General features: G+C 60.5%; 58 protein-coding genes and 1 pseudogene. 35 read left to right on the top strand and 24 right to left on the bottom strand.

All coding sequences use genetic code 11. The features are described from left to right. The first annotated feature begins 74 nt into the window (after positions 1-74). From PspCFBP13508_RS00290 to PspCFBP13508_RS00260, 7 genes are all read left to right on the top strand, one after another. A complete protein-coding gene (locus tag PspCFBP13508_RS00290) occupies positions 75-320 on the top strand; it encodes a DUF6572 domain-containing protein (protein ID WP_241669475.1) in 246 nt (81 codons plus the stop codon). Positions 321-736: 416 nt separating this feature from the next. Continuing rightward, positions 737-1,099, top strand: a complete 363-nt coding sequence (locus PspCFBP13508_RS00285) for a hypothetical protein (protein ID WP_137213274.1) — start codon at positions 737-739, stop codon at positions 1,097-1,099. A gap of 115 nt (positions 1,100-1,214) precedes the next feature. Beyond that, positions 1,215-1,574 (top strand): DUF6124 family protein, encoded by a 360-nt coding sequence (locus tag PspCFBP13508_RS00280; RefSeq protein ID WP_137213272.1) that lies wholly within the window; start codon positions 1,215-1,217, stop codon positions 1,572-1,574. A gap of 304 nt (positions 1,575-1,878) precedes the next feature. Continuing rightward, a complete protein-coding gene (locus PspCFBP13508_RS00275) occupies positions 1,879-3,081 on the top strand; it encodes an NAD(P)/FAD-dependent oxidoreductase (protein ID WP_137213270.1) in 1,203 nt (400 codons plus the stop codon). Between the two features lie 40 nt (positions 3,082-3,121). Then, positions 3,122-4,054: an MBL fold metallo-hydrolase gene (locus PspCFBP13508_RS00270; RefSeq protein ID WP_130912844.1), complete on the top strand. Its 933-nt coding sequence runs from the start codon at positions 3,122-3,124 to the stop codon at positions 4,052-4,054. A 144-nt stretch (positions 4,055-4,198) separates the two neighbouring features. Continuing rightward, positions 4,199-4,438: a hypothetical protein gene (locus tag PspCFBP13508_RS00265; RefSeq protein ID WP_016774268.1), complete on the top strand. Its 240-nt coding sequence runs from the start codon at positions 4,199-4,201 to the stop codon at positions 4,436-4,438. A gap of 84 nt (positions 4,439-4,522) precedes the next feature. Further along, positions 4,523-4,771 carry a DUF6555 family protein gene (locus PspCFBP13508_RS00260; protein ID WP_137213268.1) on the top strand — a complete coding sequence of 83 codons (249 nt, stop codon included), beginning with the start codon at positions 4,523-4,525 and terminating at the stop codon, positions 4,769-4,771. Here the strand turns inward: PspCFBP13508_RS00260 and PspCFBP13508_RS00255 are convergent. From PspCFBP13508_RS00255 to PspCFBP13508_RS00245, 3 genes are all read right to left on the bottom strand, one after another. After that, positions 4,768-5,502 carry a class I SAM-dependent methyltransferase gene (locus PspCFBP13508_RS00255; protein WP_137213266.1) on the bottom strand — a complete coding sequence of 245 codons (735 nt, stop codon included), beginning with the start codon at positions 5,500-5,502 and terminating at the stop codon, positions 4,768-4,770. The genes PspCFBP13508_RS00260 and PspCFBP13508_RS00255 overlap by 4 nt on opposite strands. A 178-nt stretch (positions 5,503-5,680) precedes the next feature. Beyond that, positions 5,681-6,190: a nucleoside deaminase gene (locus tag PspCFBP13508_RS00250; protein ID WP_016774265.1), complete on the bottom strand. Its 510-nt coding sequence runs from the start codon at positions 6,188-6,190 to the stop codon at positions 5,681-5,683. A gap of 33 nt (positions 6,191-6,223) precedes the next feature. Continuing rightward, positions 6,224-7,564 carry a nucleobase:cation symporter-2 family protein gene (locus PspCFBP13508_RS00245; protein WP_137213264.1) on the bottom strand — a complete coding sequence of 447 codons (1,341 nt, stop codon included), beginning with the start codon at positions 7,562-7,564 and terminating at the stop codon, positions 6,224-6,226. 202 nt (positions 7,565-7,766) lie between these two features. Between PspCFBP13508_RS00245 and PspCFBP13508_RS00240 the strand changes: the two are divergent. Next, positions 7,767-8,681, top strand: a pseudogene (locus tag PspCFBP13508_RS00240) (LysR family transcriptional regulator). Here PspCFBP13508_RS00240 and PspCFBP13508_RS00235 read toward each other — a convergent pair. Continuing rightward, positions 8,682-9,107, bottom strand: a complete 426-nt coding sequence (locus tag PspCFBP13508_RS00235; protein WP_130912840.1) for a VOC family protein — start codon at positions 9,105-9,107, stop codon at positions 8,682-8,684. Positions 9,108-9,271: 164 nt separating this feature from the next. Beyond that, the gene (locus tag PspCFBP13508_RS00230; RefSeq protein ID WP_130912839.1) at positions 9,272-9,727 is read right to left on the bottom strand and encodes a helix-turn-helix domain-containing protein; all 456 of its coding nucleotides are present in this window, start codon (positions 9,725-9,727) and stop codon (positions 9,272-9,274) included. A 107-nt stretch (positions 9,728-9,834) separates the two neighbouring features. Between PspCFBP13508_RS00230 and PspCFBP13508_RS00225 the strand changes: the two genes are divergently transcribed. Beyond that, positions 9,835-11,058: an MFS transporter gene (locus PspCFBP13508_RS00225; RefSeq protein WP_137213262.1), complete on the top strand. Its 1,224-nt coding sequence runs from the start codon at positions 9,835-9,837 to the stop codon at positions 11,056-11,058. A gap of 112 nt (positions 11,059-11,170) precedes the next feature. On the opposite strand, the gene PspCFBP13508_RS27370 is transcribed toward PspCFBP13508_RS00225, so the two are convergent. The 6 genes from PspCFBP13508_RS27370 to PspCFBP13508_RS00200 form a co-directional block, all read right to left on the bottom strand. Continuing rightward, positions 11,171-11,317: a hypothetical protein gene (locus PspCFBP13508_RS27370; RefSeq protein ID WP_178084462.1), complete on the bottom strand. Its 147-nt coding sequence runs from the start codon at positions 11,315-11,317 to the stop codon at positions 11,171-11,173. Continuing rightward, a complete protein-coding gene (locus PspCFBP13508_RS00220; RefSeq protein ID WP_130912837.1) occupies positions 11,314-12,483 on the bottom strand; it encodes a zinc-dependent alcohol dehydrogenase in 1,170 nt (389 codons plus the stop codon). The genes PspCFBP13508_RS27370 and PspCFBP13508_RS00220 overlap by 4 nt, the downstream gene beginning before the upstream one ends. A gap of 40 nt (positions 12,484-12,523) precedes the next feature. Then, entirely contained in the window at positions 12,524-12,751 is a 228-nt protein-coding gene (locus PspCFBP13508_RS00215) for a PLD nuclease N-terminal domain-containing protein (protein ID WP_024012535.1), read from the bottom strand. 86 nt (positions 12,752-12,837) lie between these two features. Next, on the bottom strand, positions 12,838-13,293 hold the full coding sequence (locus PspCFBP13508_RS00210; RefSeq protein ID WP_024012534.1) for a YetF domain-containing protein: 456 nt from the start codon (positions 13,291-13,293) through the stop codon (positions 12,838-12,840). Between the two features lie 7 nt (positions 13,294-13,300). Continuing rightward, complete coding sequence (locus tag PspCFBP13508_RS00205) at positions 13,301-13,819, bottom strand: hypothetical protein (RefSeq protein WP_137213261.1); 519 nt, start codon at positions 13,817-13,819, stop codon at positions 13,301-13,303. Next, entirely contained in the window at positions 13,816-14,325 is a 510-nt protein-coding gene (locus tag PspCFBP13508_RS00200) for a CinA family protein (RefSeq protein ID WP_137213259.1), read from the bottom strand. The genes PspCFBP13508_RS00205 and PspCFBP13508_RS00200 overlap by 4 nt, the downstream gene beginning before the upstream one ends. Positions 14,326-14,490: 165 nt before the next feature. Between PspCFBP13508_RS00200 and PspCFBP13508_RS00195 the strand changes: the two genes are divergently transcribed. Beyond that, complete coding sequence (locus PspCFBP13508_RS00195) at positions 14,491-16,872, top strand: DUF3772 domain-containing protein (RefSeq protein ID WP_137213258.1); 2,382 nt, start codon at positions 14,491-14,493, stop codon at positions 16,870-16,872. Between the two features lie 5 nt (positions 16,873-16,877). Here the strand turns inward: PspCFBP13508_RS00195 and PspCFBP13508_RS00190 are convergent, their stop codons facing one another. Further along, on the bottom strand, positions 16,878-17,891 hold the full coding sequence (locus tag PspCFBP13508_RS00190; protein WP_137213256.1) for a LacI family DNA-binding transcriptional regulator: 1,014 nt from the start codon (positions 17,889-17,891) through the stop codon (positions 16,878-16,880). Between the two features lie 203 nt (positions 17,892-18,094). On the opposite strand from PspCFBP13508_RS00190, the gene PspCFBP13508_RS00185 reads away from it, so the two are divergent. From PspCFBP13508_RS00185 to PspCFBP13508_RS00175, 3 genes are read left to right on the top strand one after another with little or no spacing between them, the layout of a single operon-like run. Continuing rightward, the gene (locus tag PspCFBP13508_RS00185; protein WP_137213255.1) at positions 18,095-19,258 is read left to right on the top strand and encodes a Gfo/Idh/MocA family oxidoreductase; all 1,164 of its coding nucleotides are present in this window, start codon (positions 18,095-18,097) and stop codon (positions 19,256-19,258) included. Next, on the top strand, positions 19,248-20,330 hold the full coding sequence (locus tag PspCFBP13508_RS00180; RefSeq protein ID WP_137213254.1) for a sugar phosphate isomerase/epimerase family protein: 1,083 nt from the start codon (positions 19,248-19,250) through the stop codon (positions 20,328-20,330). The genes PspCFBP13508_RS00185 and PspCFBP13508_RS00180 overlap by 11 nt, the downstream gene beginning before the upstream one ends. Positions 20,331-20,372: 42 nt before the next feature. Next, on the top strand, positions 20,373-21,611 hold the full coding sequence (locus tag PspCFBP13508_RS00175; RefSeq protein WP_137213252.1) for a nucleoside permease: 1,239 nt from the start codon (positions 20,373-20,375) through the stop codon (positions 21,609-21,611). Positions 21,612-21,690: 79 nt separating this feature from the next. On the opposite strand, the gene PspCFBP13508_RS00170 is transcribed toward PspCFBP13508_RS00175, so the two are convergent. Next, positions 21,691-21,909, bottom strand: coding sequence for a hypothetical protein (locus tag PspCFBP13508_RS00170; protein WP_133339933.1), 219 nt, complete (start codon positions 21,907-21,909; stop codon positions 21,691-21,693). Positions 21,910-22,936: 1,027 nt separating this feature from the next. On the opposite strand from PspCFBP13508_RS00170, the gene PspCFBP13508_RS00165 reads away from it, so the two are divergent. Both PspCFBP13508_RS00165 and PspCFBP13508_RS00160 read left to right on the top strand, forming a co-directional pair. Further along, a complete protein-coding gene (locus tag PspCFBP13508_RS00165) occupies positions 22,937-23,773 on the top strand; it encodes an AraC family transcriptional regulator (protein WP_095179599.1) in 837 nt (278 codons plus the stop codon). Positions 23,774-23,827: 54 nt separating this feature from the next. Then, positions 23,828-24,424: a LysE family translocator gene (locus PspCFBP13508_RS00160; protein WP_125915963.1), complete on the top strand. Its 597-nt coding sequence runs from the start codon at positions 23,828-23,830 to the stop codon at positions 24,422-24,424. On the opposite strand, the gene PspCFBP13508_RS00155 is transcribed toward PspCFBP13508_RS00160, so the two are convergent. Beyond that, on the bottom strand, positions 24,421-25,191 hold the full coding sequence (locus PspCFBP13508_RS00155) for an AraC family transcriptional regulator (RefSeq protein ID WP_137213251.1): 771 nt from the start codon (positions 25,189-25,191) through the stop codon (positions 24,421-24,423). The two genes, PspCFBP13508_RS00160 and PspCFBP13508_RS00155, sit on opposite strands and share 4 nt — an antisense overlap. A gap of 221 nt (positions 25,192-25,412) precedes the next feature. Between PspCFBP13508_RS00155 and PspCFBP13508_RS00150 the strand changes: the two genes are divergently transcribed. The 5 genes from PspCFBP13508_RS00150 to PspCFBP13508_RS00130 all read left to right on the top strand — a co-directional run bounded on the left by PspCFBP13508_RS00150 (position 25,413) and on the right by PspCFBP13508_RS00130 (position 31,888). Further along, positions 25,413-27,038, top strand: coding sequence for an APC family permease (locus tag PspCFBP13508_RS00150; RefSeq protein WP_137213250.1), 1,626 nt, complete (start codon positions 25,413-25,415; stop codon positions 27,036-27,038). Between the two features lie 22 nt (positions 27,039-27,060). Next, positions 27,061-27,987 carry a 4-hydroxyproline epimerase gene (locus tag PspCFBP13508_RS00145; RefSeq protein WP_137213248.1) on the top strand — a complete coding sequence of 309 codons (927 nt, stop codon included), beginning with the start codon at positions 27,061-27,063 and terminating at the stop codon, positions 27,985-27,987. Between the two features lie 54 nt (positions 27,988-28,041). After that, positions 28,042-28,989 carry a dihydrodipicolinate synthase family protein gene (locus PspCFBP13508_RS00140; RefSeq protein ID WP_137213247.1) on the top strand — a complete coding sequence of 316 codons (948 nt, stop codon included), beginning with the start codon at positions 28,042-28,044 and terminating at the stop codon, positions 28,987-28,989. 63 nt (positions 28,990-29,052) lie between these two features. Next, positions 29,053-30,645 (top strand): aldehyde dehydrogenase (NADP(+)), encoded by a 1,593-nt coding sequence (locus PspCFBP13508_RS00135; protein WP_137213245.1) that lies wholly within the window; start codon positions 29,053-29,055, stop codon positions 30,643-30,645. Continuing rightward, on the top strand, positions 30,635-31,888 hold the full coding sequence (locus PspCFBP13508_RS00130; protein WP_137213243.1) for an FAD-dependent oxidoreductase: 1,254 nt from the start codon (positions 30,635-30,637) through the stop codon (positions 31,886-31,888). The genes PspCFBP13508_RS00135 and PspCFBP13508_RS00130 overlap by 11 nt, the downstream gene beginning before the upstream one ends. Here PspCFBP13508_RS00130 and PspCFBP13508_RS00125 read toward each other — a convergent pair. Then, on the bottom strand, positions 31,885-32,094 hold the full coding sequence (locus tag PspCFBP13508_RS00125; protein ID WP_051600414.1) for a DUF2945 domain-containing protein: 210 nt from the start codon (positions 32,092-32,094) through the stop codon (positions 31,885-31,887). The two genes, PspCFBP13508_RS00130 and PspCFBP13508_RS00125, sit on opposite strands and share 4 nt — an antisense overlap. A gap of 164 nt (positions 32,095-32,258) precedes the next feature. On the opposite strand from PspCFBP13508_RS00125, the gene PspCFBP13508_RS00120 reads away from it, so the two are divergent. The 3 genes from PspCFBP13508_RS00120 to PspCFBP13508_RS00110 all read left to right on the top strand — a co-directional run bounded on the left by PspCFBP13508_RS00120 (position 32,259) and on the right by PspCFBP13508_RS00110 (position 34,506). Then, positions 32,259-32,486, top strand: a complete 228-nt coding sequence (locus PspCFBP13508_RS00120; protein ID WP_137213242.1) for a hypothetical protein — start codon at positions 32,259-32,261, stop codon at positions 32,484-32,486. Between the two features lie 142 nt (positions 32,487-32,628). Beyond that, complete coding sequence (locus tag PspCFBP13508_RS00115; protein ID WP_137213241.1) at positions 32,629-33,678, top strand: NAD(P)-dependent alcohol dehydrogenase; 1,050 nt, start codon at positions 32,629-32,631, stop codon at positions 33,676-33,678. A 129-nt stretch (positions 33,679-33,807) separates the two neighbouring features. After that, positions 33,808-34,506, top strand: coding sequence for a tRNA (adenine(22)-N(1))-methyltransferase TrmK (locus PspCFBP13508_RS00110; protein ID WP_343287049.1), 699 nt, complete (start codon positions 33,808-33,810; stop codon positions 34,504-34,506). A 193-nt stretch (positions 34,507-34,699) separates the two neighbouring features. Here PspCFBP13508_RS00110 and ycaC (PspCFBP13508_RS00105) read toward each other — a convergent pair whose 3' ends face one another. Beyond that, complete coding sequence (gene ycaC, locus PspCFBP13508_RS00105) at positions 34,700-35,329, bottom strand: isochorismate family cysteine hydrolase YcaC (RefSeq protein ID WP_016774235.1); 630 nt, start codon at positions 35,327-35,329, stop codon at positions 34,700-34,702. A 265-nt stretch (positions 35,330-35,594) separates the two neighbouring features. Here ycaC (PspCFBP13508_RS00105) and PspCFBP13508_RS00100 point away from each other — a divergent pair, with 265 nt between their 5' ends. Both PspCFBP13508_RS00100 and PspCFBP13508_RS00095 read left to right on the top strand, forming a co-directional pair. Further along, positions 35,595-36,305, top strand: a complete 711-nt coding sequence (locus PspCFBP13508_RS00100) for an SDR family NAD(P)-dependent oxidoreductase (protein WP_016774234.1) — start codon at positions 35,595-35,597, stop codon at positions 36,303-36,305. Positions 36,306-36,399: 94 nt separating this feature from the next. Then, the gene (locus PspCFBP13508_RS00095; protein WP_137213239.1) at positions 36,400-37,329 is read left to right on the top strand and encodes a LysR family transcriptional regulator; all 930 of its coding nucleotides are present in this window, start codon (positions 36,400-36,402) and stop codon (positions 37,327-37,329) included. Here the strand turns inward: PspCFBP13508_RS00095 and PspCFBP13508_RS00090 are convergent, their stop codons facing one another. Both PspCFBP13508_RS00090 and PspCFBP13508_RS00085 read right to left on the bottom strand, forming a co-directional pair. Continuing rightward, positions 37,330-38,247: an AraC family transcriptional regulator gene (locus PspCFBP13508_RS00090; RefSeq protein ID WP_137213238.1), complete on the bottom strand. Its 918-nt coding sequence runs from the start codon at positions 38,245-38,247 to the stop codon at positions 37,330-37,332. A 174-nt stretch (positions 38,248-38,421) separates the two neighbouring features. Beyond that, positions 38,422-39,186, bottom strand: coding sequence for an SDR family oxidoreductase (locus tag PspCFBP13508_RS00085; RefSeq protein WP_137213237.1), 765 nt, complete (start codon positions 39,184-39,186; stop codon positions 38,422-38,424). Positions 39,187-39,444: 258 nt separating this feature from the next. On the opposite strand from PspCFBP13508_RS00085, the gene PspCFBP13508_RS00080 reads away from it, so the two are divergent. Together PspCFBP13508_RS00080 and PspCFBP13508_RS00075 are read left to right on the top strand one after the other, a co-directional pair. Continuing rightward, positions 39,445-40,326: an AraC family transcriptional regulator gene (locus PspCFBP13508_RS00080; protein WP_137213785.1), complete on the top strand. Its 882-nt coding sequence runs from the start codon at positions 39,445-39,447 to the stop codon at positions 40,324-40,326. Between the two features lie 126 nt (positions 40,327-40,452). Next, positions 40,453-41,190, top strand: coding sequence for an SDR family oxidoreductase (locus PspCFBP13508_RS00075; protein ID WP_137213236.1), 738 nt, complete (start codon positions 40,453-40,455; stop codon positions 41,188-41,190). A gap of 543 nt (positions 41,191-41,733) precedes the next feature. On the opposite strand, the gene PspCFBP13508_RS00070 is transcribed toward PspCFBP13508_RS00075, so the two are convergent. Then, entirely contained in the window at positions 41,734-42,429 is a 696-nt protein-coding gene (locus tag PspCFBP13508_RS00070) for a B3/4 domain-containing protein (RefSeq protein ID WP_137213235.1), read from the bottom strand. Positions 42,430-42,475: 46 nt separating this feature from the next. Here PspCFBP13508_RS00070 and PspCFBP13508_RS00065 point away from each other — a divergent pair, with 46 nt between their 5' ends. Then, positions 42,476-43,102, top strand: coding sequence for a helix-turn-helix domain-containing protein (locus PspCFBP13508_RS00065; RefSeq protein WP_137213234.1), 627 nt, complete (start codon positions 42,476-42,478; stop codon positions 43,100-43,102). Between the two features lie 70 nt (positions 43,103-43,172). On the opposite strand, the gene PspCFBP13508_RS00060 is transcribed toward PspCFBP13508_RS00065, so the two are convergent. Beyond that, positions 43,173-43,373: a hypothetical protein gene (locus PspCFBP13508_RS00060; protein ID WP_130912486.1), complete on the bottom strand. Its 201-nt coding sequence runs from the start codon at positions 43,371-43,373 to the stop codon at positions 43,173-43,175. A 145-nt stretch (positions 43,374-43,518) separates the two neighbouring features. Continuing rightward, on the bottom strand, positions 43,519-44,148 hold the full coding sequence (ycaC, locus tag PspCFBP13508_RS00055) for an isochorismate family cysteine hydrolase YcaC (RefSeq protein WP_137213233.1): 630 nt from the start codon (positions 44,146-44,148) through the stop codon (positions 43,519-43,521). A 205-nt stretch (positions 44,149-44,353) separates the two neighbouring features. Here ycaC (PspCFBP13508_RS00055) and PspCFBP13508_RS00050 point away from each other — a divergent pair, with 205 nt between their 5' ends. Both PspCFBP13508_RS00050 and PspCFBP13508_RS00045 read left to right on the top strand, forming a co-directional pair. Next, positions 44,354-44,617, top strand: coding sequence for a hypothetical protein (locus tag PspCFBP13508_RS00050; RefSeq protein WP_130909541.1), 264 nt, complete (start codon positions 44,354-44,356; stop codon positions 44,615-44,617). Beyond that, positions 44,614-45,351, top strand: a complete 738-nt coding sequence (locus tag PspCFBP13508_RS00045; RefSeq protein ID WP_130909540.1) for a Fic family protein — start codon at positions 44,614-44,616, stop codon at positions 45,349-45,351. The genes PspCFBP13508_RS00050 and PspCFBP13508_RS00045 overlap by 4 nt, the downstream gene beginning before the upstream one ends. Before the next feature lie 96 nt (positions 45,352-45,447). Here PspCFBP13508_RS00045 and PspCFBP13508_RS00040 read toward each other — a convergent pair whose 3' ends face one another. After that, positions 45,448-46,374: a Gfo/Idh/MocA family oxidoreductase gene (locus tag PspCFBP13508_RS00040; RefSeq protein ID WP_130909539.1), complete on the bottom strand. Its 927-nt coding sequence runs from the start codon at positions 46,372-46,374 to the stop codon at positions 45,448-45,450. Positions 46,375-46,647: 273 nt separating this feature from the next. On the opposite strand from PspCFBP13508_RS00040, the gene PspCFBP13508_RS00035 reads away from it, so the two are divergent. Continuing rightward, positions 46,648-47,253 carry an SCO family protein gene (locus tag PspCFBP13508_RS00035; protein WP_137213232.1) on the top strand — a complete coding sequence of 202 codons (606 nt, stop codon included), beginning with the start codon at positions 46,648-46,650 and terminating at the stop codon, positions 47,251-47,253. After that, positions 47,253-47,732: a copper chaperone PCu(A)C gene (locus tag PspCFBP13508_RS00030; protein ID WP_073475275.1), complete on the top strand. Its 480-nt coding sequence runs from the start codon at positions 47,253-47,255 to the stop codon at positions 47,730-47,732. Before PspCFBP13508_RS00035 ends, PspCFBP13508_RS00030 begins: the two co-directional genes overlap by 1 nt. A gap of 88 nt (positions 47,733-47,820) precedes the next feature. Here PspCFBP13508_RS00030 and PspCFBP13508_RS00025 read toward each other — a convergent pair whose 3' ends face one another. Continuing rightward, positions 47,821-48,312 (bottom strand): hypothetical protein, encoded by a 492-nt coding sequence (locus PspCFBP13508_RS00025; protein ID WP_071171860.1) that lies wholly within the window; start codon positions 48,310-48,312, stop codon positions 47,821-47,823. A 219-nt stretch (positions 48,313-48,531) separates the two neighbouring features. Between PspCFBP13508_RS00025 and PspCFBP13508_RS00020 the strand changes: the two genes are divergently transcribed. After that, on the top strand, positions 48,532-48,906 hold the full coding sequence (locus tag PspCFBP13508_RS00020) for a hypothetical protein (RefSeq protein ID WP_130899769.1): 375 nt from the start codon (positions 48,532-48,534) through the stop codon (positions 48,904-48,906). Continuing rightward, positions 48,903-49,100 (top strand): helix-turn-helix transcriptional regulator, encoded by a 198-nt coding sequence (locus PspCFBP13508_RS00015; protein ID WP_137213231.1) that lies wholly within the window; start codon positions 48,903-48,905, stop codon positions 49,098-49,100. The genes PspCFBP13508_RS00020 and PspCFBP13508_RS00015 overlap by 4 nt, the downstream gene beginning before the upstream one ends. 36 nt (positions 49,101-49,136) lie before the next feature. Here PspCFBP13508_RS00015 and PspCFBP13508_RS00010 read toward each other — a convergent pair whose 3' ends face one another. Continuing rightward, on the bottom strand, positions 49,137-50,153 hold the full coding sequence (locus PspCFBP13508_RS00010) for an ABC transporter substrate-binding protein (RefSeq protein ID WP_137213230.1): 1,017 nt from the start codon (positions 50,151-50,153) through the stop codon (positions 49,137-49,139). A 327-nt stretch (positions 50,154-50,480) separates the two neighbouring features. Between PspCFBP13508_RS00010 and PspCFBP13508_RS00005 the strand changes: the two genes are divergently transcribed. Continuing rightward, entirely contained in the window at positions 50,481-52,691 is a 2,211-nt protein-coding gene (locus PspCFBP13508_RS00005; protein ID WP_137213229.1) for an LTA synthase family protein, read from the top strand. Positions 52,692-52,834 lie beyond the last annotated feature (143 nt).

The following is a 52,834-nucleotide window of genomic DNA, read 5'->3' as shown; positions in this document are numbered from 1 at the left end:
GCGGCAAGCCACAGAGCTGTAGCTCGGTTCCCTCAGAGGGATTGAACAAACCGGCTGGAGGCCAAGGATCCGCAGTGTCCTTAACAGACCCGAACATTATCGATATGTGGGGAATCCCCAAATCGGACAGTGGCGCCATCATCCTGGGCATCGCTGACCACCTAGAATGGGGCAATAAGACCCTACAAGCCGAGCACCTGCTCGCGCTACAACGGAAGATAAACGGCTACATCGCTTTCATCGAAAGCGGTGAGATCTATAACAAGATTCCCGCTGCACTCGGCAAGTCACTTGTAATCCGTACGGCGCAACGGCCTTGAGATCGGCCTAAACAGATTCGGGTCTCCGATATTCTGAAAAGGTGAGATGAGCAGGCACGTACAGCGCATAAACACGACTTGGCAAGCACGTTTAAATTACACCGATTTCTCCTCCAAAAAGCCTACAACGCCTTGCGCCGCTGCCTACGGGTACTTCAGAATCCGCCGGCTTGTGCGTCTAGGCTGCGGGTCCTATCGTTTGTCGGTCACCGAAATAGGTGATCGGGTTTGGTAGCCCGCAGTGTTAGATATACAGATCTGCCGTCGAGATTTCTGTCTCGGATTTGCGGTGGCCATGTATAGGGCGTCCTAGGGCGCGCCGGATCCTAACACCCGGTCTACCAACCTGTGCATGGCCGCCACCCTTCGTTTGGTAGCGAAAGGGTGAAGCCTCCCTTAAATGTGTTAGGAGCTTCATCAAAGTAACCCCAAACCCGCCGGAAGCCGATTCAATCCCGTACGACCCTGCTCTGGAACCTCAGCGGATAAAAGATGCGGCCGCTCGCGCCATCAACTTTTACCTCGACCCTCAGACGCTCAAAACCACCATTCCCAAGCGCCAGCCAGGCAGGATCTTTCTCATTGACCCGACGGTGGATAAGGAAACGCTGCTCGTCGAAGCCTCTGAATCGCTGACAGCCGCCAATGACATGGCCCGCGAAATCGGCGGCGTGATTGATCACCCACAGCGTCGATCGCTGCTGATGTTGCAACAGATGATCATGTTGAGTGAGCTGATCGTCAATCGCGTGCTCGACAGCCGACGCGTGTCGAACTAGCTGGCAACCCAGGCACGAGGGGGCATGCTCCCTCACTGCCAGCGGACGCGCCACTGCTGTGGCGCGGCATCCTCTTATCCAGACGCTCAAGCCGCTCTCATCGGAGTTTCAGCTGATGTCACAGACACCGCCCCATCCGCCGGTCACCGACCCGGTATCGCCTTACGAATCCTTCCATTCAAAAAAACTTCATGACGCCGCCGAGCGCGCGCTCGACCATTACCTCGCGCCGGCCAAGGTCAACGCCACGCCTTACAGTCCCAACACGCTGTTTATGGTCAACCCGGAATCCGACACCGAATCCTTGCTGGTCAATGCGTGCGAATCCCTGGCGTCCGCCACGGTGATGCTCGGTGATTTCGCCGGGATGCTGGAAGGCTCACGGCGCAATACGCTGTTAGGCATTGCACAGGTGGTCATGCTGGGGGAATTGGCCGTCAACAAAGGGTTGGATAACGTAGTGCCCACCGACTGAACAACGGCATCGGCCGTGCAGGCGTGCTGGCGCCCTGCGCGGCGATGTTCGTTTCGAACAACACCTCGCCCGGTATTCCCACCTCGCCCCCCCATACCTTCGTATACCCCTCTTCCACCCATGCGTACCCCACGCACACCGATGGACAACTGCGCACGCAGCCTCCGCGCCCTAGCATGACTCTCGACGGCGAACGATTGAGCGCCAGGCAGTACGGCAAGCAGTTGCGGCGGCCAGTGATCGTCACGCCAGAGTCCGCGTCGGGCTCGGGTGTCATCCATCCATCAGCGTCAGGGAGCACATTATGAAACAGCAATTATTGGTCATCGGTGCGGGATTCGGCGGGCTGTGGAGTGCGTTGAGCGCCGCGCGTTTGCTGGATATGCATGCCCGTCAGGATGTCGAGATCACGCTGCTCGCCCCGCAAGCCGAGCTGCGCATTCGCCCGCGTTTCTACGAGCCGGACGTGCACAGCATGTACGCGCCGCTCGACGCGTTGCTCGATGCAGTGGGCGTGCGTTTCGTCAAAGGTACCGCTGACAGCATCGACGCCGAGGCGCGCCGAATCGGTTACCGCGACGAGGCCGGGCGTCCGGGTCAACTGAGCTACGACCGGCTGGTTCTCGCCAGTGGCAGCCAGCTCGCACGGCCGCCGGTTCCAGGGCTCAAGGAGCATGCGTTCGATGTCGATCAGATCGAATCCTCGGCGCGTCTGGAACGTCATCTCATCGCCCTCGCCGACCAACCGGCCAGCGTTGCCCGCAACACCGTGGTGGTCGCCGGTGGCGGTTTCACCGGGATCGAAACCGCGACGGAAATGCCGGCGCGCCTGCGTGCGATCATCGGTGAGGATCAAGACCTGCGCGTGATCATTGTCGATCGCAGCAAGGACATCGCCGCGACCATGGGTGATGGCATTCGCCCGTCGATCATCGAGGCGTCCAATGACCTGGGTATCGAATGGATCGTCGATGCCAGCGTTGCCGCTGTGGATGCCAATGGCGTCACCCTCGCCGATGGCCGCCACATCGAAAGCCACACCGTGATCTGGACCGTAGGTTTCCGCGCCAGCCCGCTCACCGAACAACTCGACGCCGAACGCGATGGCCAGGGCCGCCTGCACGTCGATGGCAACCTCAAGGTGCAAGGCATCGATCACGTCTTTGCCGCTGGTGATGTCGCTCGCGCCGCCACAGACGACCTCGGCAACTATGCCGCGATGTCTTGCCAGCACGCGATCAGCTTGGGTCGCTACGCCGGCAACAACGCCGCCGCCGATCTCCTCGGCGTCGCTCCGACAATGTATCGCCAGCCCAAGTACGTGACTTGCCTGGATCTGGGCGCCTGGGGCGCGGTGTACACGGAAGGCTGGGATCGTCAGCTGAAGCTGGTGAAGGCCGAAGCCAAAGAGCTGAAGACGCAGATCAACACGGTGTGGATCTACCCGCCCGCCGCAGATCGTCGCGCTGCCCTCGCGGCCGCCGATCCGCTGATCCCTGTAGCCTGATTTCACCCTCCGCTTTAGCCCTGAAAACAAAGAGAACACCATGACCCTGCATCTGGATTCCTTCACCGCCAACCGCGCGGTGGCCCTGCAAACCCAAAGCGAAGAACTGGTGCCGTCGCGCTACGCCCTGCGCCTGGGCGACATTGACGTGATGGTGATCAGCGACGGCGTGTTGCCGTTGCCGACCCAGACCATGTCAACCAATGCCGACCCCGCCGACCGTGCCGCCTGGTTCAAGGAAATGTATCTGGGCCCTGACGCCTTTGACTGGGCGCTCAACGTGCTGGTGGTGCGTAGCGGCGAACAAGTCATCCTCGTCGACGCCGGCCTCGGTGGCCAATTCCCCGGTTTTCCGCGTGCCGGGCAGTTCCCCAAGCGCCTGGCCGCTGCCGGGGTGGATCTCGCCGACATCACTGATATCGTCATCACGCACATGCACATGGACCATATCGGCGGCCTGCTGGTCGACTCGGTGAAGAGCCGTCTGCGTCAAGACGTACGCATCCACGTCACCGCTGCCGAAGTGAATTTCTGGTCCACGCCAGACTTCACCAGCACCGACATGCCCGCACCAGTACCAGACGTCCTGCGCAGCACCGCCAACGCGTTCATCGACCACTATGAAAGCAAATTGCACATCTTCGAAGACGAATGCCAGGTTGCACCTGGCGTAGTTGCAAAACTCACCGGTGGTCATACGCCAGGGCACTGCGTGGTCTACGTCAACTCCGGTGGCGAGCGCCTGACCTTTGCCGGTGACGCGTTGTTCCCGGTGGCGTTCGATCACCCCGACTGGCACAACGGTTTCGAACACGATCCGGCCAAATCGGTGGAAGTGCGCGTGCGCATGCTCAAGGAAGCCGCCGCCAGCGGCGAGCTGTTCGTCGCCACGCATCTGGCCTTCCCTTCGGTGGGTAGGGTCGCGATCAATGGTGCTGCTTTCCGTTGGATACCTGCGATTTGGGATTACTGATTGCGCGCCTGAAATCTTCGCCCGGCTTCTGCCGGGCGAAACCTTCTTCACCGCCATTGCGACGCAGAGCCGTGCGGGCGGTGACCATCCTTCGGTTGCTGTGTACCCTTTCCGTATCAAAAAATCTGTGCAGAGGACAGAGCGTTGGCATATCTGGATTGGGTGCAATGGCCGGCGATGCTGGTCACCGTTCTGGCCGCCTGGCTGATCGGTTCGCAACGACCGCAACGGCGCATGAGCGGTTTCGTTTGTTTCAGTCTGAGCAATTTGCTGTGGGTGATCTGGGGCGTCCATGCCGGGGCTTACGCGCTGATCGTTCTGCAGCTTTGCCTGTTCCTGATGAACCTGCGCGGTTTCATGAAGAACCGCGTTTTAGAGCGCTGAATGACGCTGATCATCCGGCCAGAAAATCCTTTGAATTTTTCTTGTCGGACAAAATCATTTACGTATGAGCGTAAGGAGGAACTCATGCGTAGCACCGATATTTTCGTCATCGAATACAAACATCACGACCAGCCAAAATCATTCGTCATCCGCGCCAAGAGTATGCGCAACGCCGACGCTTGGCATTGGGCGAGCTGTGACGCCGGTATTGCGCCGATTCCGAAACCGGGTAAACCACCGTTGAAAGTGGTTTCCAAACCCCAGGCCGAGCGCTATGGGATCACCGACGTGAAGTGGCGCGAGACGGCAGCGCTGGACTGGACGGAGACTTAGGCAAGTCGGGTCGCCTGGCTGAGCTTGCACGTCAGCCAGGCGCCCCAGAACAGACTGCTGAAAAACCGTGTTGCATCGCCGAATCCGGCGTCATGCAGCAATGTTTGAACCGCCGCCTCCGAGTGCGGCGGATCAGCGCCCTGCAAGATCTTCCCGAGCTTCGCCTGCACCTCGTCAGCGGTTGCGCCCTGCTGTCGCCAGCGCTGGCTCCAGGCTTGCAGCAGCAACGGCTGACTGGCGTAAGCGTAATGATTGCCGGCCACGATCAATGGCGCGCCGGGTTTGAGGCGGGCCTGAATGGAGCGCAGTATTTGTTGCTTGGCCTCGTCACCGCCCAGGTGGTGGAGTACACCGATCAGGGTGGCGGCGTCGAAAGATGCGTCGGCCGGCAAGTCTTCGACATGACCGAGATGTATCTGGACTCTGTGCAATAGATCATTGGCGCGCAGATGTTCGGTCGCAGCATCCAGCATCGGCCCGGAAGGATCAACCGCAGTGAAGTGCCAATCCGGCTCCAGCGCGGCCATCGCGATAATTTCCTGCGCAGTGCCCCCCGCGCCCACCACCAGCACGTTTGCCGGACGCGACTGCCCAAGGCTGGCGGCGAGCATACAGGCCGACAGGTCGTGACAGGCATCGTAGCCAGCGAGGGCAATGCGGCTTTGCCGGGCATATTCATTGGCGCGGGAGGTGTCGAATTTGCCGGCGGCGTCAGTGGCGGGTTGGGTCATGGCGATTCTCCTTGTCTTTGCGACACGCTACGCGGTGAGCGTGGAGAAGAAAAATCCAATGATTTCATGGGGGGCATTCCGCTGGGGAATGTGTGGATGTCATCCCGACGAAGTAAAAGTGATGCAGAGCGTCAGCGGATGCATCCCCACGCAGGAGCGTGGGAACGATCCATAACAACTAAGACCAGAACCCTTTATGCGGTTCAGCCGCCTCTGCCTCCAGCATCGGCCCGAAAACGCTCACCGTGCGCTGCCCTCTGGCAAACACTTCGCGACACGGCAACGAGAACGTCGGGTTCTCCGGATGATCGCCGGTCAGTCCGAGCAACGCATGCTCCGATAACGCGTACACCACTCGCCCGACACCGGTCCAATACACCGCGCCCGCGCACATGCAGCAAGGTTCGGCGCTGGTGTACAGCGTGCACGCCTCCAGCTCCGTGGGTGACAACCGCTTCGCCGCCGCAGCGACCGCGACCAGTTCGGCATGCTGGGTGGGATCACCCTCCGGCGGCATCGAATTGTTGCCCGCTTCGGCAATGACCTTGCCGTCGCGGTCCGCCACCAGCGCCGCAAACGGGTGCCGGCCACGTTGTTTCGACGCCTGCGACAGGGCGATGGTCTGGCGCAGCAATGCCAGGTCCAGATCGCTGACGCCGGCCGGAACAAGCTGAGTGAATTGATTCATGGGTAACTCCTGGGCAGTGAGAAAAGACAAATGTCAGTCGGCCAGTTCGGCCGTGGAAGCGCCGACGGCGTCGGTCGATGGTTTTTGTTTGTTGAGCAAGAGGTTGAGCAGAATGGCGGTGATCGCACCGAGGAAAATGCCGCTGTCGAGCACCAGTTTCAGCGTCGGGCCGACATGTTCGAACAGGGCCGGAAACGACATTGGCAGGACGCCGACGCTGACCGACACCGCAACAATAATGGCGTTGCGTGTGCCTTCGAACTGCACCCGTGACAGTTCCTGAATGCCCGCCACCGTGGTCATGCCGAACATGACGATCGCGCAGCCGCCCAGCACTGGAGTGGGCACCGCCGCAATCAACGCGCCGAGCTTGGGGAACAAGCCCATCAGCACCATGATCGCGCCAGCGGCCGCGACGACGAAGCGGCTCTTGATGCTCGAAAGTGCAATCAGGCCGGTGTTTTGCGTGAAGGCGTTATAGGGAAAACTGTTGAACAGGCCACCGAGCATGGTCGACAAGCCGTCGGCGCGGAAGGCGTTGCCGAGGGTCTGCTGCGTAGTCGGTTTGCCGACCAGTTTGCCGATGGCCAGGCAGTTGCCAGTGGTCTCGGCCATGATCACCAGCATCGCCAGGGTCATGATCAGAATCGGTACCAGAGAAAATTCCGGCGCACCGAACGCCATTGGCGCGCTCAACTCGAACCACGCCGCCTCGCTGACCCGATTGAAGTGCGTCATGCCGCAGGCGGCAGCGATCAGGCTGCCGACAAACAAGCCGATGAGCACGCTGAGGTTGCCGATGAAACCGCTGAATTTCGCATAAATCACCAGCGTCACACTGACCGTGGCCAGGCCCAGCAGCAGACTGGCCGGGCGACCGAAGTCAGGCGAATCGGGATTACCGCCACCCAGCCAGATTGCCGCCGCCGGCATCAGTGAGATACCGATGATGGTGATCAGGCTGCCAATCACCACGGGCGGAAAGAATCGCAGCAAGCGGCTGAACACAGGCGCCAGTGCGATGGTCAGGAAGCCGGCGGCGATCACCGCCCCAAAGATCTGGCTGAGGCCGAACTCCTTGCCGATCATGATCATCGGCGCCAGCGCAATGAACGAGCAGCCCTGAATCAATGGTAAACGCGCGCCAAACTTCCAGAAGCCGAGAGTTTGAATCAGCGTCGCCACACCGGACGTCAGCAGGTTGGCGTTGATCAGTAAAACCACCTGAGCCGACGTCAGCCCCATCGCACTGCCGAGAATCAGCGGCACCGCCACCGCTCCCGCATACATCACCAGAACATGCTGCAGACCGAAGGTGAAAAGCTGCCGCAGGGGCAACACCTCATCGACCGGGTGAACGCGTTGTGTAGTCATGGCACAAGCTCCTGAAGGGGCAGCGTTGGTTGTAATCGCGGGCGCTCAGGGACAGATGCACAGAGAGAATCGGCCCCGGCGTTCGAAGACGCGAGGTCATCCTTGAATGTTTTTAACGATGAAACAAATTGGCAACCATCGCTTTTTTCGATGGCAAAGACGCGGCACAATCGCCGTCTCGCTCAACCTCGGAGTACACCGCGTGCGCTTCTCACTCGATCAGTTGCTGATGTTCGTCCAGGTGGTGAAAAGCGGCTCGTTCTCCGCCGCCGGGCGCAAGCTGGGCAAGACGCAATCGACTATCAGCGCAGCGATCGCCAATCTGGAAACCGACCTTGGCGTAGAGCTGTTCGACCGCCGCAATCGCAGCCCTGCCCTCACCGCCAGCGGGCACAAATTGCTGGTGCAGGCAGAGGCGGTACTGGAGCGCTGCATGACGTTCGAGGCCCACGCCGATTGCCTTTCCGATAGCGTCGAACCGAGCCTGACCCTGGCGATTGAAACGCCGTACGGCCCGATCATGCCGGTGCTGCAAGCGTTCGAGCAGGCCTTCCCGTTTGTCGATCTGATCATTCGTCACCCGGTCTACGGCGATGTCAGCGAACTGGTCAGCAGTGGCGAGGCGGTGCTGGGCGTGGCGTTTTCGCAGCCGGGCTATCCTCGGGAACTGGCGTTCCAGCAACTGGGCAAACTGATCATGCTGCACGTCTGCCATCCCGATCATCCGCTGGCGAAACTGGACAACGTCACCTTCGACGATTTGCATGTGCACCGGCGCCTGGCGTTCAGTGCGCACGCCAGCAAACTGCCGAGCAGTGAATACCTGCGTTCGACGCAACTGTGACAAGCGGAAAGCTATCTGGCCCTGCTGGAAATGGTCCGCGCCGGCCTCGGCTGGGCGACCTTGCCGCGCCAACTGATCCAGCGTGAACTGGGCAATGGCGAACTGGTCGAGTTGCAGCTGTCGGCGTACCCGCATACCGACTGGCAAATCGGCGTCGACCTGTTATGGGCACGCCAACGGCCGCTGGGCACCGCCGAGCGCTGGCTGAAGGAAAAGCTGCAGGCCACCAAGGTTTATGAACGCGATCGCAACGGCCAGATCACTACGCTGTGATCATTTGGCAAACACCTGACTCATGTCCTTGAACGCCTTGAATTCCAGCGCATTGCCGCAGGGATCGAGCAGAAACATGGTCGCCTGCTCGCCGACCTGACCCTTGAATCGAATGTAGGGCTCGATCACGAATTGCGTGCCGAATGACTTCAGTCGCTCGGCCAGTGCTTCCCATTGCTCCCACTGCAAAATGATGCCGAAGTGCGGGACCGGTACGTCGTGACCGTCTACCGGGTTGCTGTTGACGCTTCGCTGGGCAGCCGTTTTCGGCTGTTCGTGGATGACCAATTGGTGGCCGTAGAAGTTGAAGTCGACCCATTGCGCGCTGGATCGGCCCTCCTCCAGGCCGAACACTTCACCGTAAAAACGCCGGCAAGCGGCAAGATCGTAGACCGGGATGGCGAGGTGGAAAGGTGAAAGGCTCATCAGGCACTCCCGTAGTCGCGTTGCTGGAAATATGGCAACGGCGCACCGCTGCTGATCGAGGATCGAAAACAGCCTAGATCAAAAACCCGGCGGTTGCCGACTCGACTTTTCATGCCATGGAGATAGCGCGGCTGTGAATACACGCCACGGCTAAATGCCCGGCTTCATTGCCGGCGCGTCACCACTTTTCGGTGACAGTCCGCCGGGGCCAGCACCGCGCCCGCCCGGGAGCGCACGACGATTGTCTCAACGGGCTCGGCCCGTTCGTTGTCGAGCAGAATCGAGTGCTCCTCGCCTTCCGCAAACAGAAAGCGCTCGCCCCACTGCCGCAGGCTGACGACGATGGGGAATACCGCGCGGCCCATGTCGGTGAGCACGTATTCCTTGTAGGCACTGCCGTCTGACGCGGGCCGAAGCTCCAGCACGCCCAACTCGACGAGCATTTTCAGTTTGACCGTGAGGATGTTCTTGGCCAGGCCCAGACGCTTCTGGAATTCACTGAAACGGCGCACGTCATCGAACGCGTCGCGAATGATCATCAAGGCCCAGCGATCGCCAATGGCTTCGAGGGTTCGGGCCACCGGGCATTCGCTCTGCGCCAATGTTTGTTGTCGGGCCATGTGGTTCCTGATGGATCGGTTATTGAATGTGGTTGCATTTAACAACCCGAATGAATAAAGATCAACGTATCGGTTTCAATTCAAAACCACACTACGAGGAAGCAAGGATGCCCTGCCAGACGCAAACCCTGGTCAATGCGCAAGCCGCAGCTGACAGCGCAACGACCGGGCTGAGTCGTTTGCAGACTTTTCTCTTTGCGATCACCTGCGCCATGGCGGTGGCCAATGTTTACTTCGCGCAGCCATTGCTGGAATCGATGGCCGCCAGCCTCGGGGTTTCACCCGGTGCAATCGGCGTTGTGGTCACGGCCACGCAAGCCGGATATGCCGTGGGGCTGCTGTTAATTGTGCCGCTGGGTGATCTGCTCGATCGAAAGAAACTCATCGTCAGCCAACTGCTGTTGTCTGCAACGGCGCTATGCGCCGTGGGCCTGTCCGAGAGCTGGGGAGTGTTGCTCGGCGCCATGATGCTGGTGGGATTGCTGGCGGTGGTGGTGCAAGTGGTGGTCGCCTGCACCGCCAGCCTTGCTCGCCCGCAGCAGCGCGGCGCCGCCGTAGGCACCGTCACCAGTGGCGTGGTACTGGGCATTTTGCTGGCGCGTTTCGTTTCCGGCGTAGTGGCTGATCTGGCCGGTTGGCGCGGCGTGTATTTTGTCTCGGCAGTCATGATGATCGGCTTGGCCCTGCTGTTATGGCGCACCCTGCCCGCCTCGGCAAAACCGCCCGCACAAGGCAGCTACTGGCGACTGCTGCGCTCGGTAATGGAATTGTTTTTGACTGAGCGGGTACTGCGCGTCCGCGGCATCTTCGCCCTGCTGATTTTCGCCGCCTTCAGTGTGTTGTGGACTTCGATGGTGCTGCCGCTCAGCGCCCCGCCCCTGTCGTTGTCCCACACGCAGATCGGCCTGTTTGGTCTGGCCGGAGTGGCGGGCGCGCTCGCCGCCGCACGGGCTGGGCGCCTGGCCGATCGCGGCTTGGGCAATCGCACCACCGGCATCGCCCTGGCGCTGCTGACGCTGTCCTGGCTGCCCATCGCATTTGTCGACAGTTCGCTGCTGGCGATGGCCGTCGGGGTGATCTTGCTCGACTTCGCCGTGCAAGCAGTGCACGTGACCAATCAAAGCCTGATCTTCGCCGCACGGCCCGATGCGCAGAGTCGACTGGTCGGTGCGTATATGTGCTTTTACTCGGTGGGCAGTGGTTTGGGCGCTATCGCGGCGACGTATACCTATGCGCAATCTGGCTGGGTGGCGGTGTGTTTTCTCGGAGGCGGGATCAGTGCTGTGGCTTTACTTTATTGGGCATGGCTGGAATACCGCTACTCGAACTGAACCAGTGCGGGAGCGAGCCTGCTCGCGAAGACGGAGCATCAGTCAGCAGCGAATTGTCTGACCTGACGCCTTCGCGAGCAGGCTCGCTCCCACAGGGTTTACTTGCCAGCAGTTACTTGCCCTCCTCGGGCTTGTCGGTCTGCATCTGCACCGACGGCTTGCTTTTGTCGCCGTCCTTGTTGGGTGCATCGTTGGAATCAAAGCAGCCGCTCAACAGAAACATTGAGCAGAACCCCAGACATACGCAGATTTTTTTCATGACGATCTCCTGTCAGCAGTGGTATCGCTACCCGGTTCCAGCTTGACCTTGATCCAGCCGGATTGATGTTGATCAAACGCCTTGAACGCCGAAATCGCGTCAGTCAAAGGCTCGTCCTGCGTCAGCACTTTCGCTGGGTCGACGCGCCCGGCGAGGGTCATTTCGATCAGCTTGGGAATGTATTTGCGGTGATGACAGTTGCCCATGTTGATGCGCACGTTCTTGTTCATTGCCTCACCGATCGGGAAGCTGTCGAACCCGGCGGGATAGACACCGATGATGGAAATCGTGCCGGCCTTGGCCACGGTCTTGACCGCCCACTCCAGCGCTTGCGAAGGCGCATCGCCCGGTTGCCACTGCGCAGGATGATGATGGCCGTGATGGGAATGGTTGGCGTCGATGCCCACGGCCTCGATCACCCGATCCACGCCAATTTCCGCAGTCAGGCGCGCAATGATTTCAACTGGATCTTCCTTCTCGAAGTTGATGCACTCGGCACCCAAAGCCTGCGCGCGAGCGAGGCGATCTTCCAGGCCATCGATGGCGAACACCCGGCCGGCGCCCATCAGCTTCGCGCTGATAATCGCAAACAGCCCGACCGGCCCGCAGCCGAACACCGCCACCGTGTCGCCGTCCTTGATCCGTGCCATGTCGGCGCCGAACCAGGCAGTGGGAAAGATATCCGACATGGCAATCGCCTGATCGTCGGTGATGGCGTCCGGCAGCTTGATCAGGCCGATGTTGGCGAAAGGGATGCGCGCTTTCTCGGCTTGCAGGCCATCGAACGGCCCGGTGGTTTTCGGCCCGCCAAAAAATGACGTGCCAGCGGTTTTACCGTTGGGGTTGGCCACGTCGCACTGGGCGAAATAGCCGGCGCGGCAGTACGAGCAGTTGCCGCAGGCAATGGTCGAGGGAATGAGCACGCGATCGCCAACCTTGAGGTTGCGCACATCTTCGCCGAGCGCTTCGACAATCCCCACGCCCTCGTGCCCAAGGATCGTGCCGGGCTGCATGTCCGGCGCACTGCCGCGAATGAAATGCAGATCGGTGCCGCAAATGGCCGACGCGGTCAGCCTGACAATGGCATCGGTCGGCGCTTGAATGGTTGGCTCGGGAACATCGTCCAGGCGGATGTCCCCGACGCCATGAAATACAACAGCTTTCATCGTTCACCTCCCATTTTCCGGATGCGCGCAAATTCGGTTCTTAACCTTTACTGTGCTCCGGCGACGAAGGCCCTTCCTTGACGCCGCGCGGGCCGGCGATGCCCCACACGATCAGGCCGAGCACCGGAAACACGATCAAACCGATCGCCCAGGCGGCTTTGACGCCGACGCTTTTGTTGCTGCGAAACACACTGACGATCGCCCACAGGTCGACCAGCAGAATGATCACTGCCACGGCGATGGAGAAGTAACTCGCTGCCTCGTTCATTTCGCAATCCTCCGATGACTTGTAAGCATTGGGCTGTGAGGCTTTTTCAGCGTTCAAAAAAATTGCAGCCGTGGGGCATCAAAGGTTCAGCCGCCTTCCGGATCCTGGCGGATCACGGAAATCTTGCCGTTGCGCTCGATGATTGCGAATTTGATCTGGTCGATGGTTTCTATGCCCTGACTGGAGCGCGCCGCCTCCATGACATCCGCCTCGACCAGCCGCGCATGGCGCAGGCGTCGGTGCAACAGCTTGCCATTCTCGACAATGATCGTCGGCTCGCCATCAATCAGCCGCGACACCCAACTGGAACGTTGTTTGAGCAGGGAAAAACCGACATCCACAGCGATCAGCGTAATGATCACCAGAAACGCATTGGTCAGAGAAAAATCATCACCGAGCAGCGCTTGCTGGGTGGCCTCACCGATGATCATCAGCAGGACGAAATCAAACGTCGTCAACTCGGCCAGCGAACGCCGGCCGGCAATTTTGAACAGCACCATCAGTGCCAGATACATCGCGAGTGCGCGCAACACCGAGTCCATGGGTCACCTATGGATAAATGAATTGAGTAAGCTTCACTTCGCTCGAGCCCGGCACGCGGATATGGCTGCGAAACAGGCCCAATCCGTCACCGCGCAGCGTCACATAGAGCGTCGCCTGGCCCTGGGCATCCGCCTGCAACCACAAGCGCATGCCCTGTTTTGAGCTGCGCATACGCACCGGGGCCGGTTGCATGGTTTCGACGCTGAAGCCATCGAGCATCTCGCCACCGATGTCGAGTTCGACAGTGGCTTCAGGCGCTGTGTGCACGCTGAGTTTCAGCGGGTTGGTCGAGCCGTTGCGATGGAACATCTCGTATTCGACCTGGACTTTGCCATCGGCGCTGCGGGCGTCCTGCGAACTGAGCACGCCACGGGAAAACAGCCCCAACAGGCCCAGAAGCATGCACAGCACCAGCAGATACCATCCGATATGCTCGAAGCGCCAGACCTTCAACTGATAGGCCATGTCCTCCTGCACCGGGAACTGTCGGCTTTGCAGATCGGGATGGTCGGGGTCAGGCTTCATCGGCGCCACCCTCCTTCGCCGCGCAAGGCGCGACGGTGATAGTCCGGCAACTGCTGCAGGGCGAATTCAGAAGCGAGGGTCTGCACTTCACTGCGCGATCCGGCAAACCATTGTTGGGTGCTGAACAGAAAATGTCGGTCATCGAACTGAAACGCCCAGGCGAAACACACCGTGCCGGCCTTGATGCCGTCCATATCATCGGGTCCGAGAATGCCGGTGGTGGCAACGGCAACGTTGGCGGTGCTGTCGCGCAACGCACCGATGGCCATTTCACTGGCCACTTCCACGCTGGTCAGATTGAAGGTGTCCATGGTCGCCGGGCTGACGTGCAGCAGGCGCTGCTTGGCTTGCGGCGAATAGACCACATAGCCGCACTCGATCAGCTCGCCGCTGCCGGGCACTTCCGACAGCAACATGACAATTTCCCCGGCCGTGCAGGATTCGGCGGTGGTGATGGTCAGTGAATGATGGCGCAGGTATTCAATCGTTTCCTTGGCGATGGACATGGCATGTTCTCAAAGCTGTTATTGCCGGTTGACCGCTCGCCGCGCGGATCATTCCGCCGGATTTGATGAGCGTGTAAGCGCCTCTTGCAGAGAAAGTTTTCCGCCCCGTTCGGCGCGATCACCTACCCTCATAGACTGTGTGATCCACTCGAGCCCGCCGCCCCCATGCGCTGTTTATTCAAGTCGTTGTTTTTCATTCTGTTCCTACTGCTGATGCCGGGCAGCGCTGCACTGTGGGCGGCGGACCTTGGCGCGCCGGCAAACTCCGGCGCAGCGCCAATGCCGGTGATTTCGCAAAGCGATCTGCAAGCCCTGCAACAACGCCTGGACGGGCTCAAGCAGCAGATTTCGGCGGCAAACAATTACAACCAGCTCGAAGGCCCGCAGGATCGGGTGCAGGCGTTCATTCTCGATGTCGATCGGTTGTCGGCAGCGCTGTTGCCGCAACAGGCGCAACTGGCGGTGCAACTGGGCGTGCTCGGCACGGCGCCTAACGCCGAGGTGGCCGCCGAGCAAGCCGATATCGTCGCGCAGCGGGCGGCGCTGGCGGAGCAGAAAAGCAAGGTCGATGGCACCCTGAAAAGCCTCGCCGCACTGAAACAGAACGCCGCCGACCTGATCACGCAAATCGCCGGCATCCGCCGCACCCTGCTGGAAAGCGAACTGACCCTTAGCACCCGCAGCGTATTGAGCCCGTATTTCTGGGCACCGCTGGTCAATCCAAGCGAAGACGACCGCCAGCGCCTGCGACTGTTCGTCGAGCAGGTGGCTGACGTATGGGCGACGGTCTGGGCGCCGGGCGAGCGCTTCTACACCTGCGTGCTGGTGTTGTTGGCGCTGCTGATCTGGACCTTCGGCCGACGTCTGGCTGAGCGCGGGCTGACCTGGTTCTGCATTCATCGCGTGGCGGAGGGCCGACTGCGCCGCAGTGCCTTGGCCTTCGCCTCAGCCATCGCGACTTTCGTCACTACCGCCATCGCCCTGAAGCTGCTGTTTTACGCCTGCACCCGCCACGACGCACTGCCTCCGGTGCTGGAAACCTTCTCTGAAGAGTTCGAGAAAGTCGTCTATGCCTGCGTGCTGATCACCGGCCTCAGCCGCGCATTGCTCTCCACCGCGCACCCGTCCTGGCGCCTGCCGGCGATTGCCGATCCGGTGGCGCTGGCCCTCAAGCCTTATCCGCGGATTCTCGCCTGCTCGTTGCTGGTGTTGGTGACGCTGGTGCAAGTCGCCAATGCCACAGGCATGAGCAGCCACATCGTGATGGCCGGGCGCGGCGTGATTTCCATGGTGGTGCTGGCGATCATCGGCACGATGCTTCTGCGTGTGGGCAAAGTGCGCAAGGCATTGATCGCGGCCAATGACGCGTCAGCTTCCAATAGCATGTTCGCCGGGCTGATCTACAGCGTCGCCAGTCTCTCGATGTTGGTGACGGCCATCGCCCTGCTGGCCGGCTATGTTTCGCTGGCGCGATTCATCAGTTATGAATTGGTGTGGGGCTATGTCGTGCTGTCGGGCTTCTACTTGCTGATTCAGCTGGTCAAGGACGCCTGTGAGCACCTGTTTTCGCCGAAACACGCGAGCGGCCAGGCGCTCAAGCAATTGCTCGGCGTCAGCGATCGGCGCCTCGAGCAGACGTCGATCCTGTTGTCCGGCGTCAGCCGCGCCGGCCTGATGCTGATGGCGCTGATTTCGTTGTTTGTCGGCGGCATCGGCACCACCCTCGGCCAACTGGTCACCAACATCATGTCGATCCTCGGCGGCGCCGGTTTGCGCAAGCTGAATATCGTCCCGGCGCATCTGCTCAACGCGCTGCTGGCACTGCTGATCGGTATCTGGCTGATCCGTGCATTGAGCCGCTGGCTCGACAACGAGTTCCTGCCCAAGACCGACATGGACCCGGGCATGTGTGCGTCGCTGAGCACGCTGTTTTCCAATATCGGCTACGCCTTTGTGATTCTGCTGACGCTGTCGTCGTTGGGCGTGCAGTGGACCAATCTGGCGTGGATCGTCAGTGCGCTATCCGTAGGTATCGGCTTTGGCTTGCAGGAGATCGTCAAGAACTTCGTCTCCGGCCTGATCCTGCTCACCGAGCGCCCGGTGAAAGTCGGCGACCTGATCAGCATCAGCGGCGTCGAGGGCGACATCCGCAGGATTAACGTGCGTGCTACGGAAATTCAGCTCAGCGACCGCTCGATCGTGATCGTGCCCAACTCGCAGCTGATCTCGCAGAACCTGCGCAACGTTACCCTCGGCGGCAGTGCTCAGGGCGTGGCATCCCTGGAGCTGGTGTTTCCGCTTGATATCGACCCTGAAGAGGTCAAACAGCTGCTGCTCGATGCTTATCACGAAAATGAAACCATCCTCGATAAACCAGCGCCGTTCGTGCGTTTCAGCAAATTGTCGCCGGACGGCATAACCCTCACGGTCACCGGCTATGTGGGCAGCCCGAGGATTGTCGGGCTGACCAAGAGCGATTTGTTGTTTGAGGTGTTGAAGCGGTTGGGTGCGGCGGGGATTGCGCTGGCGAAGCCGCCAGCGGCGTGATTCGGTTAGCGCTTGCCCAAGTTGTCGATGCGGGCCGTGCTGCTGCGTGGCGTCAGCTCGAACGGCAGGACGACATGCTTCTCTGCCAGCGGCTGTTTTTCGATCAGGGCAATCAGCATCTCGACCGCCTTGGCCCCGAAGGCCTCGGCCGGTTGCGAGATGGTGGTCAGCGGCGGATCGCAGTACGCAGCCATCGGAATGTCATCGAAACCCACCAGCGAAATATCCTCGGGCACACGCAGCCCGGCCTGCCGGATGCGCTTGAGCGCACCAATGGCCATTTCATCGTTTTCGCAGAATAGCGCGCTCGGCCGCTCGGCCAAGCCGAGCATCTTTTGCGCGCCTGCATAACCGGCCTCGAGGCTGAAATTGCCATGGCAGATCAGCGCTTCATCGAGGGCAATCCCGGCCTCGCGCAATGCGGCTTCGTAGCCTGCCAGTCGATCACGGGTCAGCGGGCTGTTTTTCGAGCCTTTGATCAGGCCGATGCGTCGGTGTCCCAATCCGATCAGGTGTTCGGTCATGGCTTTGGCGGCGGCGACGTTGTCGAGACTGATGGTTGGATAACGCCCGGCCTTGAGCACTTCGCAGGCGTTGACGATCGGCGGCACATCGGCATCGGCCGGGGCATTTTCGAACGGATCGTAAGCACGCAACTGGATCACCCCGTCGGCCTGATAGGCGTACACCAGCTCGGCGAATTGTCGCTCCAGTTCTTCCCGGCCCTGGGTGTCGCACAGCAGCAGGCGATAACCGGCCGCCTGCGCCGCTTGCTGCGCGCCGCTGATGACGCGGGCGAAGAAGGTATTGGCGATGGTCGGCACCAGAATCACCAGATTGCCGGTGCGCCGCGAACGAAACTGCACGGCCATCAGGTTCGGCCGATAGCCGGCCTGCTCCACGGCCGCCATGACGCGCTCACGGGTTGGCGCGAGCACGCGCTCGGGCGATTTCAAAGTCCTCGAAACCGTCGCCACGGAAACCCCGGCCAGCCGAGCCACTTCGCGAATATTGGACAAAAACACCTCGTTGATTCATGCCGATCAGGCGCGGAGCTTACCGCAGGCGACGAGCGATCGAAACGCTGTCGATCATCCGCTGGCATTTGACACTCGGCTAATTCAAGCCTAGATTTCGCCCATGATGTAACCGGTTACATCGCTTATCAACATTGCATCCAGCTACCGAGACGACTGCCATGTACGCTGCCGCAAAAATAAGAATGGGTTTTGTTGGAGGCGGTGAAGGTTCATTCATTGCCCGTGCCCACCGGCAAGCCGCCGGCCTCGATGGACGCTTCGAACTGGTCTGCGGCGCGTTCAGCCGCGACCCGGAGAATAATCAGCGCACCGCTGCGGCCTTGGGTGTCGCGGCCGAGCGTTGTTACGACGACTGGCAAACCCTGCTCGCCCGCGAGGCCGCCCTGCCCGACGAGCAGCGCATGCAACTGCTGGTCATCGTCACTCCCAATCATCTGCACGCACCGATTGCCCGTGAGGCATTGCGCGCCGGTTTTCATGTGTTCAGCGAGAAACCCGCGGCGCTGAACCTCGCCGAGGTGCAGGCGCTGCGCTCGGTGGTCATCAACAGCCAGCGAATTTACGGGCTGGCGCACACCTACCTCGGTTACGCGATGGTCTGGCAGGCCCGCGAAATGGTCGCCAGCGGCGTGCTCGGGCGCGTGCGCAAAGTCCTCGTCGAGTACCCGCAAGGCTGGCTCAGCACCGATGTCGCCGGGCAAGGCAACAAGCAGGCCGGCTGGCGCGACAACCCGACGCAATCCGGGATCGGCGGCTGCATCGGCGACATCGGCACCCATGCGTTTTCCCTCGCCGAGTTCGTCACCGGCCAGTCGATTCAGTTCATCAGCGCAATGCTCGGCTCGCATGTCGAGGGTCGGCAACTGGATGACGATGTGGCGATGCTGTTCAAAATGCGCGACGGCGCCAGTGGTGTATTGCTCGCCAGTCAGGTCTGCGCCGGTGAGGAAAACCCGCTGAAGATCCGCGTCTACGGTGACAAGGGTGGGCTGGAGTGGCGCCAAGAGGAACCGGCCAGCCTGATTCATCGACCGTTGAACGAGCCGATGCGCGTTCTGCGCTCCGGAGTCGGTCAGCCGTGGCTGTGTGCCGCCGCAACCCAACGCATGCGCCTGCCTGCGGGGCATCCCGAAGGTTATCTGGAAGCCATGGCCAACCTGTACGGCGATCTCGCCGAAGCGATTGTGCATGGCGCCGAGGGCCATCTGGCACCGGGCGTACCGGGCATCGAGACCGGCCTGCGCGGCATGGCCTTCATTGAAACCGCGATCGCCAATCACCTTGGCAATGAAAAGTGGAGCGAGATACCCGGCCCACTGACAGGAGCCCAGCACAATGAACAGTGATCAGCAAAATTTGACTGGCCTGAAAGGTCCGGGGATTTTCCTCGCGCAATTCATCGCCGACGAAGCGCCTTTCGACTCCCTCGCCAACATTGCCGAGTGGGCCGCTTCGCAAGGCTACAAAGCCGTTCAGGTACCGACCCTCGGCACGCGGTTCATCGATTTGCAGCGCGCCGCTGAGAGCCAGGATTACTGCGACGAACTCATCGCCGTCTGCGCCCGCGCCGGTGTGGTGATCAGTGAGCTGTCGACGCACCTGCAAGGGCAATTGGTCGCGGTGCATCCGGCGTTCGACAGTCTGTTCGACGACTTCGCTCCACCAGCACTGCGCGGCAAGCCGCAGGAGCGCACCGAATGGGCCATTGAGCAGTTGAAACTGGCCGCCCGCGCCAGCCAGCGCCTCGGACTCAAGGCCCATGCGACCTTCTCCGGCGCCCTGCTCTGGCCTTATGTCTATCCGTGGCCACAGCGTCCGGCCGGTTTGGTCGAGCAAGGTTTCGCCGAACTGGGCAAGCGCTGGCTGCCGATTCTCGACTGCTTCGAAGAGGCTGGCGTTGATCTGTGCTACGAAATCCATCCCGGCGAAGACTTGCATGACGGCGCGTCGTTCGAGCAGTTTCTCGAAGCGGTGAATCATCACCCTCGCGCCGCGATTCTGTACGACCCAAGCCACCTGCTGCTGCAGCAAATGGACTACCTCGGCTTCATTGACCGTTACCACCAACGCATCCGCATGTTTCACGTCAAGGATGCCGAGTTCCGCCCCGATGCGCGTTCAGGCGTCTATGGCGGCTATCAGGGCTGGGTCGAGCGTCCCGGGCGCTTTCGCTCGCTGGGCGACGGCCAGATCGATTTCAAATCGATTTTCAGCAAATTGTGCCAATACGACTTCAACGGCTGGGCCGTGCTGGAGTGGGAGTGCTGCCTGAAAGACTCCGCACAGGGCGCAGCGGAGGGCGCGGCGTTCATCGAGCGACACATGATCCGCAGGACCGCCAAGGCCTTCGACGATTTCGCCGGAGTCAGCGCTGACGCTGCTTCCAACCGACGCCTGCTCGGCCTGACTGACGATTGATTCATCCGCGTTACCGACATAAAAACAATACGGTGATCTGAAATGAACGTAATGAATGCGCGACTCAGCGTGATGATGTTTTTGCAGTTCTTTATCTGGGGCGGCTGGTTCGTCACCCTCGGCACTTTTCTGGCGACAACGCTGGCCGCCAACGGTGGTCAGGTCGGCATGGCCTTCGCCACGCAATCCTGGGGCGCGATTCTGGCGCCGTTTGTCATTGGCTTGATTGCCGACCGTTTCTTCAATGCCGAACGCATTCTGGCGGTGCTGCATCTGCTCGGCGCGGTGCTGCTCTATCAGCTCTATCGCGCGGCAGACTTCAGCGCGTTTTATCCCTATGTGCTCGCCTACATGATGGTCTACATGCCGACATTGGCACTAGTGAACGCCGTGGCGTTCCGCCAGATCAAAGACCCGGCGCTGGAGTTCTCGCGCATTCGCGTGTGGGGCACGGTGGGCTGGATCGTCGCCGGCGTGGTGATCAGCTTCGTGTTCGCTTGGGACTCGCAACAAAGCATCGCGACCGGAGGCTTGCGCAATACGTTCCTGATGTCCGCCGTCGCGTCGCTGTTGCTGGGGTTTTACAGCTTCAGTCTGCCGAGTACTGCGCCGATGAAAAGTGCAGCGGGCTCATCAAGCCTCAAGCAGATGCTCGGCGTCGATGCGTGGGGTTTGCTCAAGGATCGCAGCTATCTGGTGTTCTTTCTCGCCTCGATCCTGATCTGCATTCCGCTGGCCTTCTATTACCAGAATGCCAACCCGTTTCTGGCCGAGATAGGCGTGACCAACCCGACAGCGAAGATGGCCATCGGTCAGGTGTCGGAAGTGCTGTTCATGTTGCTGTTGCCGCTGTTCATCCATCGCTTCGGCATCAAGATCGCTCTGCTGGTCGGCATGGCAGCGTGGGCATTGCGTTACGGGCTGTTTGCCTTCGGCAATAACGACGATCAGGCATTCATGCTGCTGATCGGCATTGCTCTGCACGGTGTGTGCTATGACTTCTTCTTCGTGTCCGGGCAGATCTACACCGATGCCAAGGCACCGGAACGCTTCCGGAGCTCGGCGCAAGGTTTGATCACCTTGGCTACGTACGGATTGGGCATGTTGATTGGTTTCTGGATCGCGGGACGGATTACCGACCACTTCACATCAAGCGCGGGGCATGACTGGAGAAGCATCTGGCTGTTCCCCGCTGGTTTTTCCGTGGCGGTGTTGCTGTGTTTCTGGGCGACATTCAAGAGCCGCGATCGCGACAAGGCTGTGCTGCCGAGTGCGGTTTAGAGCAGAGTTGTAATGCATGAACAGAACGAATGCCGCCTGTGGTTGAGGCGGCATTCGTTATCGATGCTCATCGTTGCGCTCAAGCGGTGCGACGTTCGAGCAGACGGTCAGCGCCACCTTCGGCGACCCGATTGCCTTGCAGATGATCGGAGCCATCAGAGGCTACTGCATCGCTGAACAGCGGGTCAGTTTCGGTTGCGGCTACTGCATCGCTGAACAGCGGGTCGGTTTCGGTGGCGGCGAAGGCATTCAGTGCAAAAACCGAGAAAGCGATACCGAGGATAGTCTGGCGTTTCATGATGATGTGCTCCGAGTTGCAGTGGTTGGGTATGGAGCTGATCTTACGCCGCACCATGGATATGAGAACTTCATTGACTTAATGGTTGTTATTGACGCAATCAATAGCTGGTCGAGCATGAGCCGCTGTTGGATCGATCTTCATGCTGTTGCTTACGTCATTAAGCGAAACGCCCTACAAGTCGAAAGCATAAAACCGAAAATCCCGTTTTTGACAGTTTTTGCGCACAAAAAAAGACCCGCATCAGTCGAAACCGAAACGGGTCTTTTCCCACTTAGACGACCTTATTTCAAGTCGTCAAAGTGATCTCGCAGGAACTCGTAAAAGCGCAAGGCTTTCAACAATCTCCATACAAGGCTCAGCGTACGCAGCAAAAGCTTCATACGTTTTGGCCTCCAGGGCTGGCGGCCAAACCTCCAGCAAACTTACCGGACCATGCGTACCTTCAGCCGACTGGTTAGGGTGGCTGGTGAGGCGGCCGGTTGAAATCCCTTCGAGACATCATTCCGGCACGGGTGCGAATCCGCGTCGAAGGGCGTAAAACCTTTCGCGCCCCCGGCCAAACCTCTCAGCCGCTCTATCAGTTGAGCGCGGGCATATTAACCTGAAAACCCCAAGACAAAAGTGCCGCGCATACCGTTATCCACCAAACAACGACACGCCTTTGTTAAATGTTATTTCTGCCAGACATCTTCAACAAACATAAACATATAAATTTTTCGCAGGGCTATAGACGCGCTTGTTTCGAACGGCTGTTCAACCGTTGCAAGGCGCGGTAAAACTCCATAACATGGCAACCCTGGTTAGGGTGGCTGGTGAAGCACATGGCTTCGATCGTAAATCGACGCCCACTAAAAAACCGCCCCGCGAAGGCGGTTTTTTTTCGTCTGCGTTTTCTGGCCCCCCCATCCAAGGCACATTGCCTGACGCGATCCCCCTGCGCACCTGCACAAATCTTCTAAACACTCTCCTCCTCCACGCGGTATTTTAGAAACGCCCCTGCTCAACCGCCCTATGGAGTCCTCCCATGGACAAACGCAACTGGATCTCTCTCTCCCAGGATGTCGATACCGGGATCGAGTCGATTCGTGCGCATTTCCGTGGGCATGCCTACGATCCGCACTGGCATGACAGTTTTCTCGTCGGAGTGACCGAGCAAGGCGTGCAGCAGTTCAATTGTCGCCGGGTGCGTCATCGCAGTACGCCGGGGCATGTGTTTCTGCTTGAGCCGGGAGAAATCCATGATGGCCATGCGCCGACCGAGGATGGCTTCACCTACTCGATGCTGTACCTCGATCCGCACTGGCTGGAGCGCGAATTGCACGCGCTGTTCGAAGAGGCGCCCGCCGACAGTCAGCCAGGCTTTGCCGACACACTGAGCCACGATCCGCGCCTGTCGACGGCGATCGTGCAAGCCTTCCACGCGTTACATGACGGCGATCTGCGCATCGTCCGGCAGACTGCGCTGGATGGCCTGCTGGCGTCCCTCACCCGCCATCTCGACTGGCGCAAGCGTCAGGACTTCGATCCGCGCCTGCCACTGGTTGCGCAGGTTGCGCGCGACTATCTGCATGCCCACACCTACGAAGACATCGGCCTCGACGACCTAGCGCAAGCCTGTGGTGTCGATCGTTTTCGCCTGACCCGGGCGTTCAAGGCCGCTTTCGGTCTGGCACCCCACGCCTACCTGATCCAACTGCGCCTGGCCAAGGCGCGGCAATTGCTCGCGCGCGGCGAGACGCCAGCGCAGGTGGCCAGCGTGCTTGGTTTTGCCGATCAGAGTCATCTGGGGCGCTGGTTCCGCCGCGCCTATCAATTGACCCCGGCGGACTACCGCAAACGCTGCTCAAATCTTCCAGACTGAGGCCTGCCCACTGACGATCATGGTGTCCTGTTTCGACTTTCAGGAATCTGCACCATGGCTTCTTTACTGCCCTTTCTGCTGTTTGCTTTCGTCGCCTCGATCACGCCGGGGCCGACCAATATTCTGGTGCTGAGCCACAGTTCGCGGCGCGGGTTGATCGCCACGTTGCCGATCATTTTTGGCGCCTGTGCGGCGGCGGCGCTGATTGTGCTGGTGGTCGGGCTCGGTGCTGGCGAAACCCTGTTGCGCTTTCCGCGCGTGCAGCAAGCAATGGCCTGGGCTGGCGTGCTCTGGTTGAGCTGGCTGGCGTGGCAGATCTTTCGCAGCCCGCCGCCATCGCTGGACCCGAATGCTGCGCAGGAACAAGGCTTGAGCGTCTTCGGCGCGGCGCTACTACAACTGGTCAACCCGAAGGTGTGGATGATGGCTGTGGCGGTGGTCAGCGTATTCGTTGGCGGCGGCGACAAGACGCTACGCCTGCTGGTGTTGTCGCTGGCGTTTCTGCTGGTATCGCTGCCGTGCATGACGCTCTGGGCGCTGCTCGGCGTCGGCAGCGCGCGGTTGCTCAGCTCACCGCAAGCGTTCAAGCGAATGAACGCGGCACTGGCCCTTCTTCTGCTGCTCTCGGCCTGGCTGGCCGTGTTGGTCTAATGCCCGGTGGCTTGCCGGTATTCGCGTGGTGTAAACCCGGTCGAGGCCTTGAACTGACGGGTGAAAGCGCTGTGATCGGTGTAGCCGCATTGCAGCGCAACCTCGGTAATCGGCAAGTCGCTGTGCAGCAATCGATGCGCGTGTTCCAGGCGGACTTTCTGAATCATCTGCCGTGGTGTCAGGTGGAAAACGCGTTTGCAGTAGCGTTCCAGTTGCGCCACGGAAATCCCGGCGATCCGCGTCAGTTCACCCAGCGTCACCCGCCGGTTGAAGTTGCCGCGGATGTATTCATCGACAGCCGCCAGGCGCTCGAACGCCGGGTGGGTTTCGCTGGCTGACTGCAGATCCACCGAGATCCCCACCAGGCCGATGGTCGTCCCGTCACGGTTGTAGATCGGCCTCTTGTGGGTCAGGCACCAGCCCGGCTCGCGACTGCCATACAGGTGCAGTTCGAGCTGTTCCTCCAACACGAAACCTTCCTCCAGCACCTTGCGATCCTGCTCGGTGTAACCCGGGCCCAACTGCGCCGGGAACACCTGCGCACTGGTTTTGCCGAGCAACGGGCGCAGGTCCTTCAAGCCGCAGCGCAGCACCAGCGTGCGGTTGGCCAGCACATAGCGCGCTTGCAGATCCTTGATGAAGATCGCCGCATTGGGGATCACATCGAGTATCGGCAACAGCTGCGCGGCTCCGGCGACCATCTCTTCGAGGGTCTGCGCACGCAAGCCGTCAGTGCCCTGGCACAGGATCGAAAACGCTGACTGCATCAAAGACTTCCCCTCGAGCTGAACCACCGCAAATGTCACTTGCCAGCAGATTGCAGCAACGTCGCGGCCCTGTCGAGGCCGCGCATTCATCGGCGCCATTGTGCTGAATTCGTCATCGATCCCTGCATAAAACATCAATCGCCGCCGCCGTCGACCGGTGCAAAGTCTGGCCGTCCACGTGACACAACTGCCTATCCAATAACTCACAAGAAGGCGATGCCATGTCAGGCCAAGGCAAGTTCAAAAAACAGCTTTCATTGATCGACCTCACCTTTATCGGACTCGGCGCGATCTTCGGCTCCGGCTGGTTGTTCGCCGCCAGCCATGTCTCGGCGATTGCCGGTCCGGCGGGGATTTTTTCCTGGTTGCTGGGCGGTTTCGCCGTGTTGCTGCTGGGCATCGTCTACTGCGAACTGGGCGCGGCATTGCCCCGTGCCGGCGGTGTGGTGCGCTACCCGGTTTATTCCCACGGCCCGCTGCTCGGCTACCTGATGGGCTTCATTACGCTGATTGCGTTTTCCAGTCTGGTGGCGATCGAAGTGGTCGCCTCGCGCCAATACGCGGCGGCGTGGTTTCCTGGCCTGACCAAGGCTGGCAGCGGCGATCCGACCATCCTCGGCTGGCTGGTGCAGTTCGGCCTGCTCTGCGTGTTCTTCCTGCTCAACTACCGCAGCGTGAAGACCTTCGCCAAGGCCAACAATCTGGTCAGCGTGTTCAAATTCATCGTGCCGTTGCTGGTCATCGGCGTGCTGTTCACCTTCTTCAAACCGGAAAATTTCCAGGTTCAAGGCTTTGCTCCGTTCGGTCTGTCGGGCGTGGAGATGGCGGTCTCTGCCGGCGGGATCATCTTTGCCTACCTGGGCCTGACGCCAATCATTTCCGTGGCCAGCGAAGTGAAGAATCCACAGCGCACCATTCCCATCGCGCTGATTCTCTCGGTGCTGCTGTCGACCCTGATTTACGTGCTGCTGCAAATGGCCTTTCTCGGCAGCATCCCGACGGAAATGCTCGCCAACGGCTGGGCCGGTATCAGCAAGGAATTCGCCCTGCCCTATCGCGACATCGCCCTGGCGCTCGGTGTCGGCTGGCTGGCCTATCTGGTGGTCGCCGATGCGGTGATCTCGCCGAGCGGCTGCGGCAACATTTATATGAACGCAACGCCGCGCGTGATCTACGGCTGGGCGCAGACCGGCACTTTCTTCAAGGTCTTCACCCACATCGATGAAAAGTCCGGCATCCCGCGTCCGGCGCTGTGGCTGACCTTCGCCCTGTCGGTGTTCTGGACCCTGCCATTCCCGTCGTGGGAAGCGCTGATTAACGTGGTCTCCGCCGCGCTGGTGTTGAGCTATGCGGTGGCGCCTGTATCGGTTGCGGCGTTGCGGCGCAATGCGCCGGACATGCCGCGCCCGTTCCGGGTCAAGAGCATGGGCCTGCTCGGGCCGGTGTCGTTCATCATCGCCGCGCTGATCGTCTACTGGTCGGGCTGGAACACCGTGTCGTGGCTGCTCGGCCTGCAAATCCTGATGTTTGTCATCTACCTGTTCTGCGGTCGTTTCGTGCCCACCGCTCACCTGAGCCTGGCGCGTCAGGTGCGTTCATCGGCGTGGCTGATCGCCTTCTACGCGGTGACCATCGTGCTGTCGAAACTCGGCACCTTCGGTGGCCTGGGCATCCTCGCGCATCCGTTCGACACGATCGTCGTCGCCGCTTGCGCCACCGGTATTTACTACTGGGGCGCAGCGACCGGCGTGCCTGCCCATCTGCTGCGCCTGGACGACGAGGACGAAGAAAGCGAAAGCCCTGCGCCCTCGCCCACCGTCAACGCCCGCCCTGCCGGCGCCTACTGAAATCATCCAACGGGATCTCTTCATGAAACGAGTACACGTCATTGATTCCCACACCGGCGGCGAGCCGACGCGGCTGGTGATGAGCGGCTTCCCCGAGCTGTCCGGCAACAGCATGGTCGATAAACGCGATGCCCTGCGCAGCCAGCACGATCAGTGGCGCCGCGCCTGTCTGCTCGAGCCGCGTGGCAACGATGTTCTGGTCGGCGCGCTGTATTGTCCGCCGGTGTCGGCAGACGCCACCTGCGGGGTGATCTTCTTCAACAACGCCGGATACCTGGGCATGTGCGGCCACGGCACCATCGGCCTGATCAATTCGTTGCAGCATCTGGGGAAAATCCAGCCGGGCGTACACAAGATCGACACGCCGGTGGGGCAAGTCAGCGCGACTTTGCATGACGATGGCTCGGTCACCCTGGGCAACGTGCCCGCCTACCGCTATCGCAAACAGGTACCGGTGGAGGTGCCGGGTTATGGCCGCGTGGTCGGCGATATCGCCTATGGCGGCAACTGGTTTTATCTGGTCTCCGAGCATGGCCAGAGGTTAACGATGGACAACGTCGAACACCTGACCGCGTACACCTGGGCCATGCTCAAGGCGCTGGAAGACCAAGGCATTTGTGGCGAAGACGGCGCGGTCATCGACCACATCGAACTGTTCGCCGATGACGATCAGGCCGACAGCCGCAACTTCGTCATGTGCCCCGGCAAAGCCTACGACCGCTCGCCGTGCGGCACTGGCACCAGCGCCAAACTTGCCTGCCTGGCCGCCGACGACAAGCTGCAAGCCGGCGCGCCGTGGATCCAGGCGAGCATTACCGGCAGCCAGTTCGAAGGGCGCTTCGAATGGGAGGGCGAACGCATTCGCCCGTTCATCACCGGCCGCGCCTACATGACCGCCGACAGCACCTTGCTGATCGACGACAGCGACCCGTTCGCGTGGGGCATCTGAGCCGCCACGCCGTTTTTTCACCTCGAATCAAACGAAATGCCAAGGAGTTGAACCATGAGCGACAACATCTTCACCGGCTGCATGCCGGCCCTGATGACCCCGTGCACCGCCCAGCGCAAACCGGACTTCGATGCGCTGGTGGCCAAGGGGCGCGAGCTGATTGATGTCGGCATGAGCGCCGTGGTCTATTGCGGCTCGATGGGCGACTGGCCGCTGCTGACTGAAGCCGAGCGTCAGGAAGGCGTGGCGCGCCTGGTGGCTGCCGGGGTGCCGACCATCGTCGGCACCGGCGCGGTGAATACCCGGGAAGCGGTTTCCCACGCAGCGCATGCGGCGAAAGTCGGCGCGCAAGGCTTGATGGTGATCCCGCGCGTGCTGTCCCGAGGTGCCTCGGCTGCCGCGCAAAAAGCGCACTTCGCCGCCATCCTGCAAGCCGCGCCGAACTTGCCGGCGGTGATCTACAACAGCCCTTACTACGGCTTCGCCACCCGCGCCGATCTGTTTTTCGAACTGCGCCGTGAATACCCGAACCTGATCGGCTTCAAGGAATTCGGCGGCGGCGCGGACCTGCGCTACGCGGCCGAGAACATCACCTCCAAGGATAACGACGTGACGCTGATGGTCGGCGTCGACACGCAAGTGGTGCACGGCTTCGTCAACTGCAACGCCACCGGCGCCATTACCGGCATCGGCAACGCCCTGCCCCGCGAAGTGCTGCAACTGGTGGCGCTGAGCAAGCAGGCCGCGCAAGGCGATGCCAAGGCCCGGCGTCAGGCGCGGGAGCTGGAGTCGGCGCTGGCGGTGCTGTCCTCGTTCGACGAAGGTTGCGATCTGGTGCTGTATTACAAGCATCTGATGGTGCTCAACGGCGACAAGGAATACACCCTGCACTTCAATGAAACTGATGTGCTGAGCGACTCGCAACGGCGCTATGCCGAGAAGCAGTATTCGCTCTTCCGTCACTGGTACGAAAACTGGTCCGCCGAGCAGAACTTCGCCTGACCACCACCTGCCGCGAGTCATCACGATTCGCGGCAGGCCTCGCTCATTTCACAGGAAGACACCATGACTCTGACGGGCAACATGCTGATCGGGCAACACTCCGTGGCGGGCCATCGTCCGGCCTTTCGCGGGATCGATCCGGCGACCAACCAGGCACTTGAACCGCAGTACGCCGGGGCGTCAGCCGGACAGGTGGAACAGGCCTGCGCCCTGGCCTGGGCGGCGCAAGACGCGTACCGCGAAACCAGCCTGAGCACCCGTGCGGCATTTCTCGAAAGCATTGCCGAACACATCGAAAACCTTGGCGATGAACTGATCGAACGCGCCCACGCCGAAACCGGTCTGCCGCCTGCACGCCTTCAGGGCGAACGTGGCCGCACCTGCTCGCAATTGCGCCTGTTCGCCCGTACGGTGCGCGCGGGTGAATGGCTGGACGTGCGCGTCGACAGTGCGCAACCACAACGCCAACCGCTGCCGCGCTCCGACCTGCGCCAGCGGCAGATTGCCTTGGGGCCGGTCGCGGTGTTTGGTGCGAGCAACTTTCCGCTGGCATTTTCCGTGGCCGGTGGCGACACCGCCGCAGCGCTGGCGGCCGGTTGCCCGGTGATCGTCAAGGCGCACAGCGCCCATCCGGGCACCAGCGAACTGGTCGGCCGCGCAGTCGCGCAAGCGGTCAAAGCCTGCGGTCTGCCTGATGGCGTGTTTTCCTTATTGTTCGATTCTGGCTACGAAGTCGGCATCGCATTGGTCAGCGACTGGCGCATCAAAGCTGCTGGTTTCACCGGCTCGCGCACTGGCGGTCTGGCCTTGATGAAAGCTGCGCAAGCGCGGCCCGAGCCGATCCCGGTGTATGCGGAAATGAGCTCGATCAACCCGGTTTTGCTGTTTCCCGCCGCGCTGGAAAATCGCGCGCAGGCGCTGGCCGAAGGGTTTGTCGCGTCGCTGACATTGGGCGCCGGGCAGTTCTGCACCAACCCGGGATTGCTGATTGCCCGCAAAGGCCCGGCGCTCGACGGGTTCCTCAGCGCGGTGGCTGAACTGATCCCGCGCAGTGCGGCGCAAACCATGCTCACGCCCGGCATCTTCGGTGCCTATCAAGCAGGCGTGACGGCTCTACAGGACAATCCCCACACGCGCGCGGTGGCGGTTGGCAAACCGGGAAGCGGTCCGAATCAGTGTCAGACGCATGTCTTCAGCACCGATGCGGCGGATTTCCTCGACGATCAGAGTTTGCAGGCTGAGGTGTTCGGCGCGACATCGCTTGTCGTGCAATGCAGCAGTGACGAAGAAATCCGTCAGGTCTGCGAACATCTGGAAGGCCAACTGACCGCGACCCTGCACATGGATGACGCCGACCTTGCACTGGCGCGCACGTTGTTGCCAACCCTCGAGCGCAAGGCCGGGCGCTTGCTGGTCAATGGCTGGCCGACCGGCGTGGAAGTCTGCGATGCGATGGTGCATGGCGGGCCTTACCCGGCGACCTCGGATGCGCGCAGCACCTCGGTGGGCACTGCGGCGATCCTGCGTTTCCTGCGGCCGGTGTGCTATCAGGATTTCCCCGACAGCTTGCTGCCGACGGCGCTGCAACAGGCCAATCCGCTCAACCTTCGGCGCTTGCTTGATGGCCACCGGGAAGCGACACGCCATGGCGAATAATCCTTCGCACGACATCGCCGTGGTCGGCGCCGGAATCATTGGCGTTGCTTGCGCACTGCGCCTGGCCCGCCAGGGTTTGCGCGTGGTGGTCATCGATCAGCAGGAACCGGGGCATGGCGCTTCGTTCGGCAACGCCGGACATCTGGCTACCGAGCAAGTGTTCCCGATTGCTGATGTGTCGATCCTCAAGCGCCTGCCGGCCATGCTGATGGACCCGATGGGGCCGCTGCGTCTGGACTGGAAATACCTGCCGCGCGCCCTGCCGTGGTTCACCCGCTTGCTGCTGAATCTGCGGCCCGAGCCTTTTCAAAAAACCGTCGCCGGCTTGCGCGCGCTGAATGAGAGCAGCCTCGACGCGTGGCAGCGCTTGCTCAGCGAAATCCAGCGTCCGGATCTGCTCAAGGTTGACGGCTCGTTACTGGTCTTCGAAAAACCTGAATCCCGACAGGCCATCGAGGCTTTGCATGCGCGCCTGAATCAGCAGCAGGTGCCAGTGGACTATTGGCAGGCCGGGGCAATTCGCGAGACGGCGCCGCAGCTCAGCGAACAGATACAGGGCGGACTGTTTTTCCCGCGCACCGGGCATTTCCTCGACCCGTACCGCGTAGTGTGTGCACTGGTCGAGGCGGCTCGCAGCAGCGGCGTGAGTTTTCTAAAGCAGCAGGTCCAAGGCGGCTACGTGCAGGAAAACGGGGTCTTGTTGGTCACCGGCAACGGCGGAGTAACGGCCAGCCGAGTGTTACTGGCCTGCGGTGCGCATTCGGCGAAACTCACCGCCGCGCTGACCGGCAAGCATGTCCCGTTGGACACCGAACGTGGCTATCACCTGATGCTGCCCCACGAGCATGATCGCCTGCCCTTCCCCGTCACCTCGCTGGAACGCAAATTCATCATGACGCCGATGCGCGAAGGCCTGCGCCTGGCCGGCACCGTCGAGTTCGCCGGGCTGGAGCGACCAGCGAACATGGCGCGCGCCTGGCAATTGCAGCGTCTGAGCCAAGGCCTGTTTCGCAAGGATCTGAACGCTGATGGCGCCACACCGTGGATGGGCTTTCGCCCGTCGCTGCCGGATTCGCTGCCGGTGATCGACCAGGTTTGCGAGGGCAAGGTGTTGCTTGCCTTCGGTCATCAGCATCTGGGCCTGACTCAAGCGGCGGTCACAGCTGAGATGATCGGGAAAATGGTTTCAGGCGCCGCCCTCGCATTGCCCAACGCTGAGCCCTACCGACTGGCGCGTTTCTAAGCGTGCTTCAGCGCGTCGCCGTGATGCATGGCCAGGTGGCCGGTCTTGTCGCTCTTGACCTCGTACTGCGGCGCATCTTTCGAGGCCGGGCGGTGGCGGCCCATGAACTCGGTATCGCGGGTGTGCACCTTGACCACTTTGCCGTGAATCTCGCCGGCCTCGGAATTCCAGCGCACCGCATCGCCGACTTTGAATGAACTGCTCATCACTGCGTCCTCGCTCTGGCTTGTTGGTTTATGGAGCCGCGCGCGTTGCAGAAATTCCGCATTTTTGCGAGGCGACCGAAGGCAGGCAAAAAAATCGAACGGCGAAAATCGCCCGCACCTCCAACTTGCACAAGCCATAGAAAACGGCCATGACGAGGTGTGAGATGAATAACGATCAAGGCAAGCAAGGTGACGATCCGCTCCCAACCACGCCCGACCCGCTGAGTCCGGGGCGTACCGAGGTCGATCCGATGAAGGAACGCGGCATCGATGAGCTACCCGACAACGAAGGCGAAATCCCGCTGGATGATGACAGTGCCGGCCTGGATCCGGAGCGCGTACGTCAGGAAACCGATAACGCCGAGATGGACGACCAGCCCAATCCGCGTTGAGCCTGAAACGGCAGCCATACGGCTGCCTTTCGGTTGCGCAATCAACAGCAGAATCAGGCAAGCATTTCACAGAAATGCACTACTTCGCGCTCCAACCCAGGCGTAACAATGGGCGTCCGACTACCCCATGGAGGATGCTCACATGCTCGTACAAGCCTACGGCGCCCACGCTGGCGACAAACCTCTTGAGCCGATGCAGATCAACCGCCGTGCCCCGGCGGCGCACGACGTACAGATCGATATCGCCTTCTGCGGCATCTGCCATTCCGACCTGCATCAGGTGCGCGCCGAATGGGCTGGCACGCAATTCCCTTGCGTGCCCGGCCATGAAATCGTCGGCCGCGTCTCGGCGGTTGGCGATCACGTCAAAGCCTACAAGGTTGGCGATCTGGTCGGTGTCGGTTGCATCGTCGACAGCTGCCAGCACTGCGATGACTGCGAATCCGGTCTGGAAAATTACTGCGACGGCATGATCGGCACCTACAATTTCCCGACCCCGGACGCACCGGGCTGGACCCTCGGCGGCTATTCGCAAAACATCGTCGTGCACGAGCGCTATGTGTTGCGCATCCGTCATCCCGAGGCGCAATTGGCCGCCGTCGCGCCGCTACTCTGCGCCGGCATTACCACCTACTCGCCGCTGCGTCAGTGGCACGCTGGCCCCGGCAAGAAAGTCGGCGTGGTCGGCATCGGCGGCCTCGGCCACATGGGCATCAAACTGGCCCACGCCATGGGCGCCCACGTGGTCGCGTTCACTACCTCCGAATCCAAGCGTGAAGCGGCCAAGGCGCTGGGTGCGGACGAAGTGGTGGTGTCGCGCAATGCCGAAGAAATGGCGGCACACACCAAGAGTTTCGACTTCATCCTCAATACCGTCGCAGCGCCGCACGATCTCGACGCCTTCCTCGTCCTGCTCAAGCGCGATGGCGCGTTGACTCTGGTCGGTGCGCCTGCCTCGCCGCATCCGTCGCCGAACGTGTTCAACCTGATCACCAAGCGCCGCACCATTGCCGGTTCGATGATCGGCGGCATTCCCGAGACTCAGGAAATGCTGGATTTCTGCGCCGAGCACGGCATCGTTTCCGACATCGAGTTGATCCGCGCCGACCAGATCGACGAGTCCTACGAGCGCATGCTCAAGGGCGACGTGAAATACCGCTTCGTCATCGACAACGCAACCCTCGCCGGCTAAGCGCAAGCGCCCATCGGCAGCGCAAGGCTGCCGATGGGTCGAGGAATTGCACCTGCACAATTGACAGCGCCCGCGTTGCTCGCCAGAGTCGCACCCCTTTTTCCACCGCTGGGTGAACAGGGGTCGCCGTTGAACCAACAGACATTGTCCATGCGCCTTGAACGCGTCGCGGCTCACGTGCCGGTCGGCGCACGACTGGCCGATATCGGTTCCGATCACGCCTATTTGCTGGTTGCCCTGATGCGCCGAGGCCTGATTACAGCGGCGGTGGCTGGCGAGGTCGCGCGCACGCCGTTCCACGCAGCGCAACGCACCATCAATGACAACGACCTGCACGGCCAGATCAGCGTGCGTCTGGCCGATGGTCTGGCGGCGATCAGGCCTGACGACGGCATCAGCGCCATCACCCTGTGCGGGATGGGCGGCGAAACCATTCGCGATATTTTCGAATCCGGCAAAGCCCATCTCAGTGGCCACGAAAGACTGATCCTGCAACCCAACGGCGGCGAGCAAGCGCTGCGCCAGTGGTTGATGGATAACGGCTACCGCATCGTTTGCGAAGAAGTGCTGCACGAGAATCGCTTCGACTATGAAATCATCGTTGCCGAGCGCGGCTCTGATCCGGTGACTTACGATGCCAGGGAACTGTTTTTCGGACCGCTGCATCTGCAGGCGCGCTGCCCGGCATTTCTGCACAAATGGCAACGCAGGCTGAAGCAGCGGCAGAAGACGTTGGGGCAGTTTACGCGAGCGCAACAGACGTTGCCGGAGGATAAAATTCTTGCGCTGAAGCAAGAGATGCAGTGGATCAGCGAATTGCTCGGGTGACTGCGCGGCCGTCTACGCGAGCAGGCTCGCTCCCACAGGAAATTGCATTTCTCTTGAGGAAACACGGTCAACTGTGGGAGCGAGCCTGCTCGCGAAAGCGGTGGGTCAAGCTACAGAGCAACCAAGTTGGCCGCAGCCGTCGGAAAAACAAAAAGCCTGCTGTTGAAAGCAGGCTTTTTCGTGGCTCGTGAACTTACTTCTGCTGCGTCAGCGCCGAGTAGCTGTTCATCAGGTTGCGGTAGTTGGGGATGCGCTGCGACAGCAGATTGCCCAGGCCTTCGATGTCGTTGCGCCAGTCGCGGTGCAGCTCACAGGCCACCGAGAACCAGTTCATCATCTGCGCGCCGGCCTGAGTCATGCGGCTCCATGCGGCTTGCTGCACGGTGGTGTTGAAGGTGCCGGACGCATCGGTGACTACGAACACATCAAAACCTTCGGCCAGTGCCGACAGGGTCGGGAACGCTACACAGACATCCGTTACGACACCGGCGATGATGATCTGCTTGCGCCCGGTGGCTTTGATCGCCTTGACGAAATCTTCGTTGTCCCAGGCGTTGATCTGGCCAGGGCGAGCGATGTACGGCGCATCCGGGAACATTTCTTTCAGCTCCGGCACCAGCGGGCCGTTCGGGCCTTGTTCGAAGCTGGTGGTAAGGATGGTTGGCAGGTCGAAGAACTTGGCCAGATCCGCCAGCGCCAGCACGTTGTTCTTGAACTCGTTCGGCGAGAAGTCCTGCACCAGCGAGATCAGACCGGTCTGGTGGTCAACCAGCAGCACGATAGCGTCGTCTTTGTTCAGGCGGTTGTAGGTTGGAGTGGTCATGGTGTGCGTCCCTTTTCAAGTTTGAAGTTTTGTTGTTGCGTTCAAGTTGGGTACAGATTACTGACGCACAGCAAAGGGATAAATCGGCTGAAAAGCGTTTCACCGTCCACTCAAACGGGACAATCATTCGAGGCCCGCTCTGATTAGATACACCACAGTACAAATGATGTACCTCAGCCCCCATTTATCAACTCGGCACAACTTCCTAAAGTCTCCTCCAACAGCCACCCGCCATCCTGACGGGCCAGCGACAGAGGAAATCATCATGAGCACATCGAAAAAAGTAGTTGTCATCACCGGCGCCTCGCAAGGCATTGGTGCAGGTCTGGTCGAAGGCTTTCGCGCCCTTGGCCATCAAGTGGTCGCCACCTCGCGCTCGATCAAAGAGTCGAGCGACCCGGATGTCCTGACCGTCGCCGGCGACATTGCCGATCCGCAAACCGCCGAGCGCGTGATTCGCGCCGCTGTTGCCCGCTTCGGTCGCGTCGATACGCTGGTCAACAATGCCGGGATCTTTCTGGCCAAGCCGTTCACCGCTTACAGCCAGGCGGACTATGCCCAGGTCGTGGCGACCAACATGAGCGGCTTCTTCTACATCTCGCAACTGGCCATCGCCGAGATGGAAAAACACGGCAGCGGCCACGTCGTCAGCGTGACCACCAGCCTGGTCGATCATGCAATCGACGGCGTGCCTTCGGTATTGGCGTCGCTTACCAAGGGCGGCATCAACGCCGCGACCAAATCCCTGGCCATCGAGTACGCCAAGCGTGGCATTCGGGTCAACGCCGTGTCGCCGGGCATCATCAAGACGCCGATGCACGCTGAGGAAACCCATCAGGCGCTGGGCAGCCTGCACCCGGTCGGCCACATGGGCGAAATCGACGACATCGTGCAAGCGATCCTCTACCTCGACGGGGCAAATTTCGTCACTGGCGAGATCCTGCATGTCGACGGTGGCCAGAGCGCCGGCCATTGATCGAAACCCTGCAACGCCGCCGGTGGATACCGGCGGCGTCGTTGGTTGTGGTACACAGAGGATGAACGTCCGTCGATCCTCGGTGCGAGCCACAATGAAACGCCATTTTGAAGATTTGCAGTTAGGCAGTATCGAACTGTTCTGCCTGGCCGCCGAAGCCGGCAGCTTCACCGCCGCCGCGCAACTGGCCGGGGTCACGCCGGCCGCAGTGAGCCGGTCGATTCTGCGTCTGGAGCAACGCCTGGGTTCGCGACTGTTCGCGCGCACCACGCGCAGCATTCGCCTCACCGACGCCGGCCGGAGCTTCTTCGAACAATGCAGCCAGGCGCTGACGCAACTGGTTGAAGCGCAGCAGGAAGTCATGGGTGCGCAGACTTCGCCGTCGGGGCGACTGCGCATCAGCCTGCCTACCACCTACGGGCATCACCGCATCCTGCCGCTGCTGCCGAAATTTCGCGCGTTGTACCCCGAGGTCACGGTCGACGTGCACTTGGGCAACCGCAATATCGACTTCGTTGAAGAGGGCTACGACCTGGCGATACGCGTGCGCGCACAACCGGACTCGACGCTGATCGCGCGCTTGCTGGAAGACGCCGCCCTGGTGGTGGTCGCCGCCCCTGAATATCTGCATAGAGCCGGCACGCCGCAGACGCTGGACGATCTCATCGCGCATGAGTGCATCCAGTTCGAATTGCCCAGCAGCGGGCGGCGGATTTCCTGGCTGTTTCAGGAAAACGGCCGGGACCTGGAAGTGATTTCCGACGGTGGCTATTCCTGCTCCGATGACGTGCTCGGCGGTGTGACGCTGGCCAAGCACGGCGCCGGGCTGTTTCAGACTTACCGTTTCATCGTCGAGCAGGAACTCGCCGATGGCCGCCTGATTGAAGTGCTGCAACCGTACACCGGACGTTCGCGCCCCTACACCCTGCTCTACCCGCACGGCCGCTATGTGCCGCAACGGGTGCGGGCGTTTGTGGATTTTCTGCTGGGGTTTCGTGATGAATGGGCGGGACCCGCGCGGTAATCAGCCGGTCTGACGCAGGCGGCTGAGTTCCTTGGACGGCGGGCAGCCGAACTGGCGGTTGTATTCGCGGCTGAATTGCGAAGCGCTTTCGTAGCCGACGCGGTAGCAGGCGCTGGACACGTCCAGCCCTTCATTGATGATCAGCCGCCGTGCCTCTTGCAGGCGCAGCTGTTTTTGATATTGCAGCGGGCTCATGGCGGTGACGGCTTTGAAGCGGTGATGCAGCGCCGAGTTGCTCAGGTTGGCCACCTGCGCCAGCGCGTCGATACGCAGCGGCTCGGTGAAATTCTTGTTCAGCCAGTCGATAGCGCGCGTGACCCGGTGGGTCTGCGAATCGTTGACGGCGATTTCATACAGCAGATGCCCGTGCTGGCCGCGCAGCAGGCGGTAATACACCTCGCGCAACGCCATCGGCGCGAGCATGCCGATGTCGCGCGGATTATCCAGCAGGCGCACCAGACGCAGCATGGTGTCGAGCAGGGTCACGTCGATCTTGTCGAGAAACATCCCGCGCCCGCCGTCCTGTGGCATGCCGGTCAGCGGCGACTCGGCAATCAGTTGCGTCAGTTGCGCCGGATCGAAATCCAGCCGTACGCAAAAATACGGCGCCTCGGGCGAGGCTTCGATCACCCGTCCCGACACCGGCAACGTCACCGACACCACCAGGTAATTCAGCGGGTCGTAGAGGAAACGTTCGTCACCCAGCCCGACTTCCTTGCGCCCCTGCACGATCAGGCACAGCGCCGGCCGGTGCACCACGTGAATCAGCTCGGACGGCCCATCGAGACGGATCACGTGCAGCGGCGCAATCGCCGTTTCGTAGGTGCCTGGCGCATCGAAGCGTTGAGTCAGCAGGCGCACCAGTTCGGCGCGATACACCGCCGTGTCGTGAAGAATGGAAGCGTCGTGGTTATCCATGCAATGGGCCTCGAAAGCAGACGAAGGTGGGTCAACCGCGGAGGAAGATTAGCCAGTTTTATCCAGCGGCGACTAGATCAAAGATGCTGCAGATTTGCCTGATTCTGCGTGCTCGTCTTACTGGCAAAGCCATGGGCGCGTTATCACACGCGCCCTTGGCTTCTCACGCCACTATCAACCCGCCGTTACCGTCATGCCGCCATCGGCCATGACCACCGAGCCGACCATGAAACTGGCGCGGTCGGAGGCCAGAAAGGTCACGATCTCGGCGATCTCTTCCGGCTGCGCCGCCCGACCGATCGGCGCCGCTTCACCGTGTTGCGCGAGGAAGCCCGGGCCATCCTCGACCACGTCATTAAGGATATTAGTCACCACATCGCCGACGCCGATGGCGTTGACGCGAATGCCGTGCTCGATGACTTCCAGGGCCAGCGTGCGGGTCAGTTGTGCCAGCGCACCTTTGGAAGCGGTGTAGGCGGCAATGGTCGGAAAGGCAAAGTACGACGCATAGGAAGCGATATTGACGATCGCGCCGGACTTGTTCGGGATCATCGCCTTCACCGCTTCGCGGCAGTGCAGGAAGGCGGCCGTGGCATTCACTGCCTGGATCTTTTCCCAGTCGTCGCGGCTCATGTCGATCACGGTTTTGTTGATGATGATCCCGGCGTTGTTGACCAGAATATCCAGGCGCCCGAACTGCTCGACGGCAAGGCCTACTGCGCGTTCGGCGGCGCCGTCCTCGGTGATGTCCGCCACCAGCGGCACCAGATCGGGACGGGCCAGTTCTTCGACAGCCGGATTGAGGTCTTCGGCAATGACCTTGGCGCCGCGAGAGTGCAGCATCAGCGCAATCGCCTTGCCGATGCCACTGGCCGCGCCAGTGACCAGTGCAACTTTACCGGCGACTTCTTGTGGCAGGGTGTGGTTGAAATCAGTCATGGTTTTAACTCCTCGATAGCGAATCGGTGTTGCGCCTGATGGCGCGGTCGTAAACACGGCTTCACTGTCGCGCACTGTCCGCCGCCGGGCTTTCGGGCGATTGCCGGGGCTGTCGGAGTTTTGCGCTGGAATTTCTCATTCGCCCGCCCTAACCTTCAAAATCATTCGCAGCCAAAGCTTTTGATGGAGCGTCCTGTGCCCTCTGCCAGCCCCGCTACACCGACAATCAGCCAGCCCGCGCGCATCGCCGCCGAAGCCATGCCGGAGCATCTGCCCGGTATTGCGGAAACGACCACGCCGCGGCCGCAGATCAAGGATGCAGTGGTGCAGCTCTTCCGCCATCAGACCCTGCTCGAGCCGATCCGCGTGCCGTGCGTGGCCGAACCGCTGCTGGTGCTGGTATTGGCCGGCACTGCCCGGGTCGAAGAACGTTCGTTGGGCGGAGAATGGCAGGCGAGCCAGGTCACGGCGGGCGACTTCTTCCTGACCAACACCCGCGAACCCTACGAGATGCGCTGGCAGACCGAAGGCTGCGAGGTGTTCGAAGTCATGCACCTCTACCTCGGCCTAGGCCTGATCGAACAAGCGGCCCGCGAAGCGTTCGGCGAACAGGCCGGTGCAGTGACGTTTGTCGATGTGTCCGGTGCGCGTGACGAGCAGGTCAGCTTCATCCTTGAGCAACTGCGCATCGAACTGACCGAACAGCGCCAACCCAGCGCACTGCTGGTGCACAGCCTGGCTCAGGCGTTGGCGATCCATCTGCTGCGTCATTACCTCGACCCCGACAGCAACCCGCGCCGCGACAACGCCCTGCCCGCCTACAAACTGCGCCGGGTGATCGAAGCCATGAATGCGAATCTGGCGGAGGATTTCAGCCTCAGTCATCTGGCCGCCATCGCCGGGCTGAGCGACTACCACTTCAGCCGCACCTTCAAGCGCGCCACCGGTTTATCGCCCTCGCAATACTTCATCCGCCTGCGCATGAGCCGCGCGCGTCATCTGTTGCTGGAGACCGCAGGCAGCGTGATCGACATCGGCCTGGAGGTTGGCTATTCCAGCCCCAGCCATTTTTCCCAGGTGTTCCGCCGCGAAGTTGGCGTCACCCCAAGTGCCTACCGCGATGCGCCACGCGGGGCCTGAAACCTGTCCAAAAGCGATGCAGCAGAATTGGGCAAATCCCGTGGAGGAATCGATTAATAGCCCATGAGCCCCCGCACTTAATCTTCTTCCAAGCCCACTCACGGGCACACAGAAGAGGACGACATCATGCTGAACATTCAAGACAAAGTGATCGTGATTACCGGCGCCAGCAGCGGCATCGGCGAAGCCACCGCACGCCTGCTCGCCGAACGTGGCGCCAAAGTGGTGTTGGGTGCACGGCGCACCGAGCGTCTGGCCGTGATTGCCGAAGAGATCAACGGCGCGGGTGGCCACGCGCAGTTCCGCGCGCTGGACGTCACCGATCAGCAGGATGTGCAGCGCTTCGTCGATTTTGCCGTGGAGCACTACGGCCGCGTCGATGTGCTGGTCAACAACGCCGGGGTCATGCCGTTGTCACGGCTGGATGCGCTGAAGGTCGATGAGTGGAACCGCATGATCGACGTCAACATCCGTGGCGTACTCCACGGTATCGCCACCAGCCTGCCGTTGATGCAGCGCCAGCGCGCCGGGCAGATCATCAACATCGCCTCGATCGGCGCCTACGCGGTCAGCCCTACTGCGGCGGTGTACTGCGCGACCAAATATGCGGTACGGGCGATTTCCGAAGGCTTGCGTCAGGAGGTGGGCGGCGATATCCGCGTCACCGTCATCGCACCGGGCGTTACTGAATCGGAACTGGCCGAGAGCATTTCCGATGAAGGCGGCCGCGAAGAGATGAAGTCATTCCGCAAGATCGCCATCCCCGCCGAAGCCATCGCCCGCGCGATTGCCTACGCCGTTGAACAACCGGCAGATGTCGACGTCAGCGAACTGATCGTCCGCCCAACGGCGAGCCCTTACTGAGACCCGGAGTCAATCTGTGGCAGCTAGCCTGCTCGCGAAAGCGCAGGGTCAGGCGAACATGATGTTGAATGTACCGCCGTCTTCGCGGGCAAGCCCGCTCCCACAGGGGGTTGTGGCACCACCAAATCATTGGTCAACACGGAACATTGTGGGAGCGAGCTTGCTCGCGAAAGCGGTGGATCAGCCGGCAAAGATTTTGGATGTACCGCCGTCTTCGCGGGCAAGCCCGCTGCCACAGGGTTTGGTTGCACCACCAAATCATTGGTCAACACGGAACATTGTGGGAGCGAGCCTGCCCGCGAAAGCGCTGGGTCAGCCGGCAAAGATGTTGAATGTGCCGCCGTCTTCGCGAGCAGGCCCGCTCCCACAGAGGTTGTAGCACCACCAAATCATTGGTCAACACGGAACACTGTGGGAGCGAGCTTGCTCGCGAAAGCGGTGGATCAGCCGGCAAAGATGTTGAATGTGCCGCCGCCTTCTCGAGCAGGCTCCCACAGGGAATCGCGGTGCCGCTGACGAAACGGGCTGGCACTCATATCCAACCTAACGCGCCCCCGGCCCGATCAACATGCTTTCGATCTCGGCGCCGGGCATCATTTGCTGCAATCCTTCGATGAGCTTGTCGCCCGCCTCGGTCAGCGCTTCCAGCGGCATCGTCGGCAGGCTTTCGAGGATGAACCACATGTGCTGCGCCTGCGCATCGAGGCGGGTTCGCACGCCTTGGCGCCAGTTCCAGCGCCGGCAGGTCACGCCTTGGTCATCGCGCCAGACCACTTCGCCGGCATCCGGAAACTCGTGCGCGGGCAGGCCTTCCTTCATCGTGTCGAACGGCTCGCTGCCATCGGCGACGACCAGACGCGGCGAGCCGACGTAGGCCTCGGCATTCTCGCCCCCCACGGGAATCGCGTAATCCAGACTGATGGCGTTGTAGAGATCGACAACCGGATCAATGCTCGGCAAGTTGCCGTCGCGCAACACACGCTTGCGCAGTGCCTCGGCCGAGCAAGGCGTGCGCTGCGGTTTGGCGCCGAACTGGCGAAACACGTCAGCCCAGGCCTGAAGATGCGCATGCGCCCACGCCGGACCACCGTTGGCGACGGTCTGACAGGCTTTGGCCAAGGCTTCATCGGCCACGTAAGCCTGAGTAATCGGCGCCGCTTGCACGACAATACTCAGCGCTCTGAAGCCCGGCGCGAGTTGCGCAACAGCCGGATCGATTGACGGCACGACAGACAGCATCCCAGAATCCCCCTCATACCCGAATTTCAAACGATGCTAGCGATCAATGACCAAGAAAGTCAATATATCGACCGAAGCCGGCGCCGATGTCGAGACCGTCAGCGCGGCGGTGTCGCGCACGCTCAAACAGGCGCGCAAACAACAGGGCATCACGCTCGACGAACTGTCCCGACGCTCGGGCGTGAGCAAAGGCATGGTGGTCGAGATCGAGAAAGGCTCGGCCAATCCGAGCATCGCAACGCTGTGCAAGATCGCTGCGGCGCTGGGCTTGTCCGTGGCGGACTTCGTCAATGTCGCCGCCACCCCGACGGCGCATCTTATCGACAGTGATGACATCCCCACGCTATGGACCGGTGAACTGGGCGGATCGGCGCGCCTGCTGGCCGGCACCAGCGGCCCGAACATGCTGGAGTTGTGGCGCTGGGAGCTGTTTCCTGGCGAGTCGTTTTCTTCAGCTGGTCACCCGAATGGCACCACCGAGTTGTTTCATGTCGAAAAAGGCACGTTGCATCTGCAAGTTGGCGATGCCGAGCTGATTGTCGGGCCTGGGTGTTCGGCGGTGGCGCGGACCGATGTGGCGCATGGGTATGCCAACCATGGGCGAGCGAAACTGGTCTTCACGATGTCAGTGACTGAACTGCATCAGGGTGCCAGGGAAAGCCCCTCACCCTAGCCCTCTCCCCGAGGAGAGGGAACTGTCCGGGTTGACCATCATAGGGAGCGTTCCCCTTCAAACAGCACGGTCAGCGTGACGGCGGATGCTCCGTCGAAACCGAATTGGCCGCATCCACATCCGACATGTCTTCTTCCACAGGTGCCTCGTCGTCCGGCGGCAAAGGCACCTCGGGGTTTTCGCGCTGGGGATCGTGCCCGGTCTCGTTGTCGGTGGTGCGCGTCACGGCCTGTTGCGACTGGTTGCCAGGTGCGTTTTCATCAATGTCCATGTCGGTCTCCGAGGTGATCAAAAGATGTGTACCTGAGCGTGTGAAATGCCCTTGCGTGACAAGTGCCCGGCAATGGACGAACGGCGTTCTGTAGAAAACGCAAAAAGCCTGCTTTCGAGGCAGGCTTTTGCTTTGGATTTAACGCTTACTTCTGCTGCGTCAACGCCGAGTAGCTGTTCATCAGGTTGCGGTAGTTGGGAATGCGCTGCGACAACAGATTGCCCAGGCCTTCAATGTCGTTGCGCCAGTCGCGGTGCAGCTCACAGGCCACCGAGAACCAGTTCATCATCTGTGCGCCGGCCTGAGTCATGCGGCTCCATGCGGCTTGCTGCACGGTGGTGTTGAAGGTGCCGGACGCATCGGTGACCACAAACACGTCAAAGCCTTCCGCCAGTGCCGACAGGGTCGGGAACGCTACACAGACATCCGTTACCACACCGGCAATGATGATCTGCTTGCGCCCGGTGGCCTTGATCGCCTTGACGAAGTCCTCGTTGTCCCAGGCATTGATCTGGCCTGGACGAGCGATGTATGGCGCGTCCGGGAACATCTCTTTCAGCTCTGGTACCAGCGGGCCGTTCGGGCCTTGCTCGAAGCTGGTGGTGAGGATCGTCGGCAAGTCGAAAAACCTGGCCAGATCCGCCAGCGCCAGCACGTTGTTCTTGAACTCGTTCGGCGAGAAGTCCTGCACCAGCGAGATCAGACCGGTCTGGTGATCCACCAGCAGCACGATAGCGTCGTCTTTGTTCAGGCGGTTGTAGGTTGGAGTGGTCATGGCGTGCGTCCCTTTTCAAGTTTGAAGTTTTGTTGTTGCGTTCAAGTTGGGTACAGATTACTGACGCACAGCAAAGGGATAAATCGGCTGAAAAGCGTTTCACCGTCCACTCAAAGAGGACAATGCCAAGAGTCGAAATGCTAGACGGCTAATCCGCCGGAACGGCGCCATGCTATGCTCCGACAGAGAAAACGAGGGGTTAACAATGAGCGAATCAGCCACTGACAGCGTCGCGAGCGAAGTATGCAAGCTTGCGGAAAAACACCGCATTGGCGCCGAGCGTGACGGCCTGAGCCGCATGGCGGCAACGATAACGCAACTGGCTGGTGATACCGTCGAGCTGGATAATGTTGAGCAGTTGCTGGTTAATCTGAAGCGAAAGGGTGTGTTGAACAAGGCAGAAATCATGGCCTTGCAAGGACGTTACCTTCAGGAAAAAAGGCGTTCGAAAAAGCAGCTCAGCGCATGACGTTCGACCCCTTCGGCGATTTCGAAACTGAAGGCTACCTTCGCAACTCGCTCAAGCTGAAAGACCCGGTTGAAGTAAAGGAATCGGAACATCTCTCTTTCGAAGCCAGTATCGAAGACGCCCTTGCTCATCTGGCAAAAAAGAGATCCATCGACTATCAAGCGATACTCAAAACTCATGAAATCCTGTTTGCCGGTTTCTACCCATGGTCAGGCAAAGACAGGAATGAGCTTGTTCCCCACCTCGCGGTTTTCAAAGGATCAAAAGAAGATCCGCATCACACACCTTTCGAGCGACCTGAGCTGATCAAAAGATCCGTCGAATATGCGCTGGAGCTCGCTACAAACAAAAAACGCTTCCGCGAGCGCCCCGGCGAGGTGATGGGCCAATTGGCTTTCGCTCATCCGTTTCTGGATGGTAATGGGCGGACTATCCTGCTCGTTCACATGGAACTGTGCTATCGAGCCAAGTTCGCCATCGATTGGTCGAAGACCAACAAAGATGCGTATTTACGGGCGCTCAGCGACGAGATCCGCGATCCTTCCAGAGGCCACCTGGACGACTATCTGAAGCCCCACGTCGTAGACATCTCAAGCCGTGAGGAATGGCCCGAAGTGATTGGCGGTATCAAAGGGTTGGACGGTTTGGATAAGGAAGGAATCGTCTACGCGAATCTGGACAATCCCGACATTCAGCAACTGTATGAAACCTACAGAACGCAGCCAATAAAGTGACCAAGAAGCCTGCTGTTAAAAGCAGGCTTTATTTGTCTGGCGGCCTGCGCGACGCAGACCTGCTTACGCGCCCTGACGACTCAAGCTGAAATTCACTCAATCGTAAAACGGCTCAACCAACGCCCGACTACCGACAAAGAAACTGTCCGCTACCAAGCGCAACGGTTGCAGATCCAGGTCGCTGGCCTTGTCGCTGATCAATTGCTGGAAGTGGCGATAGACCGCTGCGTACTCGCCCTCCTCCGAGACGCTTTGGCGCACGCCGTCGATGCTCAGCACCGCGCCGCCATTGTCCAGGCGCAGAACGCCCTCGGTGCAGCGGATTTCGATGCTCCACAGTTCGTCGTGGCCGTGGTCGAAATCAAACTCGGCGCGGACGTCCAGTTGACGTGCGTCAGACATTTTGATCGAGGCGGCAATCGGCGACTGGCAGTTGCTCGGTACGCGCAGTTCGGCGGCTTCGACAAACAGCGGCAGCGCCAGCAGGTGGGTGATGATCGACAAGGCGTTGATGCCCGGGTCGAAGACGCCGAGGCCGCCCGGTTGCCAGATCCACGCCTGGCCCGGATGCCACTTGCGCACGTCTTCCTTCCAGTCGATCTGCACGCTTTGCAGGGTGCGGCTGGCAAGCCATTCACGTGCAGCAGCGATGCCCGGTGCATAGCGTGAATGCCAGGCGAACAAAGCGCTGACGCCTTGTTCCGCGACTTGATCGACCAAGGCCATGGCTTCGCCCAATGTTGCACAAGGCGGCTTTTCAACAAGCACGTGCTTGCCGACCGCCAATGCCTGTTGCACCAGCGCGAAGCGCCCTTGTGGCGGCGTGCAGAACGCAATTGCGTCGACAGTCGGGCCGTTTTCGAGCAGTTCGCCCAGCGACTGGAAGTTCTCCACCCCGGCGCAAGGTTTGCCTTGGGTTGCGACCGCCACCAACTGGAACGCAGGGTTGGCGAGGATGGCGGGGACGTGTTGATCCTGGGCAATTTTGCCGTAGCCCACCAGGCCGAGACGAATCGGTTGCATTACAGACTCCTGTTGTTGTTTTGGTCGTTGCAGCGCAGCGGCAAGAGTACGTGTTTCTGCGCTCGCCTCCAATCGTCATACTATTTAAATCAAGTTTGCTCGCGGCGAACGCATGGCTTATTCGTCATTTCTTCTTACACCTTTTGTCGTCCGATCCCGCACTGCGCGGCGATCGGCAGCCGGCGATCAGCCTCAATTTGCTATCATGCGGCGCTTTTACGGTTAACCCCCCGCCAGTCCTGCCGACTCGCGGGCTGCAAAAGGCGGTATTAGATGACGGCTTTGTTGACTCGCCGCAAGGTACTTGCGGGAATGGGCGTGCTCGGGCTCGGCCTGCTCGCCGGTTGCGATACCCGTGGCCAACTGTCCTACAAGTACGGCAAGGATCTAAGTGACAAGATCCTCGGACGCACCTTCAAGCTGAAAAGCCCCGAAGGCGAAACCATGTCGCTGTCGAGCTTTCGCGGAATGATGCCGATGATCTTCTTCGGCTTCACCCAGTGCCCGGCCGTTTGCCCCACCACCCTGGCCCGCGCCGCACAGATCAAGAAACTGATGGGCCGCGACGGCGACCGTTTGCAAGTGGTGTTCATCACCCTCGACCCTGAGCGCGACACGCCGCAGATCCTCGACGCCTACGTCAAAGCCTTCGACCCGAGCTTCGTCGCGCTGTACGGCACGCTTGAGGAAACCAAGGCCACCGCCAAGGAATTCGACGTGTTCTACGAGAAAGTCCCCGCCGGCGACACCTACACCATCTCCCATACGTCCACCAGCTACGTCTACGACTCGCGTGGTGAGTTGCGCCTGGGCCTGTCCACTTCGCTGACAGCCCAAGAGTGCACGGAAGATTTGCTTACTGTTATGGAGGTCTGCTGATGCATCCCGTTCTGAATCACCTCAAACGCACCGTATGTGCACTGTCCCTGCTCGGCCTGGCCTTTCAGGCGTCGGCGCAGACCAAAGTCGACGACGCCTGGGTCCGTGCAACGGTGCCGACCCAGTCTGCCAGCGGCGCGTTCATGACCGTCACTGCCGACAGCGACAGCAAACTGCTCAGCGTCGCCTCGCCAGTGGCCAAGGACGTACAGATTCACGAAATGAGCATGAAGAACGATGTGATGACCATGGGCCCGGTAAAGTCGGTTGAGCTGCCTGCCGGCAAAGCCGTGAGCTTCGATCCGAACGGCTACCACGTCATGCTGATGGGCCTGACCGGTCAGTTGAAGGAAGGCGACAGCGTGCCGCTGACCCTGACCGTGGAAAACGCCAAGGGCGAGAAAGAAACCATCGAAGTCAAGGCACCGGTTCGCGCGCTGACCAACATGGGCGGCCACGATCACAGCAAGATGCATTGATCGCTGACTGAAAGACTGTTCGCCTGACAGAAAAACGGGGCGGCCTGATCGATGATCAGGCCGCCCCGTTTTTTTGATGTGTGCAGAATTAACGCTTGCGGGCCAATGCGTTGCGCACGCTTTCCGGTGACATCCCTGAGCTGGAACGGGTCATGGGTTCAACGACGGTCGCCTTGGCCAACTGTTCCTTGCGCTTCGTGACCTGACGCCAGTGGTAAGCGAAATATCCGACTGCTACCACGATCCCCAACCAACCGAACACCGAACTCACGAAGAACCACAGCGCCAGTGTGACCCACACGGTTTTCGAGTTGAACAACTTCAAACTGTCGTCGGCAGGCACCGGTTCGACCGGCGTCTGTGGCGCCTCCGGTACTTTCTGCATCCCCTGCAGATCAAAGCGCAGCGCGAAGTCCGCCCCGGGCACAGGCACCTCGATCTGATTGCCTTCAGCACGATGCACGCGAATTTCGCCATCGACGAGCGAGACGGAGCTGAAACTGATCTGGGTGTCACAGCGAATCTCGCCGTTGACCAAGGTCACGACCGTTCGTTGTGAGTCAGCGGGAGTGTCGCGCATGTCGATTCCTTGAGCGTTCCACGCCGGACGACGTGCGAAGGGAAAATCCGTTGGAGGCAAATGCTACTGAGTGGCTAATACGCTGTCCAGAAGCGTGAACCCGGCTGCAAGTTATCCGGCTCGAGCGTGTTCGAAGTAACCAGCCTGATGGAAAGCGTGGTTTACATCTGAAACAACATCAGCAACCATGTAAAGGGTCTTTTACATAGGAAGTGAAGAATGAACCGGTACCACCTCGAATTGGGCGCAGCATTAATCCTCTACATGCTGGTGCTGACAGCATCATTGATTGCCTCGCAATACCTGATGGATGCGCACCTCGTGCTGCGCTCGGCCGTCGCACTGACGCCGATCATTCCGGCGGCCCTGATGTGCTGGGCCATCGTGCGGAACATGCGGCGCATGGACGAAATGCATCTGCGCATCCAGTTCGAAGCCTTGGGGTTCGCCTTTGCCGCCTCGGCATTGGTGACCTTCAGCTACGGTTTTCTGGAAAACGTCGGCGCCCCGCATATCCCGTGGACGTGTGTGTGGCCGGTAATGGGGCTGATGTGGATTGTCGGCCTGCACATTGCGCGACGCCGCTACCAATGAAAAACCGTCTCAAGGAATTGCGCGCCGAGCGCAAGTGGTCGCAGGTCGATCTGGCCGAACGCCTGAAAGTGTCGCGCCAGACGATCAACGCCATCGAAAACGAACGCTACGATCCGAGCCTGCCATTGGCGTTTCAGATTGCCCGGGCGTTTGAGCTGCCGATTGAGAGCATTTTTGATGATGGCGAATCTTGAATGGCAAAAGGGGCAACACACGTTGCCCCTGTTCGATCAACTCCCCGCACCACCATGCGCCTCTTCAAAAAAGTAATCCTTCCAGCTCGCCGCCTTGTTTTTCAGCACGCCCAGTTCCTGCAATTTCTCGGCGTAGATGAACGTGCGTTGCGGTACGACGGTGAAGTCGATTTCCGGGTCTTTGACGATTTGCTCGACCAGTGACAGCGGCAGTTTCGATTGCTCTACGCGGATGTAGGCCTGGGCAGCGGCGGGCTTGTCGGCTTTGATGATCTGCTCGGCTTCGGCCAGTGCGTCGTAGAACGCCTTGTAGGTTTTCGGGTTGTCGTCGTGAAATTTTTCCGTGGTGTAGAGCACGTTGAACGTCGCCGGGCCGCCGAGGATGTCGTAGGAACTCAGCACTTTGTGCACGTTGGGGTTTTGCAGCGCCTGGTATTGAAACGGCGGGCTGGAGAAATGCGAGTTGATTTCCGAGCCGCCGGCGATCAGCGCGGCGGTGGCGTCCGGGTGCGGCAGGCTGACCGAAATGTTGTCGAACTTCTTGAACTGGTCATTACCGTATTCCCTGGCGGTTTCAATCTGCAGGGTACGCGACTGGAAGCCTACGCCTGCGGCCGGCACGGCGATACGGTCCTTGTCGCTGAAGTCCTTGAGGGTTTTGATATTCGGGTTGTTGGTCAGCAGGTAATTGGGCATCGAGCCCAGCGCGGCGATGGCTTTGACGTTCTGTTTGCCCTTGGTGCGGTCCCACACAGTAAGCATCGGCGGCACGCCGGCCGAGACCACGTTCAGCGCTCCGGTCAGCAGCGCCTCGTTCATCGCCGTGGCGCCAGAAATGCTGTTCCAGTCGACCTTGATCTCCAGGCCCTGGGCCTTGCCGTGTTTCTCGATCAATTGTTGATCGCGCACGACGTCGAGAATCAGGTAACCAATGCCGAATTGCTGGGCGATGCTGATTTTGCCCTCGGCCCGGGCGCCGCTGCTGAACAGCGCGCCCGCTGCCAGAGTTGCGGCCAACAGAGTCAGCGCAGAACGTTTGAACGGTGTGGCCATGACAACCTCGCAGCATGGGGATGGGCTGAAAAGCCTGACTTTATAGCTATAAAAAATTGAAATTAAATATCTTTATCGCATATCGATAGCACTGAGCGATTTGACGTCTGCTGCTGGAATTCAGGAGCAGTGGATCGACCTACAACAGTCTGAAACAAAAAACTGCCCCTCCGAAAAACGGCCATACGTCCCACAACCCAAGCCCGCTATGGGCACGCGCCGTTTCAGCGATCGCCAGCCGCAGGTTTTAATAGCCGATCAGCCTTCCTGCCCTTGGTATCATCACCCACACTTTTTTGACCCTTTGATGACAAGCAGGCCTTTTTTGTGAGCGCTCTTTTCAACTGGCTGCGGCGGCCGAATGCCCGCCTTTTTTCTCTCATCGTTCTGGTGTTGATCGTGCCGGTGTGCCTGCGTGCAGCATTGGGCTGGTCGACACCGCTGGGCTTTTTGTCGGATCTGGCCTTCGGCAGTTTGCTGGTGGTGACGCTGCATCGCCGCGCATGGTGGCTGGCATTGCCGGTGCTGATGTTCTGGGCGCTGCTGGCGGTCGCCACGGCAGAATTGGTCAGCGCCGTCGGCCGCCTGCCGACGCCTTCGGATATTCACTATCTGATCGACCCGCAGTTCGTCGAGAATTCCACTGGCGGCGGACTTGCGCACCCTGCCCTGGCCATGGCTTTGCTGGGTGCCCTGGCTTTCTGGCTGCTGACTCAGCTTGTTGGTCGCGGCTTGTCTCGCCCTGCTCTGCCTCGCTCTGTCTGGGCCGCGCCAATCGTGTTGTTCGCCGCACATTGGGGTGCGCAGAACCTGTGGCCGAATGACGGCGACGCCTGGCGCCTGTACAACCTGCCGCATCAATTGCTCGCCAGCGAAGTGGCCGACCTGCAGATCCAGGCCGAGGAATGGCTGGACGGCGACGTCGAAGAACCGACACCGGCGATGGCCGGGCTCACCGACGTCGATCTCAATGGCCAGAAGCTGCTCGCCGCGCCGGGCCAGGCGCGCAATGTATTGATCATCGCGCTCGAAGGCATCCCCGGCGCCTACATCCGTGCCAACCGTGAGGCGATCGGCAGTCATTATCAGGAAGACCTGATGCCCAACCTCAGCCGCTGGGCCGAGCGCGGCATGAACACCCCGGATTACGTGCTGCACACCCATCAGACCATTCGCGGTCTGTATGCCATGCTCTGCGGTGACTACGACAAGCTCAACAACGGCACGCCCAAAGGCGTGGAAATGCTCACCCTCAACGAGCGCAATCAGGCCTGCCTGCCGGCGCAACTACGCGAGCACGGCTTCAGCACCCATTACTTGCAAGGCGCCGGCCTGCGCTTCATGGCCAAAGACAAGATCATGCCGCACATCGGTTTCGATGCGACCCACGGTCTGGAATGGTTCAGCAACAGCAACTACCTGGAATTCCCCTGGGGCAAGGATGACAAGGCGTTTTTCGAAGGTGCGCTGGATTATGTCGGCCAGTTGAAAAAGCAAAAGCAGCCTTGGATGTTGACCCTGCTGACGGTCGGCACCCACCAGCCCTACTCCGCACCGGACGATTATCTGCAGCGTTATGAAACGCCGAAGCAGGCTGCTGTGGGTTATCTCGACGATGCGCTGGATGAATTTCTTTCGGGGCTGAAGCGCCAAGGCATTCTCAAGGACACGTTGGTGGTGATCACCTCGGATGAATCCCACGGCATCGACGGTGTGCGACTGGCCTCCTCGTGGGGTTTCAACCTGACGCTGGCACCGGAGCAGGCGCAACTGCCGCGCCTGAATGCCGGGGTCTATGGTCACGTCGATCTGAGCACCTCGATCCTTGACTATTTCGACCTGCCGGTGCCGACTGCGCTGAGCGGACGCTCGCTGTTTCGCGACTACGATTCCGGGCGCGAAATCATGTCGTTCACCAACGGCAAGCTGCGCTACCACGACGGCCAGGGCATCTTCTCCGAATGCGACCTGCCGCGCCGCTGCCGCTACTACCAAAGCACCGGCTTCATCGCCGAAAGCGCCACTTACAAAGGCACCTACAGCGGCCATCCGGCCCGGCAGATCGCCGCGCGCGCCGATGCGCTGGACCTGTCCCTGTTGCGCACACCACTCAATCATCGCTACCAGTTCGGCAGCAACAACATCATCCCTCTGCAAGCGCAGATCAAGGATGACTGGGCCGACAACCTGATCGGCGCGCAATACCTGGAAATGCCCAAAGGCTCGCACACCCGCGTGCGCCTGACCGTGCGCTCGGTCGATCCGCAGCAGGCGGCGTACATTCAGCTCAAGGCCAAGGAATTCGAACAGGACGTGCAACTGGGATTGCCGGCAGAAATGGTGGCGACGGCGGATCAGCCGCTGGAGATGGATTTCAGCTTTGAAAACCCGCAGCCCCGCAAGGCCTTCTCGTTTCATCTGTTGGGGTATGGCAATGGCGCGGTCGAGGTCTCGGACTTCAGCGTGATCACTGAACTGCCGGGGCAGGATGACATACTTGATGAAGTGCCCGAGGACGATACCGCGCAATCGAGCTAACCCCGTGCAGGAGCTGTCGAAGGCAGCAATCTTTTGCTTTTTGATTTTTCATCGAACAGCAAGATCAAAAGATCGCAGCCTTCGGCAGCTCCTTGTATCTCGACTAACGCTCCGTCAGGAGCGATAGTTCTCGACTGATCATC

This window comes from Pseudomonas sp. CFBP13508, from assembly GCF_005233515.1.
Classification (GTDB): Bacteria; Pseudomonadota; Gammaproteobacteria; order Pseudomonadales; family Pseudomonadaceae; genus Aquipseudomonas; species Aquipseudomonas mercuritolerans.
This window is presented reverse-complemented; position numbering and strand designations above follow the sequence as displayed.

What these genes read in the sequence shown, in the direction of transcription:
- PspCFBP13508_RS00280 (WP_137213272.1), top strand. Translation starts at nt 1,215, where the DNA reads ATGTCACAGACACCGCCCCATCCGCCGGTCACCGACCCGGTATCGCCT.
- PspCFBP13508_RS00275 (WP_137213270.1), top strand. Translation starts at nt 1,879, where the DNA reads ATGAAACAGCAATTATTGGTCATCGGTGCGGGATTCGGCGGGCTGTGG.
- PspCFBP13508_RS00270 (WP_130912844.1), top strand. Translation starts at nt 3,122, where the DNA reads ATGACCCTGCATCTGGATTCCTTCACCGCCAACCGCGCGGTGGCCCTG.
- PspCFBP13508_RS00260 (WP_137213268.1), top strand. Translation starts at nt 4,523, where the DNA reads ATGCGTAGCACCGATATTTTCGTCATCGAATACAAACATCACGACCAG.
- PspCFBP13508_RS00255 (WP_137213266.1), bottom strand. Translation starts at nt 5,502, where the DNA reads ATGACCCAACCCGCCACTGACGCCGCCGGCAAATTCGACACCTCCCGC.
- PspCFBP13508_RS00250 (WP_016774265.1), bottom strand. Translation starts at nt 6,190, where the DNA reads ATGAATCAATTCACTCAGCTTGTTCCGGCCGGCGTCAGCGATCTGGAC.
- PspCFBP13508_RS00245 (WP_137213264.1), bottom strand. Translation starts at nt 7,564, where the DNA reads ATGACTACACAACGCGTTCACCCGGTCGATGAGGTGTTGCCCCTGCGG.
- PspCFBP13508_RS00235 (WP_130912840.1), bottom strand. Translation starts at nt 9,107, where the DNA reads ATGAGCCTTTCACCTTTCCACCTCGCCATCCCGGTCTACGATCTTGCC.
- PspCFBP13508_RS00230 (WP_130912839.1), bottom strand. Translation starts at nt 9,727, where the DNA reads ATGGCCCGACAACAAACATTGGCGCAGAGCGAATGCCCGGTGGCCCGA.
- PspCFBP13508_RS00225 (WP_137213262.1), top strand. Translation starts at nt 9,835, where the DNA reads ATGCCCTGCCAGACGCAAACCCTGGTCAATGCGCAAGCCGCAGCTGAC.
- PspCFBP13508_RS27370 (WP_178084462.1), bottom strand. Translation starts at nt 11,317, where the DNA reads ATGAAAAAAATCTGCGTATGTCTGGGGTTCTGCTCAATGTTTCTGTTG.
- PspCFBP13508_RS00220 (WP_130912837.1), bottom strand. Translation starts at nt 12,483, where the DNA reads ATGAAAGCTGTTGTATTTCATGGCGTCGGGGACATCCGCCTGGACGAT.
- PspCFBP13508_RS00215 (WP_024012535.1), bottom strand. Translation starts at nt 12,751, where the DNA reads ATGAACGAGGCAGCGAGTTACTTCTCCATCGCCGTGGCAGTGATCATT.
- PspCFBP13508_RS00210 (WP_024012534.1), bottom strand. Translation starts at nt 13,293, where the DNA reads ATGGACTCGGTGTTGCGCGCACTCGCGATGTATCTGGCACTGATGGTG.
- PspCFBP13508_RS00205 (WP_137213261.1), bottom strand. Translation starts at nt 13,819, where the DNA reads ATGAAGCCTGACCCCGACCATCCCGATCTGCAAAGCCGACAGTTCCCG.
- PspCFBP13508_RS00200 (WP_137213259.1), bottom strand. Translation starts at nt 14,325, where the DNA reads ATGTCCATCGCCAAGGAAACGATTGAATACCTGCGCCATCATTCACTG.
- PspCFBP13508_RS00195 (WP_137213258.1), top strand. Translation starts at nt 14,491, where the DNA reads ATGCGCTGTTTATTCAAGTCGTTGTTTTTCATTCTGTTCCTACTGCTG.
- PspCFBP13508_RS00185 (WP_137213255.1), top strand. Translation starts at nt 18,095, where the DNA reads ATGGGTTTTGTTGGAGGCGGTGAAGGTTCATTCATTGCCCGTGCCCAC.
- PspCFBP13508_RS00180 (WP_137213254.1), top strand. Translation starts at nt 19,248, where the DNA reads ATGAACAGTGATCAGCAAAATTTGACTGGCCTGAAAGGTCCGGGGATT.
- PspCFBP13508_RS00175 (WP_137213252.1), top strand. Translation starts at nt 20,373, where the DNA reads ATGAACGTAATGAATGCGCGACTCAGCGTGATGATGTTTTTGCAGTTC.
- PspCFBP13508_RS00170 (WP_133339933.1), bottom strand. Translation starts at nt 21,909, where the DNA reads ATGAAACGCCAGACTATCCTCGGTATCGCTTTCTCGGTTTTTGCACTG.
- PspCFBP13508_RS00165 (WP_095179599.1), top strand. Translation starts at nt 22,937, where the DNA reads ATGGACAAACGCAACTGGATCTCTCTCTCCCAGGATGTCGATACCGGG.
- PspCFBP13508_RS00160 (WP_125915963.1), top strand. Translation starts at nt 23,828, where the DNA reads ATGGCTTCTTTACTGCCCTTTCTGCTGTTTGCTTTCGTCGCCTCGATC.
- PspCFBP13508_RS00155 (WP_137213251.1), bottom strand. Translation starts at nt 25,191, where the DNA reads ATGCAGTCAGCGTTTTCGATCCTGTGCCAGGGCACTGACGGCTTGCGT.
- PspCFBP13508_RS00150 (WP_137213250.1), top strand. Translation starts at nt 25,413, where the DNA reads ATGTCAGGCCAAGGCAAGTTCAAAAAACAGCTTTCATTGATCGACCTC.
- PspCFBP13508_RS00145 (WP_137213248.1), top strand. Translation starts at nt 27,061, where the DNA reads ATGAAACGAGTACACGTCATTGATTCCCACACCGGCGGCGAGCCGACG.
- PspCFBP13508_RS00140 (WP_137213247.1), top strand. Translation starts at nt 28,042, where the DNA reads ATGAGCGACAACATCTTCACCGGCTGCATGCCGGCCCTGATGACCCCG.
- PspCFBP13508_RS00135 (WP_137213245.1), top strand. Translation starts at nt 29,053, where the DNA reads ATGACTCTGACGGGCAACATGCTGATCGGGCAACACTCCGTGGCGGGC.
- PspCFBP13508_RS00130 (WP_137213243.1), top strand. Translation starts at nt 30,635, where the DNA reads ATGGCGAATAATCCTTCGCACGACATCGCCGTGGTCGGCGCCGGAATC.
- PspCFBP13508_RS00125 (WP_051600414.1), bottom strand. Translation starts at nt 32,094, where the DNA reads ATGAGCAGTTCATTCAAAGTCGGCGATGCGGTGCGCTGGAATTCCGAG.
- PspCFBP13508_RS00120 (WP_137213242.1), top strand. Translation starts at nt 32,259, where the DNA reads ATGAATAACGATCAAGGCAAGCAAGGTGACGATCCGCTCCCAACCACG.
- PspCFBP13508_RS00115 (WP_137213241.1), top strand. Translation starts at nt 32,629, where the DNA reads ATGCTCGTACAAGCCTACGGCGCCCACGCTGGCGACAAACCTCTTGAG.
- ycaC (WP_016774235.1), bottom strand. Translation starts at nt 35,329, where the DNA reads ATGACCACTCCAACCTACAACCGCCTGAACAAAGACGACGCTATCGTG.
- PspCFBP13508_RS00100 (WP_016774234.1), top strand. Translation starts at nt 35,595, where the DNA reads ATGAGCACATCGAAAAAAGTAGTTGTCATCACCGGCGCCTCGCAAGGC.
- PspCFBP13508_RS00095 (WP_137213239.1), top strand. Translation starts at nt 36,400, where the DNA reads ATGAAACGCCATTTTGAAGATTTGCAGTTAGGCAGTATCGAACTGTTC.
- PspCFBP13508_RS00090 (WP_137213238.1), bottom strand. Translation starts at nt 38,247, where the DNA reads ATGGATAACCACGACGCTTCCATTCTTCACGACACGGCGGTGTATCGC.
- PspCFBP13508_RS00085 (WP_137213237.1), bottom strand. Translation starts at nt 39,186, where the DNA reads ATGACTGATTTCAACCACACCCTGCCACAAGAAGTCGCCGGTAAAGTT.
- PspCFBP13508_RS00080 (WP_137213785.1), top strand. Translation starts at nt 39,445, where the DNA reads ATGCCGGAGCATCTGCCCGGTATTGCGGAAACGACCACGCCGCGGCCG.
- PspCFBP13508_RS00075 (WP_137213236.1), top strand. Translation starts at nt 40,453, where the DNA reads ATGCTGAACATTCAAGACAAAGTGATCGTGATTACCGGCGCCAGCAGC.
- PspCFBP13508_RS00070 (WP_137213235.1), bottom strand. Translation starts at nt 42,429, where the DNA reads ATGCTGTCTGTCGTGCCGTCAATCGATCCGGCTGTTGCGCAACTCGCG.
- PspCFBP13508_RS00065 (WP_137213234.1), top strand. Translation starts at nt 42,476, where the DNA reads ATGACCAAGAAAGTCAATATATCGACCGAAGCCGGCGCCGATGTCGAG.
- PspCFBP13508_RS00060 (WP_130912486.1), bottom strand. Translation starts at nt 43,373, where the DNA reads ATGGACATTGATGAAAACGCACCTGGCAACCAGTCGCAACAGGCCGTG.
- ycaC (WP_137213233.1), bottom strand. Translation starts at nt 44,148, where the DNA reads ATGACCACTCCAACCTACAACCGCCTGAACAAAGACGACGCTATCGTG.
- PspCFBP13508_RS00050 (WP_130909541.1), top strand. Translation starts at nt 44,354, where the DNA reads ATGAGCGAATCAGCCACTGACAGCGTCGCGAGCGAAGTATGCAAGCTT.
- PspCFBP13508_RS00045 (WP_130909540.1), top strand. Translation starts at nt 44,614, where the DNA reads ATGACGTTCGACCCCTTCGGCGATTTCGAAACTGAAGGCTACCTTCGC.
- PspCFBP13508_RS00040 (WP_130909539.1), bottom strand. Translation starts at nt 46,374, where the DNA reads ATGCAACCGATTCGTCTCGGCCTGGTGGGCTACGGCAAAATTGCCCAG.
- PspCFBP13508_RS00035 (WP_137213232.1), top strand. Translation starts at nt 46,648, where the DNA reads ATGACGGCTTTGTTGACTCGCCGCAAGGTACTTGCGGGAATGGGCGTG.
- PspCFBP13508_RS00030 (WP_073475275.1), top strand. Translation starts at nt 47,253, where the DNA reads ATGCATCCCGTTCTGAATCACCTCAAACGCACCGTATGTGCACTGTCC.
- PspCFBP13508_RS00025 (WP_071171860.1), bottom strand. Translation starts at nt 48,312, where the DNA reads ATGCGCGACACTCCCGCTGACTCACAACGAACGGTCGTGACCTTGGTC.
- PspCFBP13508_RS00020 (WP_130899769.1), top strand. Translation starts at nt 48,532, where the DNA reads ATGAACCGGTACCACCTCGAATTGGGCGCAGCATTAATCCTCTACATG.
- PspCFBP13508_RS00015 (WP_137213231.1), top strand. Translation starts at nt 48,903, where the DNA reads ATGAAAAACCGTCTCAAGGAATTGCGCGCCGAGCGCAAGTGGTCGCAG.
- PspCFBP13508_RS00010 (WP_137213230.1), bottom strand. Translation starts at nt 50,153, where the DNA reads ATGGCCACACCGTTCAAACGTTCTGCGCTGACTCTGTTGGCCGCAACT.